General features: G+C 71.0%; 36 protein-coding genes and 2 pseudogenes. 29 read left to right on the top strand and 9 right to left on the bottom strand.

The genetic code is table 11. The annotated features are described in order from the left end of the window. Positions 1-88 precede the first annotated feature (88 nt). Complete coding sequence (xseA, locus tag ABZ495_RS30530; protein ID WP_359839110.1) at positions 89-1,309, bottom strand: exodeoxyribonuclease VII large subunit; 1,221 nt, start codon at positions 1,307-1,309, stop codon at positions 89-91. 35 nt (positions 1,310-1,344) lie between these two features. Then, on the bottom strand, positions 1,345-2,688 hold the full coding sequence (locus ABZ495_RS30525) for an APC family permease (protein WP_329489422.1): 1,344 nt from the start codon (positions 2,686-2,688) through the stop codon (positions 1,345-1,347). A gap of 87 nt (positions 2,689-2,775) precedes the next feature. On the opposite strand from ABZ495_RS30525, the gene ABZ495_RS30520 reads away from it, so the two are divergent. After that, positions 2,776-3,750 carry a 4-hydroxy-3-methylbut-2-enyl diphosphate reductase gene (locus ABZ495_RS30520; RefSeq protein WP_359806010.1) on the top strand — a complete coding sequence of 325 codons (975 nt, stop codon included), beginning with the start codon at positions 2,776-2,778 and terminating at the stop codon, positions 3,748-3,750. A 142-nt stretch (positions 3,751-3,892) separates the two neighbouring features. Next, positions 3,893-4,642, top strand: coding sequence for a polyphosphate--glucose phosphotransferase (gene ppgK, locus ABZ495_RS30515; protein ID WP_359839108.1), 750 nt, complete (start codon positions 3,893-3,895; stop codon positions 4,640-4,642). A gap of 105 nt (positions 4,643-4,747) precedes the next feature. On the opposite strand, the gene ABZ495_RS30510 is transcribed toward ppgK, so the two are convergent. Next, positions 4,748-5,305: a DUF6542 domain-containing protein gene (locus tag ABZ495_RS30510; RefSeq protein ID WP_329489425.1), complete on the bottom strand. Its 558-nt coding sequence runs from the start codon at positions 5,303-5,305 to the stop codon at positions 4,748-4,750. A gap of 257 nt (positions 5,306-5,562) precedes the next feature. Here ABZ495_RS30510 and ABZ495_RS30505 point away from each other — a divergent pair, with 257 nt between their 5' ends. The 4 genes from ABZ495_RS30505 to ABZ495_RS30490 all read left to right on the top strand — a co-directional run bounded on the left by ABZ495_RS30505 (position 5,563) and on the right by ABZ495_RS30490 (position 7,835). Continuing rightward, positions 5,563-5,955 carry a VOC family protein gene (locus ABZ495_RS30505; protein WP_359839106.1) on the top strand — a complete coding sequence of 131 codons (393 nt, stop codon included), beginning with the start codon at positions 5,563-5,565 and terminating at the stop codon, positions 5,953-5,955. A 75-nt stretch (positions 5,956-6,030) separates the two neighbouring features. Continuing rightward, positions 6,031-7,104, top strand: coding sequence for a redox-regulated ATPase YchF (ychF, locus tag ABZ495_RS30500; RefSeq protein ID WP_329489426.1), 1,074 nt, complete (start codon positions 6,031-6,033; stop codon positions 7,102-7,104). A gap of 198 nt (positions 7,105-7,302) precedes the next feature. Further along, entirely contained in the window at positions 7,303-7,584 is a 282-nt protein-coding gene (locus tag ABZ495_RS30495; RefSeq protein ID WP_329927349.1) for a type II toxin-antitoxin system prevent-host-death family antitoxin, read from the top strand. Beyond that, complete coding sequence (locus ABZ495_RS30490; RefSeq protein WP_030463747.1) at positions 7,581-7,835, top strand: Txe/YoeB family addiction module toxin; 255 nt, start codon at positions 7,581-7,583, stop codon at positions 7,833-7,835. The genes ABZ495_RS30495 and ABZ495_RS30490 overlap by 4 nt, the downstream gene beginning before the upstream one ends. 245 nt (positions 7,836-8,080) lie before the next feature. Here ABZ495_RS30490 and ABZ495_RS30485 read toward each other — a convergent pair whose 3' ends face one another. The 5 genes and pseudogenes from ABZ495_RS30485 to ABZ495_RS30465 form a co-directional block, all read right to left on the bottom strand. Beyond that, on the bottom strand, positions 8,081-8,344 hold the full coding sequence (locus tag ABZ495_RS30485; RefSeq protein ID WP_093677539.1) for a type II toxin-antitoxin system RelE/ParE family toxin: 264 nt from the start codon (positions 8,342-8,344) through the stop codon (positions 8,081-8,083). Further along, positions 8,337-8,606 carry a type II toxin-antitoxin system Phd/YefM family antitoxin gene (locus tag ABZ495_RS30480; protein WP_359806003.1) on the bottom strand — a complete coding sequence of 90 codons (270 nt, stop codon included), beginning with the start codon at positions 8,604-8,606 and terminating at the stop codon, positions 8,337-8,339. Before ABZ495_RS30480 ends, ABZ495_RS30485 begins: the two co-directional genes overlap by 8 nt. A 134-nt stretch (positions 8,607-8,740) precedes the next feature. After that, positions 8,741-8,872, bottom strand: a pseudogene (locus ABZ495_RS30475) (type II toxin-antitoxin system RelE/ParE family toxin); the annotation flags it as partial. 4 nt (positions 8,873-8,876) lie between these two features. Next, positions 8,877-9,536: an HAD-IA family hydrolase gene (locus ABZ495_RS30470; RefSeq protein ID WP_359839104.1), complete on the bottom strand. Its 660-nt coding sequence runs from the start codon at positions 9,534-9,536 to the stop codon at positions 8,877-8,879. A 64-nt stretch (positions 9,537-9,600) separates the two neighbouring features. Beyond that, positions 9,601-10,739, bottom strand: a pseudogene (locus ABZ495_RS30465) (dihydrofolate reductase family protein). Positions 10,740-11,067: 328 nt separating this feature from the next. Here ABZ495_RS30465 and ABZ495_RS30460 point away from each other — a divergent pair. From ABZ495_RS30460 to ABZ495_RS30350, 23 genes are all read left to right on the top strand, one after another. Further along, entirely contained in the window at positions 11,068-11,886 is an 819-nt protein-coding gene (locus ABZ495_RS30460) for a methyltransferase domain-containing protein (protein WP_359839103.1), read from the top strand. Between the two features lie 172 nt (positions 11,887-12,058). Continuing rightward, positions 12,059-13,510 (top strand): DUF4190 domain-containing protein, encoded by a 1,452-nt coding sequence (locus ABZ495_RS30455; RefSeq protein ID WP_359839101.1) that lies wholly within the window; start codon positions 12,059-12,061, stop codon positions 13,508-13,510. Positions 13,511-13,714: 204 nt separating this feature from the next. Then, positions 13,715-13,867, top strand: coding sequence for an SPOR domain-containing protein (locus tag ABZ495_RS30450; RefSeq protein WP_359805994.1), 153 nt, complete (start codon positions 13,715-13,717; stop codon positions 13,865-13,867). A 10-nt stretch (positions 13,868-13,877) separates the two neighbouring features. Then, on the top strand, positions 13,878-14,285 hold the full coding sequence (locus ABZ495_RS30445) for an NUDIX domain-containing protein (protein ID WP_329489433.1): 408 nt from the start codon (positions 13,878-13,880) through the stop codon (positions 14,283-14,285). A 411-nt stretch (positions 14,286-14,696) separates the two neighbouring features. Then, on the top strand, positions 14,697-17,270 hold the full coding sequence (locus tag ABZ495_RS30440) for a SpoIIE family protein phosphatase (RefSeq protein ID WP_359805991.1): 2,574 nt from the start codon (positions 14,697-14,699) through the stop codon (positions 17,268-17,270). Between the two features lie 341 nt (positions 17,271-17,611). Further along, entirely contained in the window at positions 17,612-20,086 is a 2,475-nt protein-coding gene (locus ABZ495_RS30435; protein WP_329492230.1) for a SpoIIE family protein phosphatase, read from the top strand. Between the two features lie 138 nt (positions 20,087-20,224). Continuing rightward, positions 20,225-22,147, top strand: coding sequence for an ABC transporter family substrate-binding protein (locus ABZ495_RS30430; protein ID WP_359839099.1), 1,923 nt, complete (start codon positions 20,225-20,227; stop codon positions 22,145-22,147). Positions 22,148-22,464: 317 nt separating this feature from the next. Beyond that, the gene (gene typA / locus ABZ495_RS30425; RefSeq protein WP_329489436.1) at positions 22,465-24,333 is read left to right on the top strand and encodes a translational GTPase TypA; all 1,869 of its coding nucleotides are present in this window, start codon (positions 22,465-22,467) and stop codon (positions 24,331-24,333) included. 430 nt (positions 24,334-24,763) lie between these two features. Beyond that, entirely contained in the window at positions 24,764-26,398 is a 1,635-nt protein-coding gene (locus tag ABZ495_RS30420) for an ABC transporter substrate-binding protein (protein ID WP_359805985.1), read from the top strand. Between the two features lie 89 nt (positions 26,399-26,487). Further along, positions 26,488-27,432, top strand: coding sequence for an ABC transporter permease (locus ABZ495_RS30415; protein WP_352290007.1), 945 nt, complete (start codon positions 26,488-26,490; stop codon positions 27,430-27,432). Beyond that, positions 27,425-28,363: an ABC transporter permease gene (locus ABZ495_RS30410; protein ID WP_329489439.1), complete on the top strand. Its 939-nt coding sequence runs from the start codon at positions 27,425-27,427 to the stop codon at positions 28,361-28,363. Before ABZ495_RS30415 ends, ABZ495_RS30410 begins: the two co-directional genes overlap by 8 nt. A 19-nt stretch (positions 28,364-28,382) precedes the next feature. Next, positions 28,383-29,432, top strand: coding sequence for an ABC transporter ATP-binding protein (locus ABZ495_RS30405; protein ID WP_329489440.1), 1,050 nt, complete (start codon positions 28,383-28,385; stop codon positions 29,430-29,432). Next, positions 29,425-30,444, top strand: coding sequence for a dipeptide ABC transporter ATP-binding protein (locus tag ABZ495_RS30400; RefSeq protein ID WP_359805982.1), 1,020 nt, complete (start codon positions 29,425-29,427; stop codon positions 30,442-30,444). Before ABZ495_RS30405 ends, ABZ495_RS30400 begins: the two co-directional genes overlap by 8 nt. A gap of 191 nt (positions 30,445-30,635) precedes the next feature. After that, complete coding sequence (locus ABZ495_RS30395) at positions 30,636-32,255, top strand: ABC transporter substrate-binding protein (protein ID WP_359811957.1); 1,620 nt, start codon at positions 30,636-30,638, stop codon at positions 32,253-32,255. Positions 32,256-32,375: 120 nt separating this feature from the next. Further along, complete coding sequence (locus tag ABZ495_RS30390; protein WP_329489443.1) at positions 32,376-33,302, top strand: ABC transporter permease; 927 nt, start codon at positions 32,376-32,378, stop codon at positions 33,300-33,302. Positions 33,303-33,378: 76 nt separating this feature from the next. After that, positions 33,379-34,293 carry an ABC transporter permease gene (locus tag ABZ495_RS30385; RefSeq protein ID WP_352290041.1) on the top strand — a complete coding sequence of 305 codons (915 nt, stop codon included), beginning with the start codon at positions 33,379-33,381 and terminating at the stop codon, positions 34,291-34,293. Positions 34,294-34,308: 15 nt separating this feature from the next. Next, positions 34,309-35,358 (top strand): ABC transporter ATP-binding protein, encoded by a 1,050-nt coding sequence (locus ABZ495_RS30380; protein ID WP_329489444.1) that lies wholly within the window; start codon positions 34,309-34,311, stop codon positions 35,356-35,358. Continuing rightward, on the top strand, positions 35,351-36,472 hold the full coding sequence (locus tag ABZ495_RS30375; RefSeq protein ID WP_359811961.1) for a dipeptide ABC transporter ATP-binding protein: 1,122 nt from the start codon (positions 35,351-35,353) through the stop codon (positions 36,470-36,472). Before ABZ495_RS30380 ends, ABZ495_RS30375 begins: the two co-directional genes overlap by 8 nt. Positions 36,473-36,884: 412 nt before the next feature. Then, positions 36,885-38,534 carry an ABC transporter substrate-binding protein gene (locus ABZ495_RS30370; RefSeq protein WP_359839097.1) on the top strand — a complete coding sequence of 550 codons (1,650 nt, stop codon included), beginning with the start codon at positions 36,885-36,887 and terminating at the stop codon, positions 38,532-38,534. A gap of 93 nt (positions 38,535-38,627) precedes the next feature. Continuing rightward, positions 38,628-39,572, top strand: coding sequence for an ABC transporter permease (locus ABZ495_RS30365; protein ID WP_359811967.1), 945 nt, complete (start codon positions 38,628-38,630; stop codon positions 39,570-39,572). Beyond that, positions 39,565-40,539 carry an ABC transporter permease gene (locus ABZ495_RS30360; protein WP_329489448.1) on the top strand — a complete coding sequence of 325 codons (975 nt, stop codon included), beginning with the start codon at positions 39,565-39,567 and terminating at the stop codon, positions 40,537-40,539. Before ABZ495_RS30365 ends, ABZ495_RS30360 begins: the two co-directional genes overlap by 8 nt. A gap of 15 nt (positions 40,540-40,554) precedes the next feature. After that, positions 40,555-41,655, top strand: coding sequence for an ABC transporter ATP-binding protein (locus ABZ495_RS30355; RefSeq protein WP_359839095.1), 1,101 nt, complete (start codon positions 40,555-40,557; stop codon positions 41,653-41,655). Next, positions 41,648-42,667 carry a dipeptide ABC transporter ATP-binding protein gene (locus tag ABZ495_RS30350; RefSeq protein ID WP_359811971.1) on the top strand — a complete coding sequence of 340 codons (1,020 nt, stop codon included), beginning with the start codon at positions 41,648-41,650 and terminating at the stop codon, positions 42,665-42,667. The genes ABZ495_RS30355 and ABZ495_RS30350 overlap by 8 nt, the downstream gene beginning before the upstream one ends. A gap of 58 nt (positions 42,668-42,725) precedes the next feature. On the opposite strand, the gene ABZ495_RS30345 is transcribed toward ABZ495_RS30350, so the two are convergent. Further along, positions 42,726-44,435, bottom strand: a complete 1,710-nt coding sequence (locus tag ABZ495_RS30345) for an ABC transporter family substrate-binding protein (protein ID WP_359811974.1) — start codon at positions 44,433-44,435, stop codon at positions 42,726-42,728. Positions 44,436-44,633 lie beyond the last annotated feature (198 nt).

The raw sequence follows: 44,633 nt of genomic DNA, 5'->3' as shown, positions 1-44,633 counted from the left end.
TCCACACCTACAATCACCACCGCGGACACACCGCACTCGCAGGCAAGCCACCCGCCAGCCGCATCCCCAACCTCACGGGACAGAACAGCTAGGGCTTGGCCTCGGGGCCGGCCGTCACGTCGAAGCCGCCGCCCGCCACCCGGGCGTGCAGCGCGTCGCCCGACTCGACCTGGGCCGGATCGGTCACCACCGTGCCGTCCGCGCGCTGCAGCACCGCGTAGCCGCGCTCCAGGGTGGCCGCGGGGGAGAGGGCGACCACCCGGGCCAGGGTGTGCCCGAGGTCGCTCTGCGCGTGGTCCAGCCGGTGCCCGAGGGTGCGCCTGGCCCGCTCCAGCAAGGCCTCCACCTCCTGGCCGCGGCCGTCCAGCATCCGGCGCGGCGCGGCCAGCGCCGGGCGGCTTCGGACGCCGTCCAGCCCGTGCTGCTCCCGTTCGACCCGGCCGAGCACCTGCCGCCGGGCCCGGTCGCGCAGGGTCAGGACCTTCGTCAGCTCCTCGCCGACGTCCGGCACCACCCGTTTGGCCGCATCGGTCGGGGTGGAGGCGCGCAGGTCGGCGACGAAGTCCAGCAGCGGCTGGTCCGGCTCGTGCCCGATCGCGCTGACCACCGGCGTCCGGGCGGCCGCGACCAGCCGCACCAGGGCCTCGTCCGAGAACGGCAGCAGGTCCTCCACGCTGCCGCCGCCCCGGGCCACGATGATCACGTCCACCTCGGGGTGGTCGTCCAGCTCGCGCACCGCCGCGCCGACCCGCTCCACCGCGCTGACGCCCTGCACCGGCACGTTGCGCACCTCGAAGCGGACGGCCGGCCAGCGCCGCCGGGCGACCTCCAGGACGTCCCGCTCGGCGGCCGAGCCGCGCCCGGTGACCAGGCCGACGCACTGCGGCAGGAACGGCAGGGGCCGCTTGCGCTCGGCCGCGAACAGGCCCTCCCCGGCGAGGCGCCGCTTCAGCTGCTCCAGCCGGGCCAGCAGCTCGCCGAGCCCCACCAGCCGGATCTCGGCGGCCCGCAGCGACAGCTGGCCGCGCGCCCCGTACCACTCCGGCTTGGCGTGCACGATGACCCGCGAGCCCTCCTGCACCGCGTCGGCGACCTCCTCGAAGACGGAGCGGAAGCACGTCACCGTCAGGGAGACGTCCGCCTGCGGGTCGCGCAGGGTCAGGAACACCACCCCCGCGCCCGGCCGCCGGCTGAGCTGGGTGATCTGGCCCTCCACCCAGACCGCGCCGAGCCGGTCGATCCAGCCGCCGATCAGCGCGGAGACCTTGCCGACCGGGAGCGGGGCTTCGGGGGAGCTGGTGTTGGCCATGCGTATGAGGCTAGCGGCGGATGCCGACAGGGAGGTCAGCGGCGGACACCGGCGGCCGCGGCCCCCTGGACCAGCAGCACGACGAGCCCGACCGCCAGCCAGACGGCCCCGGTGAGCTGCGCGGTGGACGAGGCCTCGTAGACCACCGCGCCGATCACCGCGATGCCCAGCAGCGGCGCCACCAGGTGCCGCGCCCAGTCCCGCGAGCCGTGCTTCACCACGTACCAGCCGATCACCGAGGCGTGCAGCAGTGCGAAGGCCGTCAGCGCGCCGACGTTGACCACCGAGGTCAGCTGGTCCAGCCCGTCGTCCCGGTTCGCCGCCCAGACGGCCGCACCCATCGTGATCACCGCGGCCACCAGCAGCGCCCGGCGCGGCACCGCCGAGTCGGGGTCCACCGCGGCCAGGAAGCGCGGCAGCCGCCCCTCCCGTCCCATCGCGAAGACCAGCCGCCCGGCGGCCGCCTGCCCGGCCAGCGCCGCGAAGGCCGCGCCGATCGCCTTGCTCGCCGCCACCAGCACGTGCAGCCAGTGCCCGACCCCGCGCTCCACCGTGTCGTAGAAGGCCGAGCCCTGGGCGGCCGGATCCGCCGCCAGCTGCTGCGGGGTCAGCGGCTCCAGCAGCGCCGCCAGGTACGTCTGCAGCACGAACAGCACCCCGGCCAGGGCCAGGCACCAGAGCACCGCCCGCGCCACCGCGGCGGAGGCGCCGACGGCCTCCTCCACGAAGGTGGCGATCGCGTCGAAGCCCAGGTACGACAGGACGGCCACCGAGACGGCCGAGATCACGGCCGTCGGCGAGAAGCCGCCGACGGCCGTGAACGGCGTGTCCCAGCCGCGCTGCGCCCCGTCCCGGGCCAGCACCACCACGGCCGCCACCACGAAGACCGCCAGCACCGCGATCTCCAGCGCCAGCACCGCCAGGCCGACCACCGCCGCCGTCCGCACCCCGGCCAGGTTGAGCGCGGTGGTGACCACCACCGCCAGCGCCGTCCACACCCAGCGCGAGACGTCCGGGACCAGCGAGTTCAGGGCGATGCCGGAGAAGAGGTACGCCACCGCCGGGATCAGCAGGTAGTCCAGCATCGCCATCCAGCCGGCGATGAACCCCGGACCCTCGCCCAGCCCGGCCCGCGCGTAGGCGAACACCGAGCCGGTCCGCGGCACCGCCCGCACCATCTGGGCGTACGAGAGCGCGGTGAATCCCATCGCGACCGTGGCGGCCAGATAGACGGCCGCCACCGCGCCGTGGCTCTTGGCGTCCAGCACGCCGAACACGCCGACCGGGGCCATCGGGGCGATGAACAGGAGCCCGTAGACCATCAGATCGCGCACGCCCAGGCTGCGCCGCAGGCCGCCGTCGTCGACTCGATCGCTCATCACGTCCACATTTGAGCACCGGTGACCGGATCCGGCTCGAAGGCGCCTTCCGTCGGCGCGGCTCGCCGCCGCCCGTACGATGGAGCCATGTCCAACACCGCGCAGCGCCGTGTCCTGCTCGCCGCCCCCCGGGGCTACTGCGCGGGCGTCGACCGCGCCGTGATCGCCGTGGAGAAGGCCCTGGAGCAGTACGGGGCGCCGATCTACGTCCGCAAGCAGATCGTCCACAACAAGTACGTGGTGCAGACCCTGGAGAAGCGGGGCGCGATCTTCGTCGACGAGACGGAGGAGGTGCCCGAGGGTTCGATCGTGGTGTTCTCCGCGCACGGCGTCGCGCCGTCCGTCCACGACGAGGCCAAGGAGGGCCGGCTCGCCACCATCGACGCCACCTGCCCCCTGGTCACCAAGGTGCACAAGGAGGCCGTCCGCTTCGCCGACGAGGGCTTCGACATCCTGCTGGTGGGCCACGAGGGCCACGAGGAGGTCGTCGGCACCATGGGCGAGGCCCCGGACCGGATCCACCTGGTGGACGGTGCCGAGGACGTCGCCAACGTCGAGGTCCGCGACGAGTCCAAGGTCGTCTGGCTCTCCCAGACCACGCTCTCGGTGGACGAGACCATGGCCACCGTCGGCGAGCTGAAGAAGCGCTTCCCGCTGCTGGTCAGCCCGCCCAGCGACGACATCTGCTACGCCACCCAGAACCGCCAGGTCGCCGTCAAGCAGATGGCGTCCGAGACGGACCTGCTGATCGTGGTCGGCTCCAGGAACTCCTCCAACTCGGTCCGCCTGGTCGAGGTCGGTCTGGAGTACGGCGCCAAGGCCGCCCACCTGGTGGACTTCGCCGACGAGATCCAGGAGTCCTGGCTGGACGGCGTCACCACGGTCGGCCTGACCAGCGGCGCCTCGGTGCCGGAGGTCCTGGTCGACGGCGTCCTGGAGTGGCTGGCCGCGCGCGGCTACGGCGACGTGTCGACCGTCAAGACCGCCGAGGAGCACCTGACCTTCTCGCTGCCCAAGGAACTCCGCCGCGACCTGCGCGCCGAGGCCGCCGGCAAGCTGTAACGGACCTTCCGGGAACCCGGTGCCCCGCGCGGGCGCCGGGTTCTCCGCTGCGCGCGGCCGTGCGCGCCCGGCCGCGCTCTCGTAGTTTTGTACACAGCTGTGCACAGGCCTGTGGACAACGGTTACGCGGAGGGCGGTCGTCATGACGGTGGTATTCGGTGTGGACATCGGCGGTTCGGGCATCAAGGGTGCTCCCGTCGACCTCGCCCGGGGCGTGCTCGCCCAGGAGCGGCACAAGGTCCTCACCCCGCAGCCCTCGGCCCCGGAGGCCGTGGTCGCCGCCGTCCGCGAGGTGGTCCGGCACTTCGACCACCAGGGACCGGTCGGGCTGACCTTCCCCGGGGTGGTGGTGGACGGCCAGACCAGAACGGCGGCCAACGTCGACAAGGGCTGGATCGGCCTGGACGCGGCGGGCCTGTTCCGCGAGGCGCTCGACCTGCCGGCCGTGGTGCTCAACGACGCCGACGCGGCGGGTCTCGCCGAGACCGTCCACGGGGCCGGCCGCGACCAGCAGGGCGTCGTCCTCGTGCTGACCTTCGGCACCGGCATCGGCAGCGCGCTCTTCGTGGACGGCGCACTGGTGCCCAACACCGAGCTGGGCCACCTGGAGCTGCGCGGCAAGGACGCCGAGCGGCGGGCCTCCTCGGCCGCCAAGGAGCGGCACGACCTGAGCTGGGAGCAGTGGGCCGGGCGGGTCGACGAGTACCTCGACCTGGTGGAGATGCTCTTCTCGCCGCAGCTGATCGTGATCGGCGGCGGGGTGAGCCGCAAGCACGAGAAGTTCCTGCCGGTGCTGCGCGAGCGCGAGGCGCGGGTGGTCCCGGCCGAGCTGCGCAACGACGCGGGGATCGTCGGCGCGGCCATGGCGGCGGCCCGGGCCTCCACCGGCTGACCGGTCCGGCCTTCGCGGCCGCGTACGGTGCCGGCTCGGGGAGTGGGCCGGGGCGGGTCGGGCCGGGGCGGGGGCGGGAAGTCGGCCGGTCCGACGTCCCACTCCTCAGCGGTCGCGGTGGATCCGCCGCTGGGCCACGAAGCGGGCGAGCACGATGGCCGCGGCCAGGCCGGTGCCGGTGAAGAGCCAGCCGGCCCGCGTCGCGAGACCGGTCGCCAGCGCCACCACCTGGGCCGTCAGACCCGAGGAGGTGACCGGGCCGAGCAGCAGGAGGGCGACGGCGAAGGCGATCGGGCCGCTGATCGGGGCGGCCAGCAGGTCGGCGAAGCGCACCCGGACGGCCAGCTGGAAGCAGATGACCAGGTAGCCGATGCCGAACAGCACCCCGAGACCGCCGAAGAGCATCCGGTCCACGCCCGCCAGGGCGACGGTCGCGACCGTCGCGGCCACGCCGGTGCCGATCGCGGTCAGCCGGGTCGGCCGCCCGGTGCGCCGGCGCCCGTAGAGCCGGCTGTCCGGGTGGCCGCCGCGGCGGGCGCCGCCCCGTTCGCCGCCGCGGGCGTCGTCCCGGGCGTCCTCGCGCTCGCCGGTGCGCGGTCCGAACGGCAGGCGCAGCCCGGTCCGGCCCGCGCCCGGGCGGCCGCGCTCGGCTCCGCCGGCCACGGCGCGTAGCCGGGAGGCGGGTGCGGCGGAGCCCTCGTCGGTCTCGGGGGCCCGCCCGGGCCCGGGGACGGCGGCCCCGGCCGCGCCGTTAGGCGGTCGGCGTCTGGGCCCTGGCGGCTGAGTTCGGATGCGCTGCTCCACCCACCCAACGTACGGTCCGATCATCGCCACACTGTGTAATGGGCCACAGGACCTTGCTCCGTGTCTCCGGACGGAGTACTGGTGTGATCGTCGCTCAACTCGACCATGGGGGGCTCATGACCGGCGGATTCGCCTTCGAACGCCTGCACCACGTCCAGCTCGACATCCCGGCCGGCGCCGAGGACGAGTGCCGCGCCTTCTGGCACGGCGTCCTGGGCATGGCCGAGCTGACCAAGCCCCCGGTCCTGGCCGCCCGCGGCGGCTGCTGGTTCCGGGGCGGCGGGGTGGAGGTGCACCTGGGCGTCGTTCCGGAGTTCCGCCCGGCCCGCAAGGGCCACCCGGGGATCCAGGTGCGCGCCCTGGACGCGCTCGCCGAGCGGCTGGCCGCGCACGGCCACGAGGTCGTCTGGGACGACGCCCTGCCGGGTCACCGCCGGTTCCACTCCAGCGACCGGTTGGGCAACCGCCTGGAGTTCCTGGAGCCGCTGCCGGGGGACGCGGGCGCCTGACCCGCTGCCCGTAGACTGGGCGATCGGCCCGCACGGTGCCGACCCAACTCCTCCAAGCCCACGGGACTGCGCTTCATGTCGCTCACGATCGGAATCGTCGGCCTGCCGAACGTCGGCAAGTCGACCCTGTTCAACGCCCTGACCAAGAACGACGTGCTGGCGGCCAACTACCCGTTCGCCACCATCGAGCCGAACGTCGGCGTCGTCGGTGTCCCGGACGCCCGGCTGAAGAAGCTCGCCGAGATCTTCGGCTCGCAGCGGATCCTCCCGGCGACCGTGGACTTCGTGGACATCGCGGGCATCGTGCGCGGCGCCTCGGTCGGCGAGGGCCTGGGCAACAAGTTCCTGGCGAACATCCGTGAGTCCGACGCGATCTGCCAGGTCATCCGGGCCTTCGTCGACCCGGACGTGGTGCACGTCGACGGCAAGGTCTCGCCGAAGGACGACATCGAGACCATCAACACCGAGCTGATCCTCGCCGACCTCCAGTCGATCGAGAAGGTGCTGCCGCGGCTCCAGAAGGAGGCCCGGCTCAAGAAGGAGTCGGCCGCCACGCTGGCCGCCGCCGAGGCCGCCCAGAAGATCCTGGAGACCGGCAAGACCCTCTTCGAGGTGGGCTTCGACGCCTCCTCGGTGCGCGAGCTGCACCTGCTCACCACCAAGCCCTTCCTCTACGTCTTCAACGTCGACGAGGACGAGCTGGTCGACGAGGAGTTCAAGGAGGCCCAGCGCGCCCTGGTCGCCCCCGCCGAGGCCATCTTCCTGAACGCCAAGATCGAGTCCGAGCTGATCGGCATGGACGAGGACGAGGCGCTGGAGCTCCTCCAGTCCATGGGCCAGGAGGAGACCGGCATGGCCACCCTCGGCCGGGTCGGCTACGAGACCCTCGGCCTGCAGAGCTACCTCACCGCGGGCCCCAAGGAGACCAGGGCCTGGACCATCAAGAAGGGCGCCACCGCCCCCGAGGCCGCCGGTGTGATCCACACCGACTTCCAGAAGGGCTTCATCAAGGCGGAGATCATCTCCTTCGATGACCTGGTCGCCTGCGGCTCCATCGCCGAGGCCCGCAGCAAGGGCAAGGCCCGCATCGAGGGCAAGGAATACCTCATGCAGGACGGCGACGTCGTGGAGTTCCGCTTCAACGTGTGATCAAGTCATTACTGCATGTCACTTGATCTGGCAAGTGTGCAGGTCGGAGAGGGTCGGACTCCATGGAGTCCGACCCTCTCCTCATTTCCGTGCTGACTTGGTGCTGACTTGCGGGAGTCCATGCCGGCCGTCGATGCCCCCGAAGCCTCGATTGAGTGGTACGTTATTCGGTACCACTCGCCTAAGGGGGTTCGCGCCATGTCCATCACCGCGAGCGAGGCCCGCAGGGATCTCTTCCCGTTGATCAAGAAGGTCAACGAGGATCACGACGCCATCGAGATCGTGTCCAAGCACGGAAATGCCGTGCTCGTCTCCGCCGAGGACTACGCCGCCCTGCGTGAGGGCTCGTACCTCCTGCGTTCGCCGGCGAACGCGCGTCGCCTCCTCAAGGCGTACGACAACGCACTGAACGGCATAGGGCTCTCCGAACGCACGCTCATCGACCCCGACTCGGCTGATGCCGGGCGGGGTGTCGAGTGAGGCTCGTCTTCGAAGAGCAGGGCTGGGAGGACTACACGTCCTGGCTCAAGAGCGATCGCAAGATGCTCGCGAGGATCAACAAGCTCATCGAGGACGTCCTGCGCGATCCGTTCACCGGGATCGGCAAGCCCGAGCCGCTGAAGTACCACCTCCCAGGGGCCTGGTCGCGGCGGATTGATGACGAGCATCGCCTCGTCTATCTGGTCACCGACCGGGAGATCATCATCCTGGCGGCCCGCTACCACTACTGATCCCCTGACCCGGCGTTCCGTCACGGTGCTGATTCCGTGCTGACTTGGGCCCTCAGAGTAACCATTTTCGCAGGTCACGGCGTTGTGGTGGGAGTTCCGCTTCAACGTGTGACCGGCTCGTTACTGCGCGTTGGGCAATTCGTCAAGCGGGCGGTTCAGAAGGGGTCGACTCCTCCGGGAGTCGACCCCTTCGTCGTCACCGTGCGGGGTGGGTGCTGGATGTTCTGACGCCGGATCGGTCGGCGTCAGGTGTCGTAAACGGTGGAGCGGTGCCCGACGTGTACGACCCACACCACGAGCTCTCCGTTGTCGATCGTGTAGACGACCCGGTAATCGCCGACCCGTAGGCGCCGGCGCTCGGGCTGCGATACGAGGGCGGTGGTGTTGAAGCCGAGAGGGTCGCTCTCGAGCTCGGTCAGCTTGGCCAGGATGCGTAGTGCCATGTCGCGGGGGATCTTCCGGAGCTCGGCCTGCGCCTCGGGTCGGAAGACGGTGCGGTACTCACTCACTGCGCGCCAGCGTCTCCCTCATGATGTCCTCGATCGGGATGCCGGGTGCGGGATCGGCCATGCGCTCGTCGATGATCCGGTTGATCTCGCGCTCTTCCCACTCCTGGTACTTGCGCAGAACCTCGATGGAGACGACCGCGGCCACTTCCTTGCCGCGGCGCGTGATCACGGTGGGCACGTCGTCCCGATCGGCTCGCTCGACCACCTCTGCCAGATGCGCGCGCACATCGCGGATGGACTCTATGGGCAGCGGCTGCGTCATGCGCTCAAGTGTACCGAGTGTGCCATGCGTACACCACAGCCGAAATGAAGTCGGTCGTGGGGTGCTGGATGTGCTGGATGAACCCGCACCGTGCGGGGTGGGTGCTGGATGTTCTGACGCCGGATCGGTCGGCGTCAGGTGTCGTGAACGGTGGAGCGGTGCCCCACGTGTACGACCCACACCCCGAGCTCTCCGTTGTCGATCGTGTAGACCACCCGGTAATCGCCGACCCGCAGGCGCCGGCGCTCGGGCCGCGATACGAGGGCGCCGTCAGGCGATGTGCACGGTGAGGGTGCCGTCGGGGGCGGGGGTGACGGTGACCTGCTCCAGGGTGGGGGCGTGGGCGGTGGTGCGGTGGGCCGTGGCGCGGGGGCCGATGCCGAGGACCGGGATGCCGGCGGCCACGGCGGCGGCGATTCCGGCCGAGGAGTCCTCCAGGGCGAGGCAGTCGGCGGGGGCGAAGCCGAGGGCGGCGGCGCCCTTGAGGAAGCCCTCGGGGTCCGGCTTGCTGGCGCCCACCGACTCGGCGGTGACGAGGACCGGCGGCAGCGGGAGGTCGGCGGCGGCCATCCGGACGCGGGCGAGCGGTTCGTCGGCGGAGGTGACCAGGGCGTGCGGCAGGCCGGCCAGTGAGGCGAGGAAGGCGGCCGCGCCGGGAATCGGGACGACGCCCTCGACGTCGGCCTTCTCCTCGGCGAGCATCCGGTCGTTGTCGGCGCGGTTGAGCGCGACCGGGCGGTCGGGCAGCAGGGCGGCCATGGTGGCGTGGGCCTGGCGGCCGTGCGCGAGCCGGAGCACCTCGGCGGGGTCGAGGCCGTTCGTCTCGGCCCAGCGGCGCCAGCAGCGCTCGACCACGGCGTCGGAGTTGACCAGGGTGCCGTCCATGTCCAGCAGGAGGGCGCGGGTGGTCAGGGTGAGGGGGGTGGGCATGCGGGGGCTCCTCGCGGGCGGCGGGCGGGCTTCCGAGTCTATTGTTCAGCAAGGATACAAAAGATCAGCCCACCAGGTGCGCGTTGACCGCGCGGGCCTCCTCGGCCAGCTCCGACAGTTCCACCACCTCCACGCCGGCCGCCTCCAGGAGTGCCGTCCCCTGGCAGTCGGTGACGAACAGGTCCGGCTCGCGCCAGGCGACGACCACCCGGGGCACGCCGGCCGCGATCAGCAGCCGGGCGCACGGCAGCGGCCGGGAGGCCCGCCGCCCGCAGGGCTCCAGCGAGCTGTAGACGGTCGCGCCGCGCAGTCGGGGATCGCCCGCCGGGAGCTTGGCGAGGGCGGCCTCCTCGGCGTGGTCCAGCGCGTCCGCCTCCCGGCTCCAGCCCTCGGCGAGCACCTCGCCGTCCGCGCCGACGATCACCGCGCCGACCGAGAAGGCGGTGCTGGAGGGCGGGCAGCGACGCGAGAGCTCGACGGCCCGCCGCAGGTGTGCGAGGTCGGACGGTGCGCTGGTCACGGGGTGGACTCCTTCGGGGCGTACCTGAGCAGGACGACGTCGTCCACGGTACGTGCCTCCAGCAGGCGCATCCGGCGGGCCGGGCCGCCGGGGAAGGCCGCCGGCCGGACGAAGCGCGGCGCGTCCGCCTGTCCGACCAGCAGCGGGGCGACCGCCAGCTGGAGCTCGTCCGCCAGGCCCTCGGCCAGGAACTGGGTGTGCACGCCGCCCCCGCCCTCGACCATCAGCCGCCGCACCCCCCGGGCCCCGAGGTCGTCCAGGACCGCGCCCAGCTCCACCGTGCCGCCGAGCGCCACCACCTCGGCCAGCCCGTCCAGCGCCGGGCGGAGCGCGGCGGCGCCGGCGTCCGAGGTGTAGGCGACCTTGTCGCCACCGGTGTGCCAGAACCTGAGCGAACGGTCGAGGGCCCCGCTCGCGGTGAGGGTGACCTTCAGCGGGTACTCCGGTCGGCCGGCCGCGAGCCTGGCCGCCCGTCGGCCGGGGTCGTTGACCAGCAGCCGGGGGTTGTCCGCGCGCAGGGTGTTGCCGCCCACCAGGATCGCGTCACTGGCGGCGCGCTCCGCGTCCACCCGGTCGAAGTCGGCGGGGCCGGAGAGCAGCAGGCGGTCGGGGGAGGCGTCGTCGAGGTGCCCGTCGAGGGACATCGCGGCGCTCAGCAGGACGAAGGGGCGGCGGCCGGGCATGGTGAACCGTTCTGTCGGGAGCCCGTCCACGGTACGGGCCCCGGTCCTGCCCCCGCGCCGCGCGGGGGCAGGAGTTCGCCCGGTGGCCCGCCGGCGGAGGGGCGGCGTTCGCCGAGGGGGTCCATCCCGGTCCGGACCTCGCACCGCCCCTCAACTCGTGCTCCCCGCAAGGCGAAGCCCCCGCCCGGGCCCCGGGCGGGGGGCTTTCGCATGAATCGGCCGTTCGCAATGTGAGACGAATCTTCTCGCCATGCGGGACGAGGAGTAGCGTCGGAGGCGTCGGAGGAACCGACCGCAGGGAACGCGACCGAACCCCAGGGGGACCGCCATGACCGGACCGCAGCCCACCGTCTACACGCACGGGCACCAGGAGCCCGTGCTGCGCTCGCACCGCTCCCGCACGGTGGCCAACTCGGCCGCCTATCTGCGGCCCGAACTGCGGCCGGGGCAGGCCGTGCTGGACGTCGGCTGCGGCCCCGGCACGATCACCGCCGAGCTGGCCGAACTGGTCGGCCCCACCGGGCGGGTGGTGGCCGTGGACACCTCGGCAGAGGTGCTGGAGTCGGCCGCCCGGTACGCGGCGGACCGGGGCCTGGCCAACGTGGTCTTCGAGATCGCCGATGTGCACGGACTGCCGTACGCGGACGGGGAGTTCGACGTGGTGCACGCCCACCAGGTGCTGCAGCACGTGGCCGACCCGGTGGGGGCGCTGCGGGAGATGCGCCGGGTCACGGCGGTGGGCGGCGTGGTCGCGGCCCGGGACGTCGACTACGCGACCATGACCTGGTACCCGCAGGTACCGGAGCTGGACCGCTGGCTGGCGCTGTACGGGCGGATCGCCCGGGCCAACGGCGGCGAGCCGGACGCCGGCCGACGGCTGCTGTCCTGGGCCCGGGAGGCCGGCTTCACCGACGTCACGGCGACGTCCAGCAGCTGGACCTATACGTCGCCCGAGCAGCGTGCCTGGTGGGGCGGGCTGTGGGCGGACCGGATCGTGGCGTCCGACATCGCCGACGCGGCGGTGGCCGAGGGGTACGCGGACCGGGCGGAGCTGGAGCGGATCTCGGCCGGGTGGCGGGCCTGGGTGGCCGCCGAGGACGGGTGGTTCGCGATGCTGCACGGCGAGGTGCTGGCGCGCCGCGGGTGAGCGGCGGGTGGCCGGAAAAGGGCGGGAGGGTGTGCTCCAAGATCGGGTAAAGTCGCGCGTCCGTTCCCATCGCCCCGGCCGGTCCTCCGCTGGTCCGCCCGGTGGTCCGTCTGCGGAACGTTCGAGTCGAATCTGCCGAGCTGATGCCCGTGACCGGGCCGGGGGAGTCCACGTGTCCAAGCCCGAGTCCGACGCGCCCGTTCCCGGGCCGGAGGCCGCCGCACCGGAGGTCACCGTGCCGGACACCGCCGCACCGGCCGACGCACCGGACGCCGCACCGGCCGACGCCCCGCCGGTGGACGCGGCACCGGCGGACCGGGTGGAGCTGACCAAGCCCGCGGCCCCCGCCGAGCCCCCGGCACCGGCCACCGCTCCCGCCGCCGACCCGTGGGCCGCGCCCGGCGCGACCACCCCCGCTCCCGCCGCCCCCGGGGCCGCGCCCGGCGCCGACCCGTGGGCCGCCGCCGGGGGGCCGGTCCCGCCCGGGGCGCCGCCGGCCTCCGGCTGGGCCGCCGTCACGCCCGGCGCGATCTCCGGCTTCCAGCCCGGCTACGCCTACCCGGCGACCCCCGAGGTCACCAACGGCTTCTCCGTCGCCGCGCTGGTCACCGGCCTGCTCTGCATGTGGCCACTCTCGCTCGCCTTCGGCATCGTCGCGCTGGTCCAGATACCCAAGCGCAACGAGCGCGGCCGGGGCATGGCGGTGACCGGTGTGGTGTTCGGTGTCCTCGGGGCGCTGGTCTCGCTGATCGCCTTCATCGGCCTGCTCGCCGCCGGGGTCGAGGAGAGCACCCGCGCCGACCGTCCCGCCCGGGCCCCGAAGGCGCCGGCGGGCTCGGTGCTCTGGTCCTCGCTCAAGTCCGGCGACTGCTACAACCCGGCCGGTGGCGCCGACGGACGCGAGGACGGCGACCAGACGGTCCTCTGGGTGTTCAAGGCCCCCTGTGCGCTGCCGCACCACGGCGAGGTGGCCGGCACCGCCCGGATCCCGGAGAGCGGCGGGCTCGCCTACCCGGGCGACAGCCGCGTCCGCGAGAGCGCCGCGGCGCTCTGCGGCCCGGTGCTCGCCGACTACGCCCTCGACTACTGGGCCGTGCCGGACGGCGTGGACGAGGTCTACCTGTTCCCGGGCCGTGCCAACTGGAAGTCCGGCGAGCGCTACGCCACCTGCGCCTTCGAGGACCGCGAAGCCGAGCACCTGGGCAGCGTCCGCACCGACCGGGGCAAGCTGTCCCAGGCCCAGCTGGCCTACCTGGAGGCGGCCCTGGTCTACAACAAGGTCTCCTGGAGCGAGCCGGACGCCGAGGTCGCCGACGCCCGGCCCGAGTTCACCACCTGGGCGGGCAGGATGGCCGACGCCTCCCGCAAGGAGGCCGAGCAGCTGTCCGGGAGCACGGCGGCCTGGCCGGAGGGCGCCAAGCCGAAGGTGGCCGAGCTGGTGGCCGCCCAGCGCGCCGCCGCGACGGCCTGGGACGCCGCGGCCAAGGCCGTGGACGCGAACGCGCTCGAACGCGAGATCCGGCGGGCGAAGTCGCTGGTGGCCAAGGAGGCGAACTCGACCGTGGAGATCCGCCGGGAGCTCGGCCTCTCGACCGGCGAGCAGGTCGGCGAGATCCGGGTCTGACGGCGGCGGCGGGCGGGCCGGGCCGGTGTCTTACCGGGCGTTAACCGGGCCCGTACACACCGGAAGCGCGCGGGGCGTAGCGTCCCGTGCGCGTGGTCCCGGCCCGACCCCCACGCGGGCCGGGAGCGCGCGCCCCGGGCGGTCGGATTCCCGTGCGGCCACCGGCCGTTCCGGTCCCGGGGCGGGGCGCCTAGGCTCACCGGTATGGACACCTGCCGGGTGATGCGACAGGACGACAACGGCAACCGCTACGTGGTCGCCCAGGGGCTGGAGCGAGCCGAGGCCGAACGGCTGGCCGCCGAGTTCGAGGCCCGCGGGCACAAGCAGCTGTACTGGGTGGAGGCCGAGGCCGCATAGGGTCGGGGCCATGGAGAACCGGATCGTCGTCGGGGGCGCGCTCGTCCACCGGGGCCGGGTGCTGGCCGCCCGCCGCAGTGCCCCGGCCGAGGTGGCCGGGCGCTGGGAGTTCCCGGGCGGCAAGGTCGAGCCCGGTGAGACGCAGCCCCAGGCGCTGGAGCGCGAGCTGCTGGAGGAACTCGGTGTCCGGGCGAGGGCGCTGGAGCCGCTGCCCGGGGCGTGGCTGGTTCGCCCGGGGCTGGAGCTGCGGCTCTGGGTGGCCGAACTGCTCTCCGGCGACCCGCGGCCGCTGCAGGACCACGACGAGCTCCGCTGGCTCGGCCCCGCCGAGCTCGACGGGCTCGACTGGCTCGACCACGACCGCGAAGTCCTCCCGCACCTGACCCGCCTGCTGGCCGGGGCCGACAGCGCGCGCTGACCGCCGCGCGCCCGGCGTGCCCGCCCGCACCACGGGAGGGGCGGGCGGGCCGCACCCGCCCGCGCCACGCGCGATACGCCAGGTAGGTCAATCGGAAAAGAGGACCCATAAGCCGGGATAGCCTGGGTTCTGCTGGGTATGTCGCTTTTCGGCACTATTCGTCACCATCGGTGAGCCGTTCCCAGCCGGCGACGCCGATCCCGACCAGAGCCGGAGGCCCCGTCGGTGTCGAGTACCGGTCACGGTGGCGGGGGAGCACGAGGCACGGGCACCGGGGGGAGTGCCGCCGCGCGCGCCCGCCTGCGCCGTGGCGCGCGCCCGCAGCAGCAGCCGCCGCAACCGCCGGCCGGCCGCCGCAGGGGGGACGGCGGCGCCCCCGAGGCCGATCCCGCGGACCGTCCCGCGACGTCCATGGTGGCGCCCGACGCGTCCCCGTCGGCGGGCCCCCGCAGCCGCCCCGGCCGCCCCTTCCCGGGCGCCCCCGGAGCCGAGCCGGGTGGCACGGGCGGCCACCGCGAGGGCAATCTGCTCGACGTGGTGAAGGTGGCCATCGCCATCCTGGACACCGCCGGCCGGGTGGTGCTCTGGAGCCCGGCCGCCGAGGAACTGCTCGGCTGGCCGAACGAGCTGCTGGTCGGCCGCCGGATCGACGAGCTGATCCCGGACGAGGACCAGGTCACCCGGATCCGCACGGCGATCCAGGACACCCTGCGCCACGGCCGCTGGGCCGGCCTCACCGAGCTGCGCGACCGGGACGGCGAGGCGGTCACCGTCGACGCCCGGATCTCCCTGCTGGTGGACGGCGACGGCACGCCGTTCCTCCAGGTCAACCTGGCCGAGGCGGCCGCCGTCCGGGCGGTCGAGCGGGACCTCGCCGTCCGGGACGCGCTGTTCGAGCAGTCCCCGCTGGGCATCGCCGTCCTCGACACCGACCTGCGCTACACCGCCGTCAACCAGACCCTGGCCGAGATGAACGGCATGGTCACCGAGGACCACGTCGGGCGGACCACCGGCGAGACCCTGCCCGAGCGGGCCGCCGACGAGATCACCGCCATCCAGCGCCAGGTGCTGGCCACCGGCGAGCCGGTCATCGACGTCACCCTGGCCTCGCCGGTCACCGCCCGCTCCGGGTACCGCTCGATCTCCTACAGCCGGATGACCGACCGGGCCGGCCGGGTGCTCGGCATCTCCGGCACCGTGATGGACGTGACCGAGCGCTACCGGGCGGTCGCCAAGGTCGAGCACGCCCGGCGTCGGCTCTCGCTGCTCAACGAGTTCGGCTCCCGGGTCGGCGACCTCCTGGACGCCTCGCGGATCGCCCAGGAGCTGGCCGGCGCCGTGGTGCCCCGGCTCACCGACCACTCCGCGGTGATCCTGCTCCAGGCCGTCGCGCACGGCGACGACCTGCCCCGGCACGGCCACGACCGCCGCACCTCGCTGCTCCAGCTGGGCACCGCCTCCGTCCAGGACGGTCCCGAGGTCGAGGTGATGCTCCGGCGCGGCGCCCGGATCACCTTCTCCGAGGACTCCGCCTGCGGGCGGGTGCTGCGCACCGGCGTCCCCGAGCTGCTCTCCGGCGCCGACCAGCTGAGCGACGTCACCTACCCGGGCGACCCGAAGATGCAGGCCGCCCACGACCTGGGCGTGCACTCGATGCTGGTGGTGCCGCTGCGGGCCCGGGGCATCGTGATCGGCCTGCTGCTGGTCAGCCGGGCCGGCTACCGCGAGGGCTTCGACCGGGACGACCTCGCCTTCACCGTCGAGCTGGCCGACCGGGCCGGCAGCTCCCTCGACAACGCCCGGCTCTACGCCCGGGAGCGCACCGCCGCGCTCACCCTGCAGCGCACCCTGCTCCCGCAGCAGGTCCCGCAGCCCACCGGCGTCGAGGTCGCCTACCGCTACGTGCCGGGCAGCATCGGCACCGAGGTCGGCGGGGACTGGTTCGACGTCATCCCGCTGCCCGGCGACCGCACCGCGCTGGTGGTCGGCGACGTGATGGGCCACGGCCTGCGGGCCGCCGCCACGATGGGCCGGCTGCGCACCGCCGTCCGCGTCCTGGCCGCCCTCGACCTGCCCCCGGACGTGCTGCTGCGGCACGTCCACGAGCTGGCCGACGACCTCGCCCAGGGGCCGGACGAGGCGCTGCTGGCCACCTGCGTCTACGCGGTGTTCGACCCGGCCACGGCCCGGCTGACGGTCTCCAAGGCCGGCCACATCCCGCCGGTGCTGGTGGTCCCCCGCGAGGGCGCCGAGGAACCGACCCGCACCGGCGGCCCGCTGCTCGGCGGGACCGGCCGGATCCTCGACCTGCCGTCCGGCGCTCCGCTCGGCGTCGGCGGCGTCCCCTTCGAGTCGGTCGAGCTCAAGATCCCCGAAGGCAGCCTGCTCGCCCTGTGCACCGACGGCCTGGTGGAGTCCCGGGACAAGGACCTCGACGTCGGCCTCGGCCGGCTGGTCACCGTGCTCCAGGAGCCGCACGCCTCCATCCAGGCGGCCTGCGAGGCGGTGCTGGCCACCATGGAGCAGGGCCGCGAGCCCGACGACGTGGCGCTGCTGCTGGCCCGGCTCGGCCACGGCCAGGCCGGCACCCCGACGGCCGGCTGGACGCTGCCCGCCGAGCCGACCGCCGTCAGCCGGGCCCGCCGGCTGGTCCGCGCCGCGCTGGTCGAGTGGGGCGTCGAAGCGCTCACCGACACCACTGAGCTGCTGGTCAGCGAGCTGGTGACCAACTCGGTCCGCTATGCGAGCGCCCCCATCGGCGTACGGTTGACGCTGGGCGAGACGCTGCTGGTCGAGATCTCCGACCCGTTGCCCGATCCGCCCCGCGAGCGTCACGCGGCGGAGGCCGACGAGGGCGGCCGGGGCCTGGAACTCGTCCGCCGGCTGGCCCTGCGCTGGGGCGCGCGGGCCGAGGGCATGGGCAAGGTCGTCTGGTTCGAGCAGGCGCTGCCGGGTAATGAGCCCGAGGAGCCGGGTGACGAGTAGGACGCGAGTAGAACGGGACCGCATATGCCAGCAGGGGGCCGGGGGGAGCGCGCACTCCGGCAGGGGGCGCGAGCGTGGCATTGTGGTTGCGCGGGCGGTAGGACAAAAACCTTCGCCCGATCTGATGTTGTGATGTTGAGGGCGTGTGAACGTACCCCTCGATGATGAATACTCGGTCTTCTCGGCATCCGGACGGTCGCGGGTTTGGAGGGGTCGGTCCGTTGAACAGCACCCCGGCGCGTAACGCGCCGAGCAGCAGCGGTCATGCCGCTGTGCCCGGGCAGGCCGGTTCGCCACACCTGCCCGCCCCGGCCGCGGGGCAGGGCCGGGCGGCCCGCCCGGTGGTCGGCGCCCACCAGTGGGGCGCGGGGGACCCGGGCTCGATCTACGACTACATCCGGGTCGCCACCTTCGCGATCGGCCCGGACGGCCGGATCAGCCAGTGGAGCGAGCGCGCCGCCGAGTTCTTCGGTGTGCCCGCCGTCGAGGCGGTCGGCGCCGATCCGATCAGCACCTTCGTCCCGCGCGAGCTCTGGCAGCGCGGCCGCACCCGGCTGGAGCGCACGCTGGCCGGCGAGGAGTGGGTGGGCACCACGCCCTACCGCGACGCCACCGGCGGCGAGGGCCTCGCCGAGCTCTACCTGATGCCCGACAGCGCACTGCCCACCGCCGGTGCCACCTGTCTCGCGGTCGACCTCGGCCGGCTGCGCCGGATCGAGACCGACCTCGCCGCCTCCGAGGCCGTCTTCGGCCAGACCCCGACCGGCTTCGTCCTGTTCGACGACCGGCTCCGGCTCCAGCGGGTCAACGACGCCTTCGCCTCGGGGGTCGGCCTCGCCCCCACCGACCTCGAAGGCCTGACCGCGCACGACCTCTTCCCGGCCCCCGAGGCCGACCGGCTGACCGCCGCCCTACGCAAGGTCCTCGCCACCGGCGAGCCCGTCTTCGACCTGCGCTTCCACTCCGCCGTGCCGACCCGCGAGGGCAACCGGCTCTGGGCCGTCTCGCTCTACCGCCTCAACGGCTCGGCCGGGCAGCCGATGGGCGTGGCCGGCCAGGTCTCCGACGTCACCTCCCGGCACGTCGCCGAGCGCGAGGCCGACGGGGTGCGCCGCAACCTCGCCCTGCTCAACGAGGCCAGCGCGCACATCGGCTCCACCCTCGACCTGGAGACCACCGCCAAGGAGCTGCTGGACGTCGTCGTCCCGCCGTTCTGCGACCTCGCCACCGTCGACCTCTACACCGCGCTGCTCTCCGGCGAGACCGTCCCCAGCGCCGGCCGCTACGGCGACGGCGTGCTCACCGACGGCAGCGGCGAGCTGCGCCGGGTCGCCGTCTCCAGCGTGGTCGGGGGCGCCTCCTCCGTACTCGGCTCGGTCACCGGCCTGCCGATCGCCGAGGCCGGCGGCACGCTCTGCTACCCGCGCCGCTCACCGCACGCCCGCGCGCTACGCACCGGCCGCAGCGTCGTCCCCGAGCCCGGGCCGGACCCGCTGCTGCGCTCCACGCTGATCGTGCCGCTGGTCGCCCGCGACCAGGTGCTCGGCCTGGTCCAGCTCTCCCGCGCGATCGGCAGCGAGCCGTTCGACGCCCGTGACGTCGCCATCGCCGAGGAACTGGTGGCCCGCGCCGCCGTCTGCATCGACAACGCGCGGCTCTACCGCCGCGAGCACGAGCGCGCCCTGATCCTGCAGCGCAGCCTGCTGCCCCCGGGCAACCCGGCCGCCAGCGGCCTGGAGATCGCCTGCCGCTACCTGCCCAGCAACAACAACACCGAGGTCGGCGGCGACTGGTTCGACGTCATCCCGCTGCCGGGCAACCGCACCGCGCTGGTCATCGGCGACGTGATGGGCCGCGGCCTGCGCGCCGCCGTCGCGATGGGCCAGCTGCGCACCGCCGTCCGCACCCTGGCCATGCTCGACCTCGACCCCGCCGAGGTGCTCACCGCCCTCGACGAGATCGCCCGCGGGCTGGGCGACGACTCCGCGCCCGCCGGCTCGCCCACCCCGTACGGGCGGCTCACCTCGACCGCCGACGAGGAGGCCCGGGAGGTCTACCTGGCCACCTGCGTCTACGCGGTCTACGACGCCGTCACCCGGCGCTGCGTCTTCGCCAACGCCGGCCACCTGCCGCCCGTCCTGCTCAGCCCCGACGAGCCCGCCCGGATGCTCGACGTCCCGCCCGGCCTGCCGCTCGGCGTCGGCGGCGAGCCCTTCGAGGAGGTCGAGCTGACCCTGCCGGACGGCGCCGTGCTCGGCCTGTACACCGACGGCCTGGTGGAGAGCCGCAAGCACCAGCTGGACGAGGGCCTGCGCGCCTTCCGCATCGCACTGTCGGCGGAGGGCAAGAGCCTGGAGAACCTCTGCGACCACGTCCTCGGCGAGCTCAACCCGCACCACGGCGAGGACGACATCGCCCTGCTGATGGCCAAGGTGCACGCCTTCCCCGACGACGCCGTCGGCAACTGGTTCCTGCCGCCCGAGCCGACCTCCGTCGCCAAGGCCCGCGAGCTGGCCTGCAGCTGGCTGCTGGCGCGCGGTCTGGACGAGCTGGTCGACACCACCGAGCTGCTGGTCAGCGAGCTGGTCACCAACGCGCTCCGGCACGGCCGGGGCGAGATCCGGCTGCGACTGCTGCGCGACCGCAGCATGGTCTGCGAGGTCTGGGACGACGGCTACGCCCAGCCGCGCCAGCGGCGCGCGCAGGAGACCGACGAGGGCGGGCGCGGGCTCCAGCTGGTCAGCCTGCTGGCCGAGCGCTGGGGGAGCCGGCGGACGCCCAAGGGCAAGATCGTCTGGTTCGAGCTGTCGCTGTAGGGCCGGTCGCCCCCGGACCGATCGCCCCCGGCCGGGCACGCTCTGGCCCGCCGCGTGGATCGGCTGTCCGGGTGCAGTCCCCCGGCGGCCGCCGTGTCGGGACGGCCGCCCCGACCGGCTCGGCGTTCGATGGCCGCCATGCGCGTCCGCCAGCTCACCACCGCAGCCGCCGCGCTGCTGCTCGCCACCGGCGCCCTGGCCGGCTGCTCCGGTGGCCCGGCCCCGGCCCGCCCGCCGGTACCGGCTCCCGTACCGGCCCTGCCCACCGCCGTCACCGGGGACGTCGGCCCGCCCGACCGTGCCGCCGTCCGGGAGGGCGGCACGCCGCGCTGGGCGCTGGACGCCGCGCCGGCCACGCTCAACGTCTACCAGCCGGCCGCGACGGCCGACAGCGCGCTGCTCGCCCACGCCCTCTACCCCTCGCTGTTCCGGCCGGACGAGCACGGCCGGCCGGTCGCCGACCCGGACTACCTGGAGTCCGCCGAGTGCACCCCGCCCGGACAGCAGCCGCAGGTGGTCACCTACCGGCTCAGCCCGCAGGCCGTCTGGAGCGACGGCACCCCGCTCTCGGCCGCCGACTTCGGCGCGCAGCGGGCCGCCCTCTCCGGCCTCGACCCGGCCTACGCCGGGAACCGTCCGGCCGGGTACGACGCGATCGACTCGATCACCCAAGGGGCCGGCCCGCACGAGGTGAAGGTGACCTTCCGGCGGCCGTACGCGGAGTGGCGCGCCCTGTTCGGTCCGCTCTACCCGGCCGCGGTGACCGGCTCCCCGGCGGCGTTCAACCGGCCGTTGACCGACGGGCCGGAGCCGACGGCGGGTCCGTTCCGGCTCTCCCGGTACGACCCGGCGGGCGGGCGGGTGAGCCTGGTGCGCAGCCCGAACTGGTGGGGCGACCGGCCGAAGGCGGACGGGATCGACTTCCTGGTGGTCCCGGCCGAGGGCCGGCTGGACGCGCTCGACCAGGACCGGCTGGACATCGCCTCGCTCACCGCGGCGGTCGACCGGGCCGGCTCCACCCCGGCCGCTCCGCCCACCCCGGCCGCCTCCGCCTCCGCCTCCGGGTCCGCGTCCGGGTCCGGCTCCCCGGCCGCCTCCGCCTCCGGGTTCCCGGCCGCGACCGCGTCCGCGACTCCCGCCGCGACCCCCGCCGCCCCGCCCGCCGCGACTCCCGCCGCCCCGCCCGCCGCGGCGCCGGAGGCCGCCGACCGGGCGCTGCGGCGGGCGGAGGCCCTGCCCGGCATCACCGTGCACCGGGCCGCCGCGGCCGCGCTCACCGAGCTCACCCTGAACGCCGCCCGTGGCCCGCTCACCGACCCGGCCGTCCGGCTCGCCCTGGCCCGCGCGGTCGACCGGCGCCGGGTCGCCGGTGCCGCGCTCACCCCGCTCGGCCTCGCCGCCGCCCCGCTCGGCAGCCACCTGTTCGCCGGTGACCAGGACGGCTACCGGGACAACAGTGCCGCGCTCGGCCCGGCGGACGCGGGCCGGCTGCTGGACGCGGCCGGCTGGAAGCGGCCCGCGGCCGGCGCCACCCGGGTCCGGGACGGCCGGGAGCTGGCTCTCGCCCTGCTGGTCCCGGCCGGCTCGGCCACTGCCCGGCGCACCGCCGACGCGCTGACCGCCGACCTCGCCGGCGCGGGCATCGCGCTCCGGACGGTGGCGGCGCCCGCCGAGGCCTTCGTCCGGGACCACCTGGCGACCGGCGACTACGACCTCGCCCTGTTCTCCTGGCCGGCCGGACCCCACCCGGCGGTCGAACAGCGTGCCGTCTACGCCAAGCCGCGCCCCGGCGCGGACGGCGCCTTGGAGGCCGGCAGCAACTACGGCCGCTCGGGGACGGAGGAGATCGACCGCCTCTTCGACCGCGCGGCCGCCGAACTCGACCCCGCCGCCCACCTGGCCCTGCTCCAGGAGGCCGACACCCGGATCTGGCAGCTGGGCCACTCGGTACCGCTCTACCAGCGGCCGGACCTGGTCGCGGTCCGGTCGGACGTGGCGGGCGCGGGCGCCTGGGGCTTCGGCCGGCCGCGCTTCCAGGACGTGGGGTTCCTCGGCCCCTGACCGTGCGCGGGGCGGGGCGGACCACGCGGCCGACGCCGGGCCCGGCCGGGCCCGGCGGTGCGTGACCGGGAGGCCCCGGCACGGCGTCGGCCGGGTGGCGTGCCGGTGATCCACTTGTGATCTTGATCCCGCCCGACCTGCCCGTTTCTGCCGACCTGGAGGGTTCCCCGTACGATAGGAGGAAGCCGTGGCATGTCCTGCCCGGCGGGTGGACCGGTAGTAGCAGGCGGAACGGGCGGCGGTGATCACAACGGATCGCCGGTCGGCGTCACGCAGCCGGGCGCCGAAACCCACGATTCCGGGAGAATCCGCTCAGCATGCCCACGCGCAATGACATCCGCAACGTTGCCATCGTCGCCCACGTCGACCACGGCAAGACCACTCTGGTCGACGCCATGCTGAAGCAGGCCGGTGCCTTCGCCGCCCACCAGCACCTCGATGACCGCATGATGGACTCCAACGACCTGGAGCGCGAGAAGGGCATCACCATTCTCGCGAAGAACACCGCCGTGAAGTACCACCCCAAGGAGGGTGGCGCCCCGATCACGATCAACATCATCGACACCCCCGGCCACGCCGACTTCGGTGGTGAGGTCGAGCGCGGTCTGTCCATGGTGGACGCGGTCGTTCTCCTGGTCGACGCCTCCGAGGGTCCGCTGCCGCAGACCCGCTTCGTGCTCCGCAAGGCGCTCACCGCCAAGCTCCCGGTGATCCTCTGCATCAACAAGACCGACCGTCCGGACTCCCGGATCGACGAGGTCATCAACGAGACCTACGACCTCTTCCTGGACCTCGACGCGACCGAGGAGCAGATCGAGTTCCCGATCGTCTACGCCTGTGCGCGTGACGGCGTCGCCTCGATGACCAAGCCGGAGGACGGCAGCGTCCCGGCCGACAGCGACTCGCTGGAGCCGTTCTTCTCGACCATCCTGTCGGCCGTCCCGGCCCCGACCTACGACGAGGACGCCCCGCTCCAGGCCCACGTCACCAACCTGGACGCGGACAACTTCCTCGGCCGCATCGCGCTCTGCCGCGTCGAGCAGGGCGAGCTGCGCAAGGGCCAGCAGGTCGCGTGGATGAAGCGTGACGGTTCGATCCAGCAGGTCAAGATCACCGAGCTGCTGATGACCGAGGCGCTCACCCGCAAGCCGGCCGAGGTGGCCGGCCCCGGCGACATCTGCGCCGTCGCGGGCATCCCGGACATCATGATCGGCGAGACCCTGGCCGACCTGGAGAACCCGATCGCGCTGCCGCTGATCACGGTGGACGAGCCGGCCATCTCGATGGTCATCGGCACCAACACCTCGCCGCTGGTCGGCAAGGGCGGCAAGGGCCACAAGGTCACCGCCCGCATGGTGAAGGACCGCCTGGACCGCGAGCTGATCGGTAACGTCTCGCTCCGCGTGCTGCCGACCGAGCGTCCGGACGCCTGGGAGGTCCAGGGCCGTGGCGAGCTGGCGCTGGCCATCCTGGTCGAGACCATGCGCCGGGAGCTCTTCGAGCTGACCGTCGGCAAGCCGCAGGTCGTCACCAAGGTCATCAACGGCAAGACCCACGAGCCGGTCGAGCGGATGACCATCGACAGCCCCGAGGAGTACCTCGGCGCGATCACCCAGCTGATGGCGACCCGCAAGGGCCGCATGGAGACCATGACGAACCACGGCTCCGGCTGGGTCCGCATGGAGTTCATCGTCCCGTCGCGCGGCCTGATCGGCTTCCGGACCCAGTTCCTGACCGACACCCGCGGCACCGGCATCGCGCACTCCATCTTCGAGGGCCACGAGCCGTGGTTCGGCGAGCTCCGGATGCGCAACAACGGCTCGCTGGTGGCGGACCGCGCGGGCGTCGTGACGCCGTTCGCGATGATGGGCATCCAGGAGCGCGGCACGCTCTTCGTCGAGCCCACCACCGAGGTGTACGAGGGCATGATCGTCGGCGAGAACTCGCGCCAGGACGACATGGACATCAACATCACCAAGGAGAAGAAGCTCACCAACATGCGTGCGGCCTCCTCCGACACCACCGAGAACCTGGTGCCGCCGCGCAAGCTCTCGCTGGAGCAGTCGCTGGAGTTCTGCCGCGAGGACGAGTGCATCGAGGTGACTCCGGAGACGGTTCGCATCCGTAAGGTCGTCCTGGACCAGAAGGAGCGCGGCCGCACGGCTTCGCGCGCCAAGAAGGCGTGATCACTTCCTTCTGAGGGCCCTTTGGCCTGAATCGATCGCCCCCCTTTCCAACGGAGAGGGGGGCGATCGTTTTCACTACTCCACGCTGTCGACGCGCGTATAAACGGAATATCGCTTAACACAGCAAGGTGTCCGCTGAGCGAACGTGACAGTCCGTCATTCATGACGACTGTCCGTTTGATGCCTGTCTGAGTATGTCTCTTATGTCCGATTTTCGAAACTTACCGACCGTTCATGTGACCTAATTGAGATCGCTAGTGGTCACTTTCGTGTCCGTGCGTGACGGATAGTGGGTGCAGTCAGGCTCGGGTCAAGGGTTAACGCGCAGGGGTGCGCGCCGAAACCACGAGCGCGGACGGCACAACGGAAGCGGCGTCAGCCGACCGTGGTGCTCTCCTCGTTGGAAAGTCGATTTCAGGAGGCATCCCCCATGCGCGGTGCAACCCAGACCAAGTGGATCGTCGCGGCGACCGCTATCGCCCTCGCGGCGACCGCTTGCAGCACCAGCTCGAAGAGCAGTGACAAGGCCTCTTCCGGCGGCGGCACCATCGCCGTCCAGCTCGGCGAGCCGCAGCACGGTCTGGTTCCCCAGAACACCGCGGAGTCCGAGGGTGCCGAGGTTCTCGGTGCCGTCTTCGCCGGCCTGGTCGAGTACGACAACAAGACCAACGAGCCGAAGCTGCGCGTCGCCGAGTCGATCGAGAGCGCCGACAGCAAGCTCTGGACGATCAAGCTGAAGGACGGCTACACCTTCCACAACGGTGAGAAGGTGACCGCCCAGTCGTTCGTCGACGCCTGGAACTGGGGCGCCAACCAGGACAACGCGGCCGAGGGCCTGCCGTTCTTCGCCAAGATCGAGGGCTCCGAGGACCTGGCCCCGGGCAAGGACAAGAAGCCGACCACCGACAAGCTCAAGGGCCTGACGGTCGTCGACGACAAGACCTTCACCGTCGCCCTGACGCAGCCGTTCTCCCAGTTCAAGACCATGCTGGGCTACAACGCGTTCTACCCGCTGCCCAAGGCGTTCTTCACCGACCCGAAGGCGTTCGCCGACAAGCCGATCGGCAACGGCCCGTTCGAGATGGACGGCGCCTGGGAGCACAACAAGCAGATCAAGGTCAAGCGCTACGAGAACTTCCCTGCCTCGGACGGCAAGGCGAAGCTCCAGGGCGTCACCTTCAAGATCTACGACAACCTGGACACCGCGTACAACGACCTGCGCGCCGACAACATCCAGGCCACCGACAAGCTGCCGATCTCGGCCCTGTCGAGCGTCAAGGGCGAGTTCGGCGACCGCTACATCTACAAGCCGGAGTCCGGCGTCGGCTACATCGGCTTCCCGATCGCCACCAACCCGGCCACCTACGGCAAGCCGGAGATCCGCAAGGCGATCTCGATGGCGATCGACCGCGAGGCGATCACCAAGACGATCTTCTCGGGCACCCGCGTCCCGGCCGACGACTTCATCAACCCGCTGATCCCGGGTTACCGCAAGGGCGCCATGGGCGACGCGGCGAAGTACGACCCGGCCAAGGCCAAGGCGCTCTTCGACCAGGCCGGCGGTGTTCCCGGCAACACCATCGAGCTGGGCTACAACGCCGACGGTGGCCACAAGGAGTGGATCGAGGCCGTCGCGAACCAGCTGAAGAAGAACCTGGGCATCGAGGTCACCACCAAGCCGTTCGAGAAGTTCGGCAAGATCCTCGACGCGCTGGGCGAGAAGCAGTACTCGGGCGCCTTCCGCATGGCGTGGTCGATGGACTACCCGTCGATCGAGAACTACCTCCGTCCGATCTTCTCCAAGGTCGCGATCGAGAACGGCTCGAACTACGGCGGCTACGTCAACGACAAGTTCGAGGACCTGCTGAACCAGGCCGACCAGGCGAAGACCCAGGACGAGGGCCAGAAGCTGTACCAGCAGGCCGACGACATCCTGGTGCAGGACCTGCCGTACATCCCGGTGTACACCTACATGTCCTCCGCCGCGTACAGCAAGAAGATCAAGAACTTCGACACCGACGCCCAGGGCCGCATGAACCTGGACGAGGTCGAGCTCGCCGGCTGATCCGGTAGTCAGACGAACGGGGGCGGGCGGACCGGACTACAGTCCCGGTTCTCCCGCCTCCCTTCCTTGCTTGAAAGTGTGGAGGTCTGATGGGCCGCTATGTCATCCGCCGACTGATACAGGCGATCCCTGTCCTGCTCGGTGCGACTCTGCTGATCTATGCCCTGGTTCACTATCTGCCCGGTGACCCGGTGCAGGCGCTGGCCGGTGAGAAGCGAGCCGACCCGCTCGTGGCGGAAATGATCCGCCAGAAGTACCACCTGAACGACCCCTTCCTGCTGCAGTACTGGAACTACATCTCAGGGGTCTTCCAGGGGAACCTCGGCGAGAGCCTGACCGGTCGCTCCGTGACCGACATGATCAGCGAGGCGTTCCCGTACACCGTCAACCTCGCCCTGGTCGCCTTCATCATGGAGGCAGTCATCGGCGTGCTGGCGGGTGTCATGGCGGCCCTGCGCAAGGGCAAGTTCATCGACCAGCTGGTGCTCATCAGCACGCTGTTCGTCATCTCGATCCCGGTCTTCGTCACCGGCTTCGTGCTCCAGCTGGTGCTGGGCGTGAAGCTCAAGACCGACTACGGCGTCGACTTCTTCCCGGTCTCCTTCAACGAGGAGGACGGACTGCGGGCCTACCTGCTGCCGGCCTTCGTGCTGGCGTCGACCTCGCTCGCGTACGTCGCCCGACTGACCCGCACCAGCCTGATGGAGACCATGCGCGCGGACTACGTCCGCACCGCGGTCGCCAAGGGTCTGAAGCGCCGTCGGGTGATCGGCCGCCACGCCCTGCGCAACGCGCTGATCCCGATCGTCACCTTCCTCGGTGCCGACCTCGGCGGTCTGATGGGTGGCGCGGTCATCACCGAGAAGATCTTCAACATGCACGGCATCGGCGGCCTGCTGGCCCAGTCCGTGTACCAGAAGCAGGGCACGGTGATCGTCGGCATGGTCACCCTGCTGGTGATGATCTACCTGATCACCACCCTGCTCGTGGACCTGCTGTACGCCGTGCTCGACCCGAGGATCCGCTATGAGTGACACCATCACCGTGGGCAGCGAGGCGCCCGAGGACAAGACCCCGAAGGCCGCGCCGGAGAAGAAGCAGAAGCCCGAGCGCGTCGCCAGCCTCTGGTCCGACGCACTGCGCGACCTGCGCCGCAACCCGGTCTTCATCATCGGCGCGGTGCTCGTCTCCGCCCTGCTGGTGATCGCCGCCGTGCCGCAGCTGTTCACCGACGGCAGCCCGCTCTCGGGCGACGCGTGCGACCTGGCCAACTCCCTGAAGCGCCCGAGCGCCGAGCACTGGTTCGGCTTCGACGTGCAGGGCTGTGACGTCTACACCCGCACCATCTGGGGTGCCCGCAACTCGATCATCGTCGGTGTGCTCACCACCACCACGGTGACCGTGATCGGCGCCCTGCTCGGCCTGCTGGCCGGCTGGGTCGGCGGCATGGTCGACAGCATCCTGTCGCGCTTCACCGAGATCTTCTTCTCCATCCCGCTGCTGCTCGGCGGCATGCTGATCATGTCGATGCTCGGCAAGGGCAACGCCTACACCGTCTCCGTCGTGATGGCCGTGCTCGGCTGGCCGCAGATCTTCCGCATCATGCGCGCCTCCGTGCTGGCCAACAAGCACAACGACTACGTGATGGCGGCCAAGGCGCTCGGCGCCGGCAGCTTCCGGATCACCTTCCGGCACATCCTGCCGAACGCCATCGCGCCGGTGATCGTGGTCTCCGCGATCAGCCTGGGTGTGTACATCGGTGCCGAGGCCGCCCTGTCCTACCTGGGCATCGGTGTCCAGTCCCCGGAGATCTCCTGGGGCCTGATGATCAGCGACGCCCAGCCCCGCTTCCTGACCGCCCCGCACGTGCTGCTCTTCCCGTCCGCGGTGCTGAGCGTCACGGTGCTGGCGTTCATCATGCTCGGCGACGCGGTGCGCGACGCCCTCGACCCGAAGCTCCGCTGAGAGAAGAGGTGACGACCCGATGACCACCGTGATCGAGAAGAACCAGAAGAGCGGCCGCCTCGAAATCGGCACCCCGCTGCTGGAGGTCCGTGACCTCCACGTGGAGTTCCACACCCGGGACGGCGTCGCCAAGGCCGTGAACGGCGTCAACTACTCCGTTTCCGCCGGCGAGACCCTGGCGGTGCTGGGTGAGTCCGGCTCCGGCAAGTCGGTGACCGCCCAGACCATCATGGGCATCCTGGACATGCCGCCCGGCAAGATCAGCCAGGGCCAGATCCTCTTCCGCGGCGAGGACATGCTCGCCATGAAGGAGGAGCAGCGCCGGCTGATCCGCGGCCAGAAGATCGCGATGATCTTCCAGGACGCGCTCTCCTCGCTGAACCCCGTGATGACCGTGGGCGACCAGCTCGGCGAGATGTTCCGGGTGCACAAGGGCATGTCCAAGAAGGACGCCCGGGCCAAGGCCGTCGAGCTGATGGAGCGGGTGCGCATCCCCGCCGCCAAGCAGCGCGTCGGCGACTACCCGCACCAGTTCTCCGGCGGCATGCGCCAGCGCATCATGATCGCGATGGCGCTCTCCATGGAGCCCGACCTGATCATCGCCGACGAGCCCACCACCGCCCTGGACGTCACCGTCCAGGCCCAGGTGATGGACCTCCTCGCGGAGCTGCAGGCCGAGTACAACATGGGCCTGATCCTGATCACCCACGACCTCGGCGTGGTCGCCGACGTCGCGGACAAGATCGCCGTGATGTACGCCGGCCGGATCGTCGAGACCGCCCCGGTCCACGACCTCTACGCCAACCCCGCGCACCCGTACACCAAGGGCCTGCTCCGCTCCATCCCGCGCCTGGACCAGAAGGGCCAGGAGCTGTACGCGATCAAGGGCCTGCCCCCGAACCTGCTGAAGGTCCCGGCCGGCTGCGCGTTCAACCCCCGCTGTGACGTCGCCACCGACCAGTGCCGCACGGAGATCCCGAAGCTGCACCAGGTGACCGACAAGGACGGCACGGAGCTCACCGGCCGCCGCAGCGCGTGCCACCTCTGGAAGGAGACCCTCCATGGCTGAGCCCATCCTGGAGGTCAAGGACCTGGTCAAGCACTACCCGCTGACCCAGGGCATCGTCTTCAAGAAGCAGGTCGGCGCGGTGAAGGCGGTCGACGGCATCTCCTTCGAGCTGATGAAGGGCGAGACGCTCGGCATCGTCGGCGAGTCCGGCTGTGGCAAGTCCACGCTGGCCAAGGTGCTGATGAACCTGGAGCGGGCCACCTCCGGCCAGGTGCTGTTCAAGGGCGAGGACATCTCCAAGCTGTCCGGCTCCGCCCTGAAGGCGGTCCGCCGGAACATCCAGATGGTGTTCCAGGACCCGTACACCTCGCTCAACCCGCGCATGACGGTCGGCGACATCATCGGGGAGCCCTTCGAGATCCACCCCGAGGTGGCTCCCAAGGGCGACCGCCGCAAGGCCGTCCAGGACCTCCTGGACGTCGTCGGCCTGAACCCGGAGTACATCAACCGGTACCCGCACCAGTTCTCCGGCGGTCAGCGCCAGCGCATCGGCATCGCCCGCGGCCTCGCGCTCAAGCCCGAGATCATCATCTGCGACGAGCCGGTCTCCGCCCTGGACGTCTCCGTCCAGGCGCAGGTGATCAACCTGCTGGACCAGCTGCAGAGCGAGTTCGAGCTCTCGTACATGTTCATCGCGCACGACCTCTCGATCGTCCGGCACATCTCCGACCGCGTCGGCGTGATGTACCTGGGCAAGATGGTGGAGATCGGCTCGGACGAGGCGATCTACGAGAACGCCACGCACCCGTACACCCAGGCGCTGCTCTCCGCAGTGCCGGTGCCGGACCCGACGGCGCGCGAGTCCCGGGACCGGATCATCCTGACCGGCGACATCCCCTCGCCGGCCAACCCGCCGTCCGGCTGCCGGTTCCGCACCCGCTGCTGGAAGGCGGAGGAGCGCTGCGCCACCGAGGTCCCGCTGCTGGCGGTGCCCAGCACGCTCAGCGGCGCGGCGGCCCACGAGTCGGCCTGCCACTTCGCCGAGGTCCGGGAGACGGCCGCCGCCGTCTGATCCCCGAGGCGTTGCCCGGAAGGGCTCGCGGCTGTCGAAGCCGCGGGCCCTTCCGGCGTTTCGCGGTCCTGTGGCGGCGTCAACCCCGGGCGGGGTCCGCTGCACCCGTCCGGGGGTACCTGGCTCGCGCCGCCGGGCCACCGCGCTTCTCATGGGGTGTGATGCGACACACACCTTGAGGAGGGACCTCCATGCCCGCAGCCACTCGCGCTCGATGGGTCCTCGCCGCTGCGACATCTGTGGCCCTGGTGGCCAGTGGGTGCAGCAGTAGCGGCGGAGGCAGTAGTTCGTCGGACAGCGGCAAGACCTTCAGCTACCAGAGCAGTGAGCCGCAGAACCCCTTGCAGCCCGCGAACGCGAACGAGACCGGCGGCGGCCGCATCCTGCAGAACCTGTTCAAGGGGCTGGTGGACTACGACCCCAGCAACGCGAAGATCCGGATGCAGGTCGCGGACTCGATCGAGACCAGCGACTCGCAGACCTTCAACGTCACCCTGAAGACCGGCTGGACGTTCCACGACGGCACCCCGGTCACCTCGAAGAACTTCGTCGACGCCTGGAACTGGGGCGCGACCACCAGCAACAACCAGATCAACAGCTCCTGGTTCTCGGACATCGAGGGCTACCAGGACGTCCACCCGGCCAGCGGCCAGCCGACCGCCACCGCGATGTCCGGCCTGACCGTCGTGGACGACACGCACTTCACCATCAAGCTGCACACCAAGGTCTCGTACTTCGAGTACAAGCTGGGCTACATCGCCTTCTCCCCGCTGCCGACCGCCTTCTTCAGCGACCCGACCGGGTTCGGGCAGAAGCCGGTGGGCAACGGCGCCTACCAGTTCGTCAGCTGGAGCCACAACCAGCAGGTGGTGACCAAGGCGTACCCGAACTACCAGGGCGTGGACAAGCCGAAGAACGGCGGCATCGTCTTCAAGATGTACAACACGTCCGAGGCCGCCTACGCGGACCTGCAGTCCAACAACCTCGACGTGATGGACCAGGTGCCGCCGTCCGCGCTGGCGACGTACAAGAGCGACCTGGGCGACCGGGCGATCGACTCGCCGCAGGGTGCGATCCAGAACATCGGCTTCACGCTCTACCAGCCGGACTGGGCCGGCCCGGACAAAGCGAAGGTCCGTCAGGGGCTGTCGATGGCGATCGACCGCGACACCATCACGAAGACCGTGCTGCAGGGCTCGCGCAAGCCGGCCTCCGCGTGGGTCGCCGAGGGCGTCGAGGGCTACAAGGCCGGCCAGTGCGGCGACAACTGCACCTTCGACGCCACCAAGGCCAAGCAGCTGATCACCGAGGGCGGCGGCGTCCCCGGCAACAAGCTGACGATCACCTACAACGCCGACGGCGGCCACAAGGAGTGGGTGGACGCGGTCTGCAACTCGATCCGGCAGAGCACCGGCGTGGACTGCGTGGGTGACCCGAAGCCCGACTTCAAGACCGCCCGCGCGGCGATCACCGGGCACCAGATCAACGGCGCCTTCCGCACCGGCTGGGTGCAGGACTACCCGCTGAACGCCAACTTCATGGCCGACGTCTACCGCACCGGCGCCGCGTCCAACGACTTCGGCTACAGCAGCCCGCAGTTCGACCAGCTGGCCACCGAGGCGGACCAGGCGGCCAGCGTGGCGGACACCGTGACGGGCTACCAGAAGGCGGAGACGGTGCTGGCGAACGACATGCCGGCCATCCCGCTCTGGTACTACCGCACCAACTCGGGCTACTCGGCGAACGTCCAGAACGTGAAGTTCGACTCCTTCGGCAACCCGGCCTGGACCCAGGTCGAGGTCAAGGGCTGATCCAGCCCCTCGCGCCGGCCCCGCCCTCCCCGCACGGAGGGCGGGGCCCGGGCACTCGACCCCCACGCGGCCCTGCGCACCCGGTCACGGGCCGACCAGTCACCTAGGAAGGAGGCTCGGATGGGAAGTTATGTGCTGCGGCGGGTGCTGCAGATGATCCCGGTGTTCTTCGGCTCCACATTCCTGATCTTCCTGATGGTCTACACGCTGCCCGGGGACCCGGTCGCGGCGCTCTTCGGGGACAAGGCCGCGGACCCGGCGGTGGTGGCCAATCTGAAGCACAAGTACTACCTCGACCAGCCGCTGTGGAAGCAGTACCTGCACTACATGGGGAACCTCTTCCAGGGCGACTTCGGGACGAGCTTCACCGGCCGGTCGGTCACCGACATCATGGCGGACGCCTTCCCGGTCACCATCCGGCTGGCGCTGATGGCCTTCGCCTTCGAGCTGATCGTCGGGCTGGCGCTCGGCCTGGTCTCCGGCCTCAGGCGCGGCAGCGTCCAGGACACCCTGGTGCTGGTCCTGACCCTGGTGGTGATCTCGATCCCGGTGTTCGTGCTGGCCTACATCGCCCAGACGATCTTCGCGACCAACCTGGGCTGGGTCACCCCGACCGTGCAGGACTCCAAGGACCTCTCCCAGCTGATCCTGCCCGCGATCGTGCTGGGATCGCTCTCCCTCGCCTACGTCGCCCGGCTCACCCGGACCTCGATCGGGGAGAACCTGCGGGCGGACTACATGCGCACGGCGGTCGCCAAGGGCCTGCCCCGGCGCACCGTCATCACCCGCCACCTGCTCCGCAACTCGCTGATCCCGGTGGTCACCTTCCTCGGGACCGACCTGGGCGCGCTGATGGGCGGTGCGATCGTCACGGAGGGCATCTTCAACGTCCAGGGCATCGGCAACGTGCTGTACCGGGCGATCAACCAGAAGGAGGGCCCCACCGTGGTCGGCATCGTGACCGTCCTGGTGATCGTCTACCTGGTCGCCTCCCTGATCGTCGACCTGCTCTACGCGGTCCTGGACCCGAGGATCCGTTATGCCTGACCTGCATGACGAGGGCGAGTTCAAGCCGCACGCGGCCCCGGGCCTCGACCACCTGGACTACGCCGGCGAGCAGGGCATGGCGGTCGAGCAGGAGACCCTGGTCGAGGGCGATCCGGCCAAGCGGGAGGAGGCCCGCAGCCTGTGGGGCGACGCCTGGCGGGACCTGCGGCGCCGGCCGATCTTCCTGATCTCGGCGATCCTGATCCTCCTGCTGGTCGTGATGGCGATCTTCCCCTGGGCCTTCACCGACGCCGATCCGCGCAAGGCCGACCTGGTCAACGACTACCTCAAGCGCCCGGACTGGTCGGACTTCTTCGGCGCCGGCTGGTTCGGCTACGACGGCCAGGGCCGGTCCATCTACGCCCGGGTGGTCTACGGGGCCCGCGCCTCGATCACCGTCGGCATCTTCGTGACCCTGGGGGTCACCCTGCTCGGCGGGCTGACCGGGATGGTCGCCGGGTACTTCGGCGGCGCGGTGGACGCCGTGATCTCCCGCGTCGTCGACATCTTCTTCGGCATCCCGCTGCTGCTCGGCGCGCTGGTCCTGCTGGGCGCGTTCTCCGCCCGCACGGTGTGGAGCGTGGTCATCGCGCTCGCGGTGCTCGGCTGGACGCAGATCGCGCGCGTCATGCGCGGGGCCGTCCTGACCGTCAAACAGTCCGACTACGTGGTGGCCGGCCGGGCGCTCGGCGCGAGCACCGGGCGGTTGATGTTCCGGCACATCCTGCCGAACGCGATCGCGCCGGTGATCGTCGTCGCCACGATCGCGTTGGGCGGCTACATCGCGACCGAGGCCACGCTGAGCTTCCTCGGCATCGGCCTGCAGGATCCGACCATCTCCTGGGGCATCGACATCGCCTCCGCCCAGAAGGTCATCCGGACGGCCCCGTACGTGCTGTTCTTCCCGGCCGTGGCGCTCTCGATCACCGTGCTGGCCTTCATCATGCTGGGTGACGCGGTGCGCGACGCCCTCGACCCGAAGCTTCGCTGAGCGAGGGGACTCATCGTGACCACAGCTGTCGACACCGGCAAGCCCCAGCGGGAGACGCCCTACGAGGGGCCGCTGCTGGACGTCCGGGACCTGCACGTCGAGTTCGTCACCCGGGACGGCGTGGCGAAGGCGGTCAACGGGGTCAACTACAGCGTCCGGGCGGGGGAGACCCTGGCGGTGCTGGGGGAGTCCGGTTCGGGCAAGTCGGTGACCGCGCAGGCGATCATGGGCATCCTGGACATGCCCCCGGCCCGCATCCCGCAGGGCGAGATCCGCTTCCGGGGCCGGGACATGTTGACGATGGGCAAGGAGGAGCGCCGGAAGATCCGCGGCCAGAAGATCGCGATGATCTTCCAGGACGCGCTCTCCTCGCTGAACCCGGTGCTGAGCGTGGGCTTCCAGCTCGGCGAGATGTTCCGGGCCCACCACGGGGCGTCGCGCAAGGAGGCCAAGGCCAAGGCCGTCGAGCTGATGGACCGGGTGCGCATCCCGGCGGCGAAGGAGCGGGTCAACGACTATCCGCACCAGTTCTCCGGCGGCATGCGCCAGCGCATCATGATCGCGATGGCGCTGGCCCTGGAACCGGACCTGATCATCGCGGACGAGCCGACCACCGCGCTGGACGTGACCGTGCAGGCGCAGGTGATGGACCTGCTGGCCGAGCTGCAGGCCGAGTTCCACATGGGGCTGATCCTGATCACCCACGACCTCGGCGTGGTCGCCGACGTCGCGGACAAGATCGCCGTGATGTACGCGGGCCGGATCGTCGAGACCGCCCCCGTGCACGAGCTGTACGCGCGGCCGGCCCACCCGTACACCCGGGGCCTGCTGGACTCGATCCCGCGGCTGGACCAGAAGGGCCAGGAGCTCTACGCGATCAAGGGGCTGCCGCCCAACCTGCTGCGGATCCCGCCGGGTTGCGCGTTCAACCCGCGCTGCCCGCGCGCCCAGGACATCTGCCGGGCCGAGGTGCCCGAGCTCTTCCAGGTCACCGCGGACGACGGCAGCGAGCTGGCCGGGCGGGGCAGTGCCTGCTTCTTCTGGAAGGAGACCCTCCATGGCTAGCCCGCTCGGGCCCGCGGTGCCCAAGGAGGAGGCGTTCGCGCAGGCCGTGCGGCCGGGCGAACCGATCCTCGAAGTCCAGGACCTGGTCAAGCACTTCCCGCTGACGAGGGGCGTCGTCTTCAAGAAGCAGGTCGGCGCCGTGAAAGCGGTCGACGGGGTCAGCTTCGACCTGATGCAGGGGGAGACGCTCGGCATCGTGGGGGAGTCCGGCTGCGGGAAGTCCACGCTGGCCAAGGTGCTGATGAACCTGGAGCCGGCCACCGGCGGATCGGTGCGCTACAAGGGGGAGGAGATCTCCCGGCTCTCCGGCTCCGCCCTGAAGGCGGTGCGGCGCAACATCCAGATGGTGTTCCAGGACCCGTACACCTCGCTCAACCCGCGGATGACGGTCGGTGACATCATCGGCGAGCCGTACGAGATCCACTCCGAGGTGGCGCCGAAGGGCGACCGGCGCCGGGCCGTCCAGGACCTGCTGGACGTGGTGGGTCTGAACCCGGAGTACATCAACCGGTACCCGCACCAGTTCTCCGGCGGCCAGCGCCAGCGCATCGGCATCGCCCGGGGGCTGGCGCTCAAGCCGGAGGTGATCATCTGTGACGAGCCGGTCTCGGCGCTGGACGTCTCCGTCCAGGCGCAGGTGATCAACCTGCTGGAGCAGCTGCAGGGCGAGTTCAACCTCTCGTACATGTTCATCGCGCACGACCTCTCGATCGTCCGGCACATCTCCGACCGGGTCGGCGTGATGTACCTGGGCAAGATGGTGGAGATCGGCTCCGACCGGGAGATCTACGACCACGCGACGCATCCGTACACCCAGGCGCTGCTCTCCGCGGTGCCGGTGCCGGACCCGACGGCGCGCGAGTCCCGGGACCGGATCGTGCTCGTCGGGGACGTGCCGTCGCCGGCCAACCCGCCGTCCGGCTGCCGGTTCCGCACCCGCTGCTGGAAGGCGCGGGACAGGTGCGCCGTGGAGGTGCCGCTGTTGGCCGCCCCGGCCTGGCTGGACGGGCACGCCCGGCACGACTCGGCCTGCCACTTCGCGGCGGAGCGCGGGGGCCCGGACGGTGGGGAGGGCGCGGCGGGCACGCCGGAGCCCCCACCCGAATCCAGTTGACACAGTTGTCCTGACCACGCACCAAGGGCGCGTCCTCCCTCCGGAGGGCGCGTCCTTGCGTTGTCCTGCGGAAACGCCGGAATTCCCGGCCCGGAAATGATCATTACGCTCCGTAAAGCATCGAATACCGGAGCTTATTGTTCGTTATCCGGAAACCGGAACGCGGCATTCCAGGTTCGATATGCCGGAATTTGGCGAGCATTGTCATGACTTGGTCTGAGCATGTAATTGAAAAGAGATGTGAGGCGGATTCCGCCGGAGGGGTCGGGTGATCGATAGTTGCTCTGCGCGTATCAGTGGTCACCTCGCCAACTGTGCGGATCGGCCCTGAGATGTCGACCCTTGCCATGCCCGGCACACCGACTGGCGAGGCGCCGTTCGTTCGTAAGCCCCTAAATCGAGAGGCACTTGAATGAGGCTCACCAAGACCATGCGTTGGACCGCGCTCGCGGCGTGCGCCGCACTCGCGATCTCCGCCTGCAGCACCGGCGGCGACAAGAAGTCCTCCAGCGAGGCGAGCGGCGCCGGGTCGGGCAAGAAGGGTGGCTCGATCAGCGTCGAGCTGGGTGAGCCGCAGCACGGGCTGGTGCCCCAGAACACCTCCGAGTCCGAGGGTGCCGAGGTGCTCAACGCGATCTTCGCGGGCCTGGTCGACTACGACATCAAGGACAACTCGCCCAAGCTCCGGGTCGCCGAGTCGATCGAGAGCCAGGACGCCACCACCTGGACGATCAAGCTGAAGGACGGCTACACCTTCCACAACGGCGAGAAGGTGACCGCCCAGTCCTTCGTCGACGCCTGGAACTACGGCGCCAACCAGGACAACGCGCAGGAGGCCCTGCCGTTCTTCGACAAGATCCTCGGCTCCGACGAGCTGGCCCCCGGCAAGGACAAGAAGCCCACCGCCGACAAGCTCAAGGGCCTCGCGGTCGTCGACGACAAGACCTTCACCGTCACCCTCAAGGCGCCGTTCTCGCAGTTCAAGACGATGCTCGGCTACAACGCGTTCTTCCCGCTCCCGAAGGCGTTCTTCACCGACCCGAAGGCCTTCGAGGACGCGCCGATCGGCAACGGCGCGTTCCAGATCGACGGGAAGTGGGAGCACAACAAGCAGATCAAGGTGAAGCGCTTCGAGAACTTCCCGGCGTCCGACGGAAAGGCCAAGCTGGATTCCGTCACGTTCAAGATTTACGACAAGCTGGACACCGCGTACAACGATCTGCGAGCGGACAACATCCAGATCACCGACAAGCTGCCGATCTCGGCGATGGCGACCGTCGCCCAGGAGTTCGGCGACCGCTACATCTACAAGCCGGATTCCGGCGTCGGTTACCTCGGATTCCCGATCTCGACGAATCCGGCATTCGCCAGTCCGGACCTCCGCAAGGCGATCTCGATGGCGATAGACCGGGAATCGATCACCAAGACCATCTTCTCGGGCACCCGCAAGCCCGCCGACGACTTCATCAACCCGATCATTCCCGGGTACCGCCAGGGCGCGCTCGGCGACGCCGCGAAGTACGACCCCGCGAAGGCCAAGGCGCTCTTCACCCAGGCCGGCGGCCTGCCCGGCAACACGCTGGAGATCGGCTACAACGCCGACGGCGGCCACAAGGAGTGGATCGAGGCCGTCGGCAACCAGCTCAAGGCGAACCTGGGGATCCAGGTCACCTTCAAGCCGTTCGAGAAGTTCGGCGCGATCCTCACCGCGCTGGGCGAGCACAAGTACTCCGGCGCCTTCCGGATGGCCTGGTCGATGGACTACCCGTCGATCGAGAACTACCTGCGGCCGATCTTCTCCAAGGTCGCCATCGACAACGGGTCCAACTACGGCGGCTACGTCAACGAGGAGTTCGAGGCCCTGCTGTCCAAGGCGGACGCGGCCAAGACCGACGCCGAGGGCATCAAGCTCTACCAGCAGGCCGACGACATCCTGGTCAAGGACCTGCCGTACATCCCGGTCTACACCTACATGTCCTCCGCGGCGTACACCAAGACCGTCAAGAACGTGAACGTCAACGCCCAGGGACAGATGGACCTGGCCAACGTCGAACTGGCCTGACCGACATCCAGCTGACCGGCACGCCGGGACGGGTGGCGCGGGCAACCCCCGTGCCGCCCGTCACGGGCCTGCCCCGAACCACGAGGAGGCCGCATGGGCCGCTATGTGGTCCGCCGGATCATCCAGGCCATACCTGTGATCCTCGGCGCGACGTTCCTGATCTACGCACTGGTCTTCCTGCTGCCTGGCGACCCCATCACGGCACTGGCCGGTGAGAAACGGCAGGACCCTGCCGTCGTCGCGGTCCTGCGGGACCGCTACCACCTGGACGACCCGTTCTTCATCCAGTACTGGGACTACCTGGTCGGCCTGTTCAAGGGCGACTTCGGGGAGGACTACCGCGGCAACGAGGTCGTGGACGTCATGAAGACGGCGTTCCCGTACACCATCAACCTGGCGGTGACCGCGCTGGTCATCGAGATGGTGGTGGGTGTCACCGCGGGTGTGATCGCCGCCCTGCGCCGCGGCAGGTTCATCGACAACGTGGTGCTGATCTCGACCCTGATGGTCATCTCGATCCCGGTCTTCGTGATCGGCTTCGTGCTGCAACTGGTGCTCGGGGTGAAGCTCAACACCGATTACGGCATCGACTTCTTCCCGGTCTCGTTCAACGAGGACGCCGGCTTCCGGTCCTATCTGCTACCGGCCTACGTCCTCGCCTCCACCTCGCTGGCGTACATCGCGCGGCTCACCCGGACCAGCCTGATCGAGGTGATGCGGGCGGACTACGTCCGCACGGCGGTCGCCAAGGGCCTCAGCCCGCTGCGGGTGGTCGTCCGGCACGGCCTGCGCAACGCGCTGATCCCGATCGTCACCTTCCTGGGCATGGACCTCGGCGGGCTGATGGGCGGCGCGGTCATCACCGAGGGCATCTTCAACATCCCCGGAGTCGGACACCAGCTCTTCCAGTCCGTCTACCTGCGCGAACGCACCATCGTGGTGGGCATCGTGAGCGCCCTGGTGCTCGTCTACCTGTTCGCCAACCTGGTGGTCGACCTGCTGTACGCCGTTCTGGACCCGAGGATCCGCTATGAGTGAGCCGACGAAGAGCGAGGACACCAAGGTGGCGATCCCCGAGCAGCCCGGCTCCGCGGCGCCCGGGACCGCGGTGCTCACCAAGGACGCCGAGGCCGGCCGGACCGGCAACGAGCGGGTGGCCAGCCTCTGGACCGACGCCTGGTACGACCTGCGGCGCAATCCGCTGTTCCTGATCGGCGGGTTCCTGGCGCTGTTCATGGTGGCGCTCGCCGTCGCCCCGAGCCTGTTCACCGACGGGGACCCGACCTCGGCGGGGTTCTGCAACCTGTCCGACTCGCTGAAGCGGCCCAGCGCCGACCACTGGTTCGGCTTCGATGTCCAGGGCTGCGACATCTACACCCGCACCGTCTGGGGCGCCCGCAACTCGATCATCGTCGGCATCCTGACCACCTCGCTGGTGGTCGCCGTCGGCGGCACGCTGGGCCTCTGGGCCGGCTGGATCGGCGGGATCTGGGACAGCCTGCTCTCCCGGGTCACCGAGATCTTCTTCGCCATCCCGCTGCTGCTCGGCGGCATGCTGATCATGTCCACCTGGGGCAAGGGCAACGCCTGGACCGTCTCCGCGGTGATGGCCGTCCTCGGCTGGCCGCAGATCTACCGGCTGATGCGCTCGGCGGTGCTCTCCAACAAGCACAACGACTACGTGGTCGCGGCCAAGGCGCTCGGCGCCGGCACCGGGCGGATCGTCTCCCGGCACATCCTGCCGAACGCGGTCGCCCCGGTGATCGTGGTCTCGACCATCAACCTGGGCGTCTACATCGGTGCCGAGGCCGCGCTCTCGTACCTCGGCATCGGCATCCAGTCCCCGGCGATCTCCTGGGGCCTGATGATCAGCGACGCGCAGTCCCGCTTCCTGACCGCGCCGCACGTGCTGCTCTTCCCGGCCGCGGTGCTGAGCATCACCGTGCTGGCGTTCATCATGCTCGGCGACGCGGTACGCGACGCCCTCGACCCGAAGCTGCGCTGAGGAGGGCCGCGGACGATGAGTGACACGACGAAGCTGTCGAAGCAGTCGAAGGACGGCACCCCGCGCCGGGACGCCGTGGAGGTGATCGGCGGCGGCCGGGAGAACCTGGTGCCCGGAACGCCGCTCCTGGAGGTCGACGACCTGCACATCGAGTTCCACACCCGGGACGGCGTGGCCAAGGCCGTCAACGGCGTGAGCTACTCGGTGTCGGCCGGGGAGACCCTGGCGGTGCTGGGGGAGTCCGGCTCGGGCAAGTCGGTGACCGCGCAGGCGATCATGGGCATCCTGGACATGCCCCCGGGGAAGATCACCGCCGGCTCGATCCGGTTCCGGGGCGAGGACCTGCTCACCATGAGCCCCAAGGCCCGGCGGGCGGTCCGCGGCCGGAAAATCGCGATGATCTTCCAGGACGCGCTCTCCTCGCTGAACCCGGTGCTGAGCGTGGGCTACCAGCTGGGCGAGATGTTCCGGGTGCACCAGGGGGCCTCCCGCAAGGAGGCCAAGGAGCGGGCCGTCGAGCTGATGGAGCGGGTGCGCATCCCCGCCGCCAGGCAGCGCGTCGGCGACTACCCGCACCAGTTCTCCGGCGGCATGCGCCAGCGCATCATGATCGCGATGGCGCTGGCCCTGGAGCCGGACCTGATCATCGCGGACGAACCGACCACCGCCCTGGACGTCACGGTCCAGGCCCAGGTGATGGACCTGCTGGCCGAGCTGCAGGGCGAGTTCAACATGGGCCTGATCCTGATCACCCACGACCTCGGCGTGGTCGCCGACGTCGCGGACAAGATCGCCGTGATGTACGCGGGCCGGATCGTCGAGACCGCCCCCGTGCACGAGCTGTACGCGCGGCCGGCCCACCCCTACACCAAGGGCCTGCTCCGGTCGATTCCCCGGCTGGACCAGAAGGGCCAGAACCTCTACGCCATCCAGGGCCTGCCGCCGAGCCTGCTGCGGATCCCCGAGGGCTGCGCGTTCAACCCGCGCTGCGACCGGGCGGCGGACCGCTGCCGCGGCGAACTCCCGCGGCTGGTGCCGGTGCTGGACTCCGACGGGGCCGATCTGCCGGGCCGCCGCAGCGCCTGCCACTTCTGGAAGGAGACCCTCCATGGCTGAGCCCATCCTGGAGGTCAGGGACCTGGTCAAGTACTACCCGCTGACCCAGGGCATCGTCTTCAAGAAGCAGGTCGGCGCCGTGAAGGCGGTCGACGGCATCTCCTTCGAGCTGAGGAAGGGCGAGACGCTCGGCATCGTCGGCGAGTCCGGCTGTGGCAAGTCCACGCTGGCCAAGGTCCTGATGAACCTGGAGCGGGCCACCTCCGGCCAGGTGCTGTTCAAGGGCCAGGACATCACCCGGCTCTCCGGCGCCGGGCTGAAGGCGGTGCGCCGCAACATCCAGATGGTCTTCCAGGACCCGTACACCTCGCTCAACCCGCGGATGACGGTCGGCGACATCATCGGCGAGCCCTTCGAGATCCACCCGGAGGTGGCGCCGAAGGGCGACCGCCGCAAGGCCGTCCAGGACCTCCTGGACGTCGTCGGCCTGAACCCGGAGTACATCAACCGGTACCCGCACCAGTTCTCCGGCGGCCAGCGCCAGCGCATCGGCATCGCCCGGGGGCTGGCGCTCAAGCCGGAGCTGATCATCTGCGACGAGCCGGTCTCCGCCCTGGACGTCTCCGTCCAGGCGCAGGTGATCAACCTGCTGGAGCAGCTGCAGAGCGAGTTCGAACTCTCGTACATGTTCATCGCGCACGACCTCTCGATCGTCCGGCACATCTCCGACCGGGTCGGCGTGATGTACCTCGGCAAGATGGTCGAGATCGGCACGGAGGACGAGATCTACTCGCACCCGACCCACCCGTACACCCAGGCGCTGCTCTCCGCGGTGCCGGTGCCGGACCCGACCGGGCGGGAGCAGCGCGAGCGCATCCTGCTCACCGGCGACCTGCCGTCCCCGGCCAACCCGCCGTCCGGCTGCCGGTTCCGCACCCGCTGCTGGAAGGCGGAGGAGCGCTGCGCCACGGAGGTCCCGCTGCTGGCGGTGCCCGGCACGCTCAGCGGTCCGGCGGCGCACGACTCGGCGTGCCACTTCGCCGAGGTCCGGGACGTGATCGGCGCGGGCTGAACCGGTCGGCGGGCCGGGCCCCGGGGCGTGCTCCCCGGGGCCCGGCCCGCCCGGCCGTTCACCGCTGGAAGGCGACGTTCTCCCAGACGATGTCGGACAGGCCCTGCGCGCCGATGTTGGCCAGGTCGGCGCGGGCGCCGTACAGCTGCGGGCGCTGGTAGAGCGGCAGCACCCCGGCCACCTTCCACAGCTCGCCGTCGGCCTGGTTGATGGCCTCGAAGGCGGTGGCCGCGTCGGTCGCGGCGGCGGCCCGGTCGAGGGCGGCGTCGACGGTGGCGCTGCCGGCCAGGGAGTGGTTCGTGCCGCCGTTCTGGACGAAGTTGGCCCGGTTGCCGCTGGCGGGGAAGGGCGTGCCGAGCAGCGAGTAGGCGGCGATGTCGAAGTCGTGGCGGTTGACGTACTTGTCGAAGTACTCGTTGGCGGCGGCGGTCACCGTGGTGACCTTGACGCCGACATCCTTGAGCATCCGGGTGGTCACGGCGGCCTCGTTCTGGGCCTGGGTGACCCCGGCCGGGATCACCATCCGCAGGTTCAGCTCCCGGCCGTCCTTCTTGCGGACGTCACCGTCGAGCTTCCAGCCCGCCGTCTCCAGCTTGCGGACGGCGCCGGCCGGGTCGAACCGGCTCAGGCCGAGCGAGTTGTCCCGGTAGGCGTTCTGGTTGGCCACCAGCAGGTGGTTGTTGAGGGTGACGGTGGGCCAGTCCAGGCCGCTGAGGTCGGAGCGGGTGATGGCGTCCCGGTTGATCGCCTGGAACAGGGCCTGCCGGACGGCCGGGTCGGTCAGCAGGGGGCTGCGGCTGTTCAGCGTGAACTGGCGGAAGTCGGGCCCGCCGGCGCGGCGCACGGTGGCGCCCTTGGTGCTCCTGATGAGCTGGTAGCCGGCCACGTCGGGGCCGTTGTTGAAGAAGTCGATCTCACCCTTGGCGAAGGCGGCGGCCATCGTGTTGGGCACCATGGCACGGAAGACGATCCGGTCCAGCAGCGGCTTCTCGCCCCACCACCCGGGGTCGGCGACCAGGGTGACGGTCTGCGCGGCCCGGTCCAGCTTCTCCACCTTGAACGGGCCCGCGGTGACCGGTATCGCGTCCAGGTAGGCGGAGTTGAACAGGTCCGCGGTGGCGATCCGGCTCGCGGGCAGCAGCGGGGCGTTGGCGGCGCCGTTGAACATCGACTGCCACTCGGAGAACGGCTTGTCGAAGGTCATCACGGCCTGGAAGTCGTCCCGGCCCCGCTCGACCGACGAGACCAGCTCGAAACCGGTGCTGCTGGAGGCCTTGAAGGCGGGGTCCTTCCCGTTCAGGGCGTGCCAGTTGGCCGCGATGTCGCGCCAGGTGAGCGGGGTGCCGTCGGACCACCTCGCCTTCGGGTTGAGCGTCCAGGTGACGACCTGGTGGCCGTCCCGGAGCTCGGACCGGGCGTCCTGGAGGTAGGCCGGGTTGATGCTCTGGGTGCCGGCCGCGTCGGAGCGGAAGAAGGTCGGCAGCAGCGGCTTGGTGACGGTGACCGTGGAGGACTCGCTGCCGTCGGTGTGGATCGGCGACCACTGGGTGGAGTACTGCGCGACCGCGACCCGCAGGGTGCCGCCCGGGCGGAGCTCGGCACGGTCGTGCGGATTGATGTCGACCGCGGTGAGCTTGGGCGATTCGAGCGGGGTCGGGGCGGCCTGGGCGCCGCCGGTGCCGGAGCCGCAGGCGCAGAGGGTCAGCGAGAGCGAGACGGCGGTGAGGCCGGCGAGCAGGGCCGTGCGGTGCGAGGTGAGGCGGCCCATGATGCTGCTCCCGGTGCGGATGTGAAGGATGTGACGGAGGGTACGGCGTCACATCTTGGTGACCGGGGTGGTGAGTTGTCGAGGGGCGGGCCCGGATCCGGGCCTGGAGATCTCCGGCGCCGCCCGCTCCGGCCCGAACCTCACCGGGGCCCGCTTCAAGCTGACCCACGTCGAGTCGGACCGCGAGGTGGTCTACCC

Origin of the sequence: Kitasatospora sp. NPDC005748, assembly GCF_040630735.1 — a bacterium.
Taxonomy (GTDB): domain Bacteria; phylum Actinomycetota; class Actinomycetes; order Streptomycetales; family Streptomycetaceae; genus Kitasatospora.
Note: the sequence above shows the minus strand (reverse complement) of the source record. Positions and strands in the feature narration are given on the sequence as shown.

Coding starts and splice junctions, on each gene's coding strand:
- xseA (WP_359839110.1), bottom strand. CDS start 1,309: ATGGCCAACACCAGCTCCCCCGAAGCCCCGCTCCCGGTCGGCAAGGTC.
- ABZ495_RS30525 (WP_329489422.1), bottom strand. CDS start 2,688: ATGAGCGATCGAGTCGACGACGGCGGCCTGCGGCGCAGCCTGGGCGTG.
- ABZ495_RS30520 (WP_359806010.1), top strand. CDS start 2,776: ATGTCCAACACCGCGCAGCGCCGTGTCCTGCTCGCCGCCCCCCGGGGC.
- ppgK (WP_359839108.1), top strand. CDS start 3,893: ATGACGGTGGTATTCGGTGTGGACATCGGCGGTTCGGGCATCAAGGGT.
- ABZ495_RS30505 (WP_359839106.1), top strand. CDS start 5,563: ATGACCGGCGGATTCGCCTTCGAACGCCTGCACCACGTCCAGCTCGAC.
- ychF (WP_329489426.1), top strand. CDS start 6,031: ATGTCGCTCACGATCGGAATCGTCGGCCTGCCGAACGTCGGCAAGTCG.
- ABZ495_RS30495 (WP_329927349.1), top strand. CDS start 7,303: ATGTCCATCACCGCGAGCGAGGCCCGCAGGGATCTCTTCCCGTTGATC.
- ABZ495_RS30480 (WP_359806003.1), bottom strand. CDS start 8,606: ATGACGCAGCCGCTGCCCATAGAGTCCATCCGCGATGTGCGCGCGCAT.
- ABZ495_RS30470 (WP_359839104.1), bottom strand. CDS start 9,536: ATGCCCACCCCCCTCACCCTGACCACCCGCGCCCTCCTGCTGGACATG.
- ABZ495_RS30460 (WP_359839103.1), top strand. CDS start 11,068: ATGACCGGACCGCAGCCCACCGTCTACACGCACGGGCACCAGGAGCCC.
- ABZ495_RS30450 (WP_359805994.1), top strand. CDS start 13,715: ATGGACACCTGCCGGGTGATGCGACAGGACGACAACGGCAACCGCTAC.
- ABZ495_RS30445 (WP_329489433.1), top strand. CDS start 13,878: ATGGAGAACCGGATCGTCGTCGGGGGCGCGCTCGTCCACCGGGGCCGG.
- ABZ495_RS30440 (WP_359805991.1), top strand. CDS start 14,697: ATGGTGGCGCCCGACGCGTCCCCGTCGGCGGGCCCCCGCAGCCGCCCC.
- ABZ495_RS30430 (WP_359839099.1), top strand. CDS start 20,225: ATGCGCGTCCGCCAGCTCACCACCGCAGCCGCCGCGCTGCTGCTCGCC.
- typA (WP_329489436.1), top strand. CDS start 22,465: ATGCCCACGCGCAATGACATCCGCAACGTTGCCATCGTCGCCCACGTC.
- ABZ495_RS30420 (WP_359805985.1), top strand. CDS start 24,764: ATGCGCGGTGCAACCCAGACCAAGTGGATCGTCGCGGCGACCGCTATC.
- ABZ495_RS30415 (WP_352290007.1), top strand. CDS start 26,488: ATGGGCCGCTATGTCATCCGCCGACTGATACAGGCGATCCCTGTCCTG.
- ABZ495_RS30410 (WP_329489439.1), top strand. CDS start 27,425: ATGAGTGACACCATCACCGTGGGCAGCGAGGCGCCCGAGGACAAGACC.
- ABZ495_RS30405 (WP_329489440.1), top strand. CDS start 28,383: ATGACCACCGTGATCGAGAAGAACCAGAAGAGCGGCCGCCTCGAAATC.
- ABZ495_RS30400 (WP_359805982.1), top strand. CDS start 29,425: ATGGCTGAGCCCATCCTGGAGGTCAAGGACCTGGTCAAGCACTACCCG.
- ABZ495_RS30395 (WP_359811957.1), top strand. CDS start 30,636: ATGCCCGCAGCCACTCGCGCTCGATGGGTCCTCGCCGCTGCGACATCT.
- ABZ495_RS30390 (WP_329489443.1), top strand. CDS start 32,376: ATGGGAAGTTATGTGCTGCGGCGGGTGCTGCAGATGATCCCGGTGTTC.
- ABZ495_RS30385 (WP_352290041.1), top strand. CDS start 33,379: ATGGCGGTCGAGCAGGAGACCCTGGTCGAGGGCGATCCGGCCAAGCGG.
- ABZ495_RS30375 (WP_359811961.1), top strand. CDS start 35,351: ATGGCTAGCCCGCTCGGGCCCGCGGTGCCCAAGGAGGAGGCGTTCGCG.
- ABZ495_RS30370 (WP_359839097.1), top strand. CDS start 36,885: ATGAGGCTCACCAAGACCATGCGTTGGACCGCGCTCGCGGCGTGCGCC.
- ABZ495_RS30365 (WP_359811967.1), top strand. CDS start 38,628: ATGGGCCGCTATGTGGTCCGCCGGATCATCCAGGCCATACCTGTGATC.
- ABZ495_RS30360 (WP_329489448.1), top strand. CDS start 39,565: ATGAGTGAGCCGACGAAGAGCGAGGACACCAAGGTGGCGATCCCCGAG.
- ABZ495_RS30355 (WP_359839095.1), top strand. CDS start 40,555: ATGAGTGACACGACGAAGCTGTCGAAGCAGTCGAAGGACGGCACCCCG.
- ABZ495_RS30350 (WP_359811971.1), top strand. CDS start 41,648: ATGGCTGAGCCCATCCTGGAGGTCAGGGACCTGGTCAAGTACTACCCG.
- ABZ495_RS30345 (WP_359811974.1), bottom strand. CDS start 44,435: ATGGGCCGCCTCACCTCGCACCGCACGGCCCTGCTCGCCGGCCTCACC.